The organism is Pediococcus cellicola (genome assembly GCF_001438655.1).
In the GTDB taxonomy this organism is placed as follows: Bacteria; Bacillota; Bacilli; order Lactobacillales; family Lactobacillaceae; genus Pediococcus; species Pediococcus cellicola.
On record NZ_JQBR01000005.1, the window covers coordinates 115344 to 161779 of the forward strand.

A 46436-nucleotide genomic window follows, 5' to 3' on the forward strand; every position below is an offset into this window, starting at 1 on the left:
AGAAGATTAAGCCCCACTCAATTATAAGATAAACTGATACTTGATTGTGCAATAATTCGTCTAGCATTACTTGTGCGATTTTAATCAAGACAGCTGGAGCTAAAGCCTGTATAGGTACTAAAAAAAGTAGTACTGAACTGATACCCTTTGAAGATTTCCAAAACAACTTAAAACTACGAACGTATAAGAAAATATAGTTCTTAAAATTTGCGAGAATTTTCAAAAAATCACCTGCTAATTATTTTCATTTAATATGGGGAACCCACTCACTATATAAATTTGAAATTCCTGCATTTACGAATACATTCATAACTATCCCTCCAATTATTTTGGTATCGTAATTAAGATTCATTAATGCAAACCTTAATTAAACACCATTTTAATCATTTTATAATCAAAGTCAATATTATTTTAATGGAAAAATAACGAAAAATCATTTTTTTAAAATGCAAAAAAAGACTAAGAGAAATTTTCTCTTAGTCTTCTGATAGTTCACTACTACGACACTTTTGTGTTCAAATAATTAGAATTAAAAAAATTATTTTAAACAGTTTCTTAGGGCTTAATGATTTAAAATATAGTTTTCAAATTGGAATATATAAAGTTTCTATCAATCATTGTGTCAGAAATATGAATTTCAAAATAAAATGGACAGTGAAAAATATGGATCCAATTAGTGCATGAATTAATGATAAAACGAACTTTTTAAGTTGCGAAAATTTAAAAAATAATTTTATTCTATTTTAAATATTTATAAAACGCAGTATGATGAAATGAGATTCAATGATGTCAGTGGTATGGTAGATAAGTTTGAGCAGAGATAAGCAGGCACAATAACCGAGTTTAATGTAATTGTTATGACGGCTTCTTCCTTAATACTATTTAAATATATAGTGTCATATATAGACAAAAATTAATACTTTTTAGAGGTACTCTAATGATAGACGGAAATAAAATCAAAATAACACGAAAAAGGTTGCATCTTTCACAACAAAAATTGGCTGCCGGAATCACAACACAAGGTACAATTAGTTCTTTGGAAAGAAATTCTACCTCTCCAGGGAGTACTATACTGGTTAAGTTACTAAATAGACTAAATTTAACACTTGCAGATGTCGTGTCAGAGAATGATCCAGTACGAGTGGATACTCTTTTAAAAAAGGCTGATAAGTTAAGTATGAATTATCAGTATGCTAAAGTGATTGAAGTTTTAAAAAAAATAAAGAATTTAACAGAACCTGAACAAAAAAAGCACTATCAATTTCTCTACACCGATGCAAAAATGTGGTTAGAAAAAAAGTATGACGATGCAATATTTGGATTTAATCAGATGTTACAGTTGCCACAAAATGATCTTGATATTTATACGGTTCTTGCAACTTGTGAACTAGGGGTAGCCTATGATATGAAAAAGGAGCCTGCAAAAGCAAGCTTTTATTTTGAAAAAACAGCTGATTTATTTAAAAAGATTTCAGTGGAAGCATACATTTTTTGGAATCTGCTTATTTCTGATAACCTAGCTATGTATTATTCAAATACCAATCAGAATGACAAATGTTTAGAGATTATTGATCAAGCATTAGAAGCAGCAAAAATTAGTGCCACTTCGTATTTTGTGGATTCTTTCTATTATTTGTACGGGGAAATCAAGATGCAAGATGGCGAAACGCAAGATGCATATAGATATATGATATATGCACGATCTTTTGCAAATTTCTCAGATAATAGGTTGGTTGCTGAAAAGGCGGAGAAATTTTTGACCTCACATGGTATTAATATAAATATTTAATATATGCAGATAAAAATAGTTGGAAAAAATTGCAAATTAAAAAAAAAAACTTTGAGCAAGCGTTCAAAGTTTTCTTATTTTTTTTCATTAATGACATAAAGTGGACGATGTTTGCTTTCTGAGTAAATACGCCCGATATAGTTACCAAGAATACCTAAGCAGAAGAGCTGAATTCCGCCAATAAAGAGAATTATGGCTGCCAAGGATGGCCAACCCGTAGTCGGATCACCAAAAAAGATAGTTCTAAAAATAATGAAGATAATTGCTAACACTGAGATAACGCAGGCAAAAATTCCCACGAAACTGGCAATTGCTAAGGGAGCTGTTGAAAAATCAATAATAGCTTCCAAGGAGTATTCAAATAATTGCCACAGTGACCAGGATGTATGACCGGCAACGCGTTCGCGATTTTCGAAGTCTAAGTACTTTGTTTTAAATCCTACCCAACTGAAAATGCCCTTAGAAAAACGATTAACCTCTGGCATGTTGAGAACGGTATTAACCACTTTTCGGGTCATGACTCGATAGTCCCGCGCATTGGGAATAATTTCAACTTTAGAAATTTTGTTGATGAATTTATAAAACATGTTGGATAGCCATGAACGGAAAACGGGTTCACCTTCACGACCAGCACGCCGTGTGCCAATAGTTTCATATTCTCCAGTGCTGAGCTCTTTTAACATTTGAGGCAATAACTCCGGTGGATCCTGAAGATCGACATCCATCAAGCCGACAATCTCACCAGTGGCAGCCTGTAAACCGGCATAGATGGCCGATTCCTTGCCAAAATTACGTGAAAATGAAACGTAATGAGCAACATCTGGATACTGTTTGTTTAGTTTTTTTAGTTCATTTAAGGTTGCATCTGAAGAGCCATCATCAATAAACCATAGCTCTAAAGCGTAGTTTTGCATTTCTGGTTTTTGAAAAATTTTGGTCATGGCTTTGAAGTAAATTGGTACAGATTCTTGTTCGTTAAAACACGGGACAATCATTGATACAGTTTGCATTGTTAGACACTCCTCCCACTACTTATTTCAAATTATAACATTTAGCCGGCAAAGTAAGTATAAACCTTTCTAATTTATATCGATTCTAAGCTATAATGACACTAAATAGATCGCCGAACGGGAGATGATCATATGGAAACGATTTTACAGCTTAAAAATGTGGGGTATCGAGTGCAAGAAAACCAAATTCTAAATGGCATTTCGTTGGTAGTAAATTCCCAGGAATATCTTACGATTACAGGGCCTTCTGGAAGTGGGAAAAGCACGTTGCTAAGAATCATAGCGTCATTACTTACGGCTAGTGAGGGTGAAATCTTGTTTCAAGGAAAAAATATCGCCAATTTAGATCCTATTCAATATCGACGGCAGGTATCCTATTGTTTTCAGCAGCCAATGCTATTTGGTAAAACGGTGGCAGATAATTTAGATTTTCCTTTTCAAATCCGGCAAACAACGCCAGATATTGCCAAACAAAAAGCCGCACTAAAAGTTGTCGGACTGCCCGAAACTTATTTGACAAAACGGATCACGGAACTTTCTGGTGGTGAGAAACAGCGTGTTGCTATGATTCGCAATATTATGTATGTCCCAGATGTTTTGTTGTTAGACGAGGTCACAGTGGGGCTGGATGAAGAAAACAAGCGCATCGTTAATGAATTAATTGAGCATTTTCACAAGGATCACCACGTCACAATTTTATCAATTACGCACGATGCTGCAGAATTGAATCAAGCAAGCCGCTTATTGACCATCACAAAGGGCAGACTGGAGGAAGCAAAATGAATCTTGATGTAAATAATTGGTCCTTAACGTTGGCATTTTTACTAGTCATGATTGCTTTATGGATTGGCTATCGGGAAAAATTAGGAATTGACCGTGAAATTATCATTGGTGTCATCCGGGCAGTCATCCAGTTGTTTGTTGTGGGTTACTTGTTGAAATACATTTTTAGAGTGAACAATGTGATTTTGACCCTTACGATGTTACTCATTATCATTTTTAATGCATCGTGGAATGCCCAAAAGCGAAGTAATGGGATGTCTAATGCCCTAACCATTTCCTTCATTGCCATTCTCACCAGTACAGGAATTACGTTAGGCGTTTTAATTTTATCAGGTGCCATTAAACTCATTCCATCGCAAGTGATTCCCATTTCAGGGATGATTGCAAGTAATTCCATGGTGGCGATTGGTCTGTGCTACCGAAGTATGAATACGCAGTTTCGTGACCAACGACAAAGCGTCTTGGAGCGTCTGGCATTAGGCGGGACGATCCGTGATGCGTCGATTGGTATTTTACGTGAAAGTATCAAAACGGGGATGTCACCTACGATTGATTCCGCGAAAACAGTTGGGATTGTGAGCTTACCCGGAATGATGTCTGGCCTTATTTTTGCAGGGGTGGATCCTGTGCATGCGATTAAATACCAAATTATGGTGACATTTATGTTACTTTCGGCTACAAGTGTGGGCTCAGTGATGGCTTGTTATCTTGCGTATCGGAGTTTTTATAATGAACGTAAGCAGTTGAAGGATCTGGCCGGTGATGATTAATAATAAATCAATGAGAGGCAAATTAGTGATACGTAAAAACGCTCACTCGCCTCACATGAACCGCTTACAATTGTCCAGTATAATTAGATAAATAGATTATACTGGGGAGATGGTTAAATTGGGAGACACGAGTACAAGCACAAAACAATTTCGTTGGTTTACGATTGCTTTAATCGCGTTTAACACTGTTTGGGGATTTAACAACGTCGTGAATAATTACGCACAACAAGGTGCATCTGTGATTACATCATGGATTATTATTCTGATTATTTACTTCATCCCTTACACATTGATGGTTGGCCAGTTGGGATCCACCTTCAAGAAAAGTGGTGGTGGTGTAAGCTCTTGGATTGATGAGACTTCAACACGAGGGTTAGCTTACTTTGCCGCTTGGACTTACTGGGTGGTTCATGTGCCCTATCTCGCACAAAAGCCACAAAATGTTTTGATTGCCATTAGTTGGGCGTTTACCGGAGCCGGTACCTATTTTAGTCATTTTTCAACAGCTATTTTTTCGATTTTATGTTTGATTGTTTTTCTATTTTTCATGTGGGTGGCTTCTAAAGGAATTACGACGCTAGGGATCATCGCGACATTGGCTGGCTTAGCAACTTTTGTAATGTCAATTCTGTTCATTTTCTTAGCGATTGCAGCGCCACATTTACCAAATGTGACGGCAGCTACGCCAAATCTAACAAGTGTGAAAACTTATGTGCCTAACTTTAACTTTGGGTATTTTACCACGCTATCCATGTTGGTTCTAGCTGTGGGAGGATCAGAAAAAATTGCGCCTTATGTAAATAAAACGCGTAATGCCTCAAGAGAATTTCCACTGGGAATGATTGTTTTAGCCGTGTTAGTGGGCATTTGTGCCATTGTGGGTTCAATCGGAATGGCAATTATTTTTAACAGTAATGCCATTCCCAAGGACTTAATGATGAATGGGGCTTACAGTGCCTTTCAGCGCTTGGGCCAGTATTATCATATTGGGAATACGCTGATGATTACTTATGGTCTGACCAATTCAATTGGACAGATTGCAGCCCTAATCGTTTCAATTGATGCGCCACTGCGAATTTTGTTGTCAGGACACAATGATCAGTATGTGCCAAAGTCATTGATGAAATTGAACAAACATGGTGTTTTCATTAACGGGTACAAGATGACCGGCGTTTTAGTAGGAATTTTGATTATGGTACCTGCAATTGGGATTAAGAACATTCAAGAATTGTATAACTGGTTGTTGAATTTAAATTCAATTGTGATGCCACTACGATACCTGTGGGTGTTTGTGGCCTTCATGTTGCTGAGCCGGCATATGAATAAATTCCATTCAGATTATAGATTTGTGAAAAATAAGACCATTGGTTGGCTATTAGGTTTTTGGTGCTTTATATTTACAGCGTTTGTGTGTGTATTGGGCATGGTGCCAAAAATTAGTTTCTCGGACAATCCACATAGTTGGTTTTTGCAGTTGGGGTTGAATATTGTGACACCAATCGTGTTGATTGCGTTAGGGTTGATTATGCCGATGATTGCAAGAAGAAATAAAAAATAAAGCGTGTTTCAAGAAGTATTTAGCTTTTGAGCATCGCCTAGGAGAGGGAATGATTCAGGCTGGGAATTGTTTCCTTCTTGCTTTAAAATTTTAACCGATATTTTTCATCAAAAAGTAATTCAAGAACAAGACGGAGAAAATTCTCCGCCTTTTTTGAATCAATTAATTTTAAAAACCGATTTTTCTGGTAGAATGGGCGTAATAAGACCAGAAAGAGAGACGATTACAATATGAATAAAGTCACCAGCATGTGTACCTCAGTTTTAGTCGGTAAAAAAGCCAGTTTGGATGGTTCGACAATGATTGCCCGTAATGAAGACCGCTATCTACCAATCCATCCCAAACGATTCTATATGCATCCCGCTGTGCACGAAGCCAATCGTGTTTTAAAATCACAGTTAAATAAATTCGAAGCACCTTTACCAGAAAATGGGTATCGTTATACCGCAACACCTGATGCAGATCCCAATCAATTGCACGAAGGCGTCAACGACGAAAGTGGCATTAACGAGAAAAATGTGGCGGTTAGCGCAACTGAAAGCACTTATGGAAATGAACGCACTTTAGCCTATGATCCTTTAGTGGAAGATGGACTGGGTGAAGATTCTTTGGAAACAATGGTTCTCCCATATGTAGATTCGGCCAAAGCGGGTGTTAAACGTTTAGGAGATTTAATCACAAAATATGGGTCAAATGCCGGCAACAGTGTGTTGTTTAGTGACAAAGACGATGTTTGGTACATGGAAATTGTGACGGGACACTACTGGGTAGCGCAACGGATTCCTGATGATGCGTACGCAGTTGCGGCTAATGAGGTGGCCATTCAACAAGTTGACTTTGATGACGCAGCTAACTTCATGTGGGCTGATGGCATTCAAGAATTTGTTGCCAAACACCACTTGAACGTGGATAAAACAGGATGGAATTTCCGTCATATTTTTGGGACATTTAACGAAAAAGACCGACACTACAACACACCACGAGTTTGGTACGCTCAGAAGTACTTGAATCCAGAAATTGAACAGGATCCTGAATCTGGGGAGCTTCCATTTATCTGTCACACCACGCACAAAATTTCAGTCGAAGATGTTGAATTCATTTTAGGATCCCATTATAATGAAACACCATTTGATCCGTTAGCACCTGGTGAAAATGCGGATAAATACCGTTATCGTGCTATTTCATTAAATAGAACCCAAAACTCACATGTGTTGCAGATTCGTAATGATGTGCCGACAGCGCAAGCGGCTGTTTACTGGTTAAACTTTGGTGTGCCGGCCTTTAGTCCATATGTGCCATTTTATAATAATGCTACGGACACGGATGACAGTTACAAAGATACTTCAATGAAGTTCAATTTTAGTGATGCATACTGGATGTATCGTATACTGTCAATGATGGTGGAAAGTCATTATCCCCAATTTGTACAAAGCGACCGCGACTATTTGACCGCACTTCGTGAAACGCAACGTCGTCATTTAGAAAATACCGACAAAGAAGCAAGCAAACTTTCTGGAACAGCTTTGACAGACTATTTGACTGACCAGAATAAGGTTTTGGTTGCAGAAATGCGAAAACAAACCGTTGATTTTATTGGGAGTTTGGTTGTACAAGGCGCAGGTTTGTCTAAATTGACCTTCAATATGGATAAAAATCTCTAATTTATTAGACTTGCGGGGTAACTATCAAAGATTCAAATGAGTTATCAATACGAATTCAATCTGTTAAACTTGTGAAACAAGATAGTGGGGGTAAATCCATGCTAAAGATTAAAATTACTGATTCTGCTATAGCTTTACTGAAAAGAAAAAATATTGCCGACAAAATCCTGTTGTTGGTTACGGATGATGGTGGCGGTAAGTATTCCTTACAGGGTGGCGCCTGCAGCATTGGTGCCAAATTTTCAATAGTGGCATTGGATGAAATTGATCCAGACTATCCACTTAACATTGAAAATGATTTTGAACTTCAGTTATATACTTCAGATTATGATACCCGATTTTTACGACCGGGATTAACGTTGACTGTTAAAAATTCACGCATAACCTTAAAAGATAATACAGGTTTATTAGACAGCAATGTACGCATCGCAAACGGCCAAGATATTTTGGCGGCTTTTGAAAAAGGCATTATGATGAATGGCGAAAGTTGCTAAAAGTCTGAACGAAAATAAAAAACTGACTGATTTCTATTTTTAGAAACCAGCCAGTTTTTTAAATTCAAAAGATTTTTACATTTTGATGATGTCGTCAAATAATTTCATGTTTTCTTGGTGTAGTGTATGACTAACCATAATTACCGTTAAGTTCGTATTGGTAAGTAAGTCGGCCTCAATTTTGGCCGCTGTCTTGGCATCGACAGATGAAGTGCTTTCGTCCATGAGGATAATCTTAATATTGTGACGCAATAAACCGCGAGCTAACGCCAATCGTTGCTTTTGACCACCAGACAGATTCACGCCATCTTCGCCAACGTGGGTTTCCAAAAACTTTCCAGCTTCCTTCAAAGAGGAGATTAAGTTTGTTTCTAACAAAACCTGTGACAAAGAATCTTCTGGGAAATGATCTAATAGCTGCAAATTCTGCCGAACTGTTGTATTTAGTAAACGGGGCTGTTGATCCAAATAAAGAATCCTGCTTAAGATTGTTTGTTGGGAAAGTTCTTGATAATGCTTACCAAATAAAGATAATGTCCCGGTGTAGTGAGTATGATAACCAGCAATTAGTTTTAATAGTGTTGATTTTCCAGTGCCACTGGCACCCAGAATTAAATATTTTTTCTTAGCCAGAAAGGTATAGGAAAAATTCTGAATAATCGGTTTATCTTGGTATTTAAACGAAACGTTTGTTGCTTGAATGGCTGTTTCACTTGATTTAATAGCTGTTGATTTTGGTGTACGAGATTCATCAGAAGCTAAAAGACGATCATATTTACTGAACAGCGGTTTTACACCGCGCATGCTACCTAGATAAGTACTCATATTACCTAAGTTATTAAAAACATTGCCAGCCAAAGCACCCACGGCCATTAAAGTTCCAATCTTAACGAACCCATGTAACGCCAAGAACCCACTCAAACCGATTAATAAAACCTGTGACAAAACGTTACCAGTGAAGCCAATAACTTGAACGATTGATTGCGTTTTAGTGAGATGAACGTTGGCTTTTTTTAAATCTAGAGAAGCTTGTCTGACATGTTTGGAAACCATCGGAAGTGCAAATAGGGCATACAAAAAATTAAATCCTGATAGAACATCTTCTACTTGAGAAACAAACTGTTCATTTTCTTTGGTTAGAACCTCATTGGATTTTTGCAGCCGATGATCCATGATTTTGGGTGCCAGAATAATGATGAACGCCATGACGATTGCGGTTACGGTTAGACTCCAATGATAAGCGGTTAAAGTAATTAGCGCGAAAATGACGCCAAATATGCTCTCAATTACGATAAATAAACTTTGTAAACCACTTTCATTAATAATAGTAATGTCGTTGTTTAACCAAGCAACATAGGCACCCGTATTTTTACTGTGAAACGTTTCATAGGACAATTTTTCGATTTTTTGAGTGATATGATGACGAATTGAAATATCGATGTCTTGAATAACAACTTGAGTGTAATTAATAACTAGATAAGTAAAAGAAATGACGCCTAGCCACATCAATAATAAGAAAATAATTTGATAAAAAAAGTTTTTCAAGTTATGAGCGACCAAGGCGTTTAGAGAATTCGCATTAAAAACTGAGGCTAAAACAGTAAAAAATTCAGTAACTGCCATGAGAAAAATAAGTAAGGTCACTTGTTGCCAATTTCTTTTTAGATATTTATTCATTTTGGTTCCTCTTTTGAATTCGCTGGCAAATTTATAATTGTATGTAAGGCTAAATCAGTAAGTTTATCGTTAGTCAAAGCTTCAATCCAATTCCAATCGCCATTTGGATTTACTTCTAAAAATACCAGCTATTTTGGACTTTTAAAAAATTACATTGGAATTTCAACTTTCTACCAGTCAAATATAATTGGACTCAAAAAGTATAGCCTCCTCATTTTTTTGATTTTTAATCAATGAAAATGTAAAACATTGATTGAATTTATTTTATATCAAAATAAGTTTTTGCCTACAAAAGTGTGATAGAATGTACCACAAAAAATGAGAGGATGATTAAAAATGGGAGAGCAAAGCAAATTAATAAGAAAGTTACGTAAAGAACGGCATCTTTCACAAAATTTTTTAGCGGAAGGTGTCACTACTAGAGAAGCGGTATCTAAATTTGAAACACGTGGGACAGAGATCTCGGCGCAAACTTTGTTTGCCTTTTTAAATAAAATGAATATTGAACCGGAGGAATATGTTTTTTTGTTACATAGTAAGAATACTTTTAAACAAAAAATAAATCAGATGGGTAAATCATTAGTGCAAAGTGACAAGCATGAACAGCAAAGTTATATAAACAAACTTAATCAGTATTATTTTGAAACTAATGATCCTTTTTATAAGTTAATCTCGTGCCAGTATCAATTACTCTTTAATTCCGAAAAGCTTAAAGATTCTGAAAAATTCAAAAATTGTGAAAAAGTAATTAAAGACTATCTTAATCAAGTTGAAAATTGGGGCAGATTTGAACTTGCCCTATATAGCAATGTTCTGTTTATTTTTGATTCTGATTTAATTTTAGCGACACAAAAAAATGTAATTAGCAAAATGAAAATTTATAAATCGAATGCTTATTACAAGTACGGTATTACCAATTTCTTTCATAATGCTGAGATGCTATTTTGTATTCGTAAGGATTTTTCAAGTTTGCAGAAAATATTACCCTATTACAGAAATCAGACTAAGGAAGTTGATTATTGTTACGAAAGAATTAATTATTTGATTTTTGAAAAAATTGCCCAAAAAGGAAGCTCATTTGAAATCTCTGAGATTTCAAATGAGCTAAGTATTTTGAACTATTTAGGATACAAGCAAATTGCTACTGATATTACTAATTTTATAGCACAAACACTTGGTGACTAAAAAGATTGTTCGCCACTAGACGTTTGAAGCATGGTTGTTATTTTTTTTACAAAATAAGTATTGCACGCCGCATAAAACAAGCCAATGATGAGAGTTAATCTAAGTTAGTTACATGTGCATAACCGGCAATATAAGATTTCCAGTAAGAAGCCATGTAGCTTTCTTTGATGACCCCGCGGTCTTGAGCATCAATCATTTGGTTATCACCGGACACGATAATTCCCACATGATCAATAGTAGCTCCGCCGTTATAGCTAAAGAAAACTAGGTCGCCGGGTTTAACCTTGTCATGTGAAACGTGATCGAAAGCGTTATATTGTGCTTCGGCCGTCCTTGGCAATTTTTTGTCCAGGACTTTCGAAAAGACATATTGGGTTAAGCCAGAACAGTCAAACGTATCTGGTCCGACAGCGCCCCAAACGTACTTTTTGCCGAGTTGTTGACGCAAGGTTTGATATAAATCACTGTATTTTTGAGTTGCTTTTTTAGCGCTAACTTCAGCTGTCTTTTCAGGCTTGGAATCAGCTTTGATTTGTTGTTCTTTTTTAGGGATACTAATTTTGGCAATCGAGTCATGATGATTTGTGGTTGCCAAAATACTTTGGATCGGTTTGATGCTGTCCGCGGAAATATGCGTTTGGACAAGGAAGAGGGCCAAAAAGGCCGTAAAGAATAGTAAAATAGGTAGTGCAGTTTTAGTTTTCATGTGAACTCCTTAAATTTTTAACTGATTCATCTATGATAACAGCCGAATGTTACAATTGGTTAACAATGAGGTTTTAAAAAGAAAACTAGATATTACATAAGACGAAAGGGTGGCACGAATGGCAGGCAAAAAAATTGGAATCCGACAATTAGTGGAGTTTGTTCTTCGTGCCGGTGACCTAAGTTCCACAAGCAATAGTCAAAACACAGCATTGGAAGGTGCGCGGATTCATCGCAAACTACAAAAAGCTGGTGGCGAAAATTATGAAAAAGAAGTTTATGTCAAACGTACGGTGTCTATGGCGGGAGAAGATTACGTCATTGACGGCCGAGCTGACGGTGTGGTTCAAACGGCCGACCAATTGCTAATTGAAGAAATAAAAACATCTGATCCGGATTTCGAAGATTTATCCGAAAATACTTTAACTCTGTATTGGAGCCAAGCCAAGGTGTATGGTGCTATTTTGACCCATGACTTGGATATGCCAGAAGTCACCATCCGACTAACCTACTATCAGCGGACAACTGACAAAATCACTAAAACTGAAAAAACGTACCCACGCGAAACGCTACAGAAATTCTTTGACGAATTAATTGAGGAATATCGTAGTTGGTTAGTGATGCGTAGTGACTGGCGTAAAACGCGTAATCAAAGTATTAAGGACTTAGCTTTTCCCTTTGCTGATTATCGAAGCGGACAGCGTGACTTAGCCGTGGCCGTATACAAGACGGTGGCCTTAAAGAAACGGTTATTTGTCGAAGCGCCAACTGGAACCGGGAAGACCATTTCGACTTTGTTTCCAAGTATTAAGGCCATGGGAGAAGATTTATGTGACCGCTTATTTTATTTGACAGCCAAGCAGAGTACCCGTAGTGTGGCCGAAAAAGGTCTCCAAGTGATGGTGGACAAGGGGTTAAAGATTAAAAGTATTACGCTAACCGCTAAAGACAAAATTATTTTTCCAGATGAGGTTGATGTGGCCCCTGAGGATAATCCGTACATGATTGGCTATTATGATCGGTTGAAAGATGGTTTGAGAGATGTTTTCGAGCACGAAAGCCAAATAACACGGCCGATCATTGAAACTTATGCCAAAAAACACATGCTGGATCCGTTTGAATTCTCACTCGACATTTCTACTTTTATGGACGTGATTATCTGCGATTACAATTATCTTTTCGATCCGATTGTCTACTTGCAGCGCTTTTTCTCGCAGCCAGATGACAATAACTTCTTCTTGGTAGATGAGGCCCACAACTTAGTTTCACGAGCGCGTGATATGTATACCGCACAAGTAGATGATCGTCCCATTGACGCGTTGTTAGCAGCGGGAAAAATGGCAAAGGACAATGAAGATGTTCAAGGAATTACCAATCAGCTCAAAAAAGTACAAACGGTTTTTGATCAAGTTAAATTACCTTTGACGGAACAAAACCAGACGCAAGCCGTGACTACTGAAGAGCTGACGAGTTTTCGCCATGGATTAGAAAAATTCAATAGTTTTGTGCAAGATTGGTTACCGAAGCAGCCGCCGGTACCCTTCACCTCCCAAATTTTAGATTTCTTCTTCACATTATTAAGATACGTCAAAATTTCAGCTTTTTACGACGAAAGTTATCGTGTTATTGTGAGTTTGGACGAGGATGGTAGCGTGAGCGTTAAAGAGTTGTGTTTAGATCCCAGTCCATATCTAGATATGTCGCTGAAAATGGGACGCGGGGTGGTCTTTTTTTCGGCCACACTATCCCCGATGGCTTACTTTAAAGAGACGCTAGGATGTGAAACCAATGGGTTAAGTTTGCAATTAACTTCTCCATTTTTAGAAAAACGCCAAAATATTTTGGTGACGCCTTACATCAACACGACGTATAAGCAACGCGAAAATAGTTTGCCCCAAATTGTGGAAAGTATCTTTGCGATGGTTAACGCTAAGAAGGGCAATTACCTCATTTTTTGTCCGTCGTATAAGTATATGACTCAAATTGAATCGGCCTTTTTAGATCGTTATCAGCAATTTAATGTGATTGAACAAAGTAATCAGATGGACGAAAAGGCCCGTCAGGAATTTTTGGACGCTTTTTCAAAAAAATATCCGCATTCGTTGATTGGGTTTAGTGTTTTAGGCGGGATTTTCTCTGAGGGGATTGATCTTGTTGGCGACCACTTGATTGGTGTGGGCATTGTAAGTGTTGGACTGCCTGGCTTAAGTGATGAACGAGATCTTCTAAGAAACTATTTTGATCAGAAAAATGGAAAAGGGTTTGAGTATGCGTATCAATTGCCAGGAATGAATCACGTCTTGCAAGCAGCGGGACGCCTCATTCGCAGTAGTCAAGATGCAGGAAACGTGGTATTGATGGATAATCGATTTGGTTCCTTACGATACACACAGTTATTTCCGCGACATTGGCAACATTATCAACGCGTGTATTCGACTGAGCAACTCGCAAAAAATATCGCCCAATTTTGGCAACGGGTTGGCGAACAAAAAAATGAGCTGTGAAACCTTTGGAGAAAAGCTGAAATTTGTTTTCTCTGAGGGCTTTTTTATTAAAGTGCAAAAATTAATGAGGTTAAAGGCAAGTTATTTAGAAATATATCCTATTTCTTGTTTACAGCGGTAAGCTTAATCGGTATATTATATAAGGGCTGTTGTAATTGTTGGAATGATATGTAGAAAGAGGGAGCTTGCGGAATGGGAAATGGCATGTATTTGGTCATTAATGTAATTGGAATTCTTGTTTTTATTGGTGTCGCATTTTTATTCTCCAAAGATAAAAAGCACGTTGATTGGCGTTCAGTTTTGACTATGCTAGTGATTAACATCTTCTTGGCTTGGTTTTTAACTGGATTCTCGATCGGAATTGACGGTGTGAAGGCCGCAGCAAATGCCTTTAACTGGATGGTACAGATTTCATATTCAGGAATCGGATTTGCCTTATCAAGTTGGGTAAACGTGAAACAAATGGACTTTGTGACAAGTTCGTTGTTACCAATCTTGATGATTGTGCCACTTTTTGATATTTTGACCTACATTGGTTTCTTGCCATGGTTAATTAAATGGGTAGGACGTGGCTTAGCCTTTATTACCCGCCAACCAAAATTCGAATCATTTTTTGCGGTTGAAATGATGTTTTTAGGTAATACTGAAGCTTTAGCAGTTTCCAGTCTGCAATTAAAACAAATGAAGGCCCAACGATTAGTGACAATTGCGATGATGTCAATGAGTTGTGTGACGGCATCGATTCTGGGTGCTTACATGCAAATGATGCCTGGTGAATATATCATTGCTGCAGTTCCAATTAATATCGTAAATGCAATCATTGTCACAATTATTCTGAATCCAGTGACAGTGACACCTGAAGAAGATGTGATTGCCAAGATCGGTAGCAGTGCACAAATCGAAGAGAATACCCAAACAACTGATCCAAGCGGTTCAGAAGAGTTGGCGGAAGCACAAGTTAAAGCTGATGCTAAACCAAAACGTGAGCCATTCTTCTCATTTTTGGGAGATTCTATCTTAGGTGCTGGTAAATTAGTTCTGATTATTTTGGCAAACGTCATTGCCTTTGTGGCCTTAGCTAAATTAATTGATGAAGGGTTACAACTTGTCGCACCTTGGTTGACCTTGGAAAACATTTTGGGCATCATTATGTTCCCATTCGCATGGTTATTAGGATTGGATGTGCCAACAGCTTTCAAGTTTGCTCAATTTATGGGAACAAAGCTTGTGACTAACGAATTCGTCGTCATGGGTAAGGTTTCACCTGTAGTACAAACTTATGCACCCCATTTCAGAGCAATGTTAACGGTGTTCTTGACTTCCTTTGCCAACTTCTCGACAACCGGGATGATTATTGGCGCGTTCAAGGGGATTGTCGATCGTAAGAAAAATGATGTGATTTCTAAAAATGTAGGATACATGTTACTCTCAGGAATTTTAGTATCCTTACTGTCAGCCGGTGTCGTAGGGCTGTTTAGTTGGTAAAAAAGTGACAAGAAACTGATCTTTGTCACAAAATAACGTAAAAGTAGTGAATAATCGTGTCTTTTAGTTTTTTTGACAGATTATTCACTATTTTTTTGTCTATTTGTAGAAAACGCTTACTAAATGTTAACGAGAATTAGATTTAAATTATGGTTGTTATATATTAAATTTGTTTTTAGTACTTTTCAATGAGTATAATCAAATTAAAGTGATGATAACTATAAGATTAGTTTGAAGGAGGCTCTAGAAAATGATGCGCAAATATCATTTAAGAATCTAAATTTTAGGACAGTTAAGATACCTTCCACATTTTGCCGCTTTTACCAACATCAAATTAGCAAGGGAGAAAAAATATGGAAAATACGCCCCCAAAGACGCACACTATATTTCGCGTAATCATGGTGTGCCTGCTTGTTTTTCAGACTTTTCAGTCCGTATTTTCGGCGATGCCCGTTAATGCAACCGAGACCAATAAAAGTCATTATGAGCTCATTGATGATGAAAATGCTTTGATGAAAGTCGATAGTCAATTTAACGAAGAAAAAAATGAAATTAGTTGGTCCGTAACGCTTGATAAACATGCGAGTGAAAAGAAACGAAAATCAACGTTACAGTTTTTAAATAACGACCATAATTTAGGTAAGATTAGTGAGCTGAAGGTTAACCATAGGGCCGCTACATTGAATGAAAATGATGAATATGTAGAAGACCAAGCATCTGAAAAAGAAACTAAATTGAAATTTACTTTTAAAACAAGTCTCGAAAGTAAAACAGCTTCTGAATATAGTTTAAAATTCAAACCACAAATTGTGGAATTCAGTGATGAAGCCGAAGAATCAAAAGTAATGGCTGATAAAGAATACGAAGCTCGTGTTTCTGTTACACGAACAGCCTCAGAAGATTCAGCCGTTAATGAACCTGCTAAAGAAATTGAATCAGCAATTTCAAGTGCAAATAAAGCGTCAAGTAGCCAAGCAACGAGTCAAAACGAGAAGGCAAGCAAAGTTGAATCAAGTGCTGATAACAGCCGAAACACTTCAAGCTCAAATAGTGAGAAGAAAACGGAAAAATCCAGTGATGATGATTCAGACTCGGACGATGACTCGGATAAAGGTAGTCAGTTTACAATGAAGTCCGCAGGTGGTAAATCACTTGCAGAATTAGCTGGTAGTATTGGCGATTGGACGGATAAAACAGTAGATGGATATACAACTGGAAGTAGTGTATTCCCTAAAAATTATTGGAATAAAGAAGATAGTCATGATCAAACTAAACAGAATGATTCCTCAGATTATCGTAATTTCATGTTTAATGATAATGCTAGTCTTTCCAATAAAAATAATTATATTGGTTATGGAAAGAATGGTGATGAAGGAGAAGAAAGTGCATTTTGGCTCAAAAAATCTCTGGTACCTGAGGGAGACAATAAATACAAAGTAAGTTTAAACGTACGAGGTAATGATTATCAGCCTCTCCCTAAGATTGAGGTAATGTTGGTCCTAGATAATTCGAATAGTATGACTAATAAAGATATAGCAGCTTTAAAGGAATATGCAAAATCTTTTGTGCAGACAGTTTGGGGTGTGAATGCAAGTGGTGTTGCAGAAAATGATTCAGCTGCAGATGCCAGAAAGGCAATCAAAATTGGAATGGTGTCTTATAATACTCTTGCTGAAAAGCCCACAAATTTATATTCGTCAGATGATGCAAGCGATCTTTTAAAGGGTATTGATGCTATTACGAGAAGTTGGGGCTATACTAATACTCAAGATGGAATGAGAAAAGCTAATGTTGCGCTAGCTGGTGGTGACTCGGCAGCACAAAAAAATATGATTGTCATGAGTGACGGAGTTCCAACGCGTAGTTTCAAAGCCACAGCACTAGAAGATAACAATGGTGGTTTACAAGAGCTTTCAGGAAGTTATAGCATTCCGGAATTTGTTAACAATAATTCGAAGAAGAAGGTAAGCAAGTCAGGATTAGGAGAAAGCTTAGTAGAAGGAAATAATCAAGATGGAGAAATCAATAGTCCTTACTCTGTTGAAAACTATAAAATAAGCACACATACATTTGCGACGATGTCTGAAGCATTTCATATTAAAGCCGGCGGAGTAAATGCCTACAGTGTGCTTTTCCGAGAAAACTCTGGCATTGCTACCAATACGATGATGAATATTGCAAGTGGAACTAGTAATTTCTTCGAGGCAGACGATCACGATAAACTAAATGAGGCTTTTCAAAATATTGCCCGCGGTCTTGTTCGGACTGTTAATCAAGGAACCATTAGTGATCCGATGGGTGATTATATTCTTAATGATGGTGAAGTTGAAATCAAGGCGGTAGAAGGTGGGGACGGCATTTTAAGTGGTGTTCAAGGAACTATCACCGATAGCCAACTCTCTGTTTCTGGTTTGAATCTTGGAAAAAATGAAGAAATCCAAATTTCTTATATTATTGAGATTGATGATGGGGCTAAAAATTTTCCTTATGGAGATTTCATCCAAGCAAATAAGGAAACCACTTTGACACCAGCGGCAAACACACAAAAAGCTCAGTTTGGGATTCCTTCCGTACGAGTTGGACGAAATGATGAAGGAAAGGCAAGCTTTGAACTTAAGAAAGTAGATGGAAAAGGCCAACCTATTAGTAGTTCTGCAAGCTTCAAAATTTCTGAAGCCGATACTGATTGGAAAGTGGATCCCAATGGTGAATCTCAGAACAGGAACACCACAAATGGTAAGTTAACTTTTAGTGATTTAAAAGCTGGTTACTATGTTGTTCAAGAAACACAATCTCCAGAAGGTTTTTCTAGTTCAGATACTGAATATCACATACACATTACCTTTGATAGCAAAAAAGGTGAATATAATGTGCAATTGGTACGTGACGGTGAAAATGAAGATTTAGATAAGAACCCATTAGTAGTTGAAAATCACCTTAATCCCTTTGAATTAAAATTCGATAAAGTGAGCGAAGAAGAACCTCTTGTGGGAGCAGAATTTGCTTTAGAAAGAATTGATGGAGGCAATAACAATGGTGCTATTAATGTTGCAAAAGGCGAGAATGGATATAGTTTCACTGCAACTGAATTAGCACCTGGTAAATATCGTCTAACGGAAACAAAAACACCAGATGGTTATAAAACAAATGCGCCAATTGAAATTACAATTCATGAGTCTGGCGAAGTTGATATTGACTATACAGGTTCAGAACATGAAAACCCAGTCAATGATGATAGTATTAAAGTGTCACTCAACGATGAGACTAATACAATTAGTTTCAATGTTGAAAATACAGCTCACAAAAAAGTTGAAGTTTCTGGAGAAAAAAATTGGGAAGACAATGATAATCGTTTTGGAACACGTCCAGAATCAATTACAGTTCAACTACAACGACGGGCGGCTAATAATGATGACTGGAAAGATGTGGAAGGTAAGAGTGAAGTAGTTAAAGCCAACTCTCAAGGAAATTGGGGGTATACTTTTACCGGATTACCTGAATTTACAACTGATAATGAAGACGTTAAATGGCAGTATCGTGTTATGGAAGTGACGTCGTTACCAGATTACAAGGTAACTTATGATGATGCACATGAAGATATCACGAACACATTAAATCTTCACAAATACACTATCAGAAAAACAGCAGCAGATGGTAAAACCGAACTTAGTGGTGCTGAATTTAAGTTAGTTCATAATGATTCTGGTGAAATTATGGATCTATCCGACACAAGTTCTGGTGCCAACTTCTCATGGACAGGGTTACCGGCTGGTGAATATACTTTAACTGAAACTAAAGCGCCAGAAGGTTTTCATGCAGAAACTACCACCTACAAAGTTGTTATTGATAGAAATGGTAATGCCACTACAACTCCAGCTGATACTAAGAAATCAGTAAAGACGGAAGTGGATAAAACTACAGTTATCAAAAACGCTTTGAATGACTTTGAATTGAACTTCAACAAAGTTAATGCAAAAGGTGATTCATTGAAGGGCGCCGAATTTACCTTAACCCAAGGTGGCGAAGAAGTTGAAGTTACTGAAGGTGAAGATGGCAAGTTTACAACCGACAGCTTGACACCTGGAGAATACGTTTTAGAAGAAGTTAAGGCACCAAGTGGTTACTTGATTGCTGAAAACATTTTAATCAGTGTTAGTAGTACGGGGAAAGTCACAATGGAACAGACGGATGGTCAAGACTTCAAATTTGATATTAATTACAACGAAAACATCAACACAATTGCTTTCAATGTTGTTAATGAAGAAATTAAGTCAACTGACTTCTCTGGAAAGAAAGTTTGGAATGACACTTCCAATAAATACAATACGCGACCAGAATCAATTGACTTAACACTTTATCGTCGAATTGTTGGTAGTGATGACAACTGGGATAAAGTAGATTCTGAAGCCACAATTGAAGAAGATGACGATGATCCCGACCAGTGGAACTATAACTTCTCTAATTTAGAGAAAACGAATGCTGCTGGTAAAACTTATGAATTTAAAGTTGAAGAAAAAGAAGTTTCTGGATATACTGCAGAAATTTCTGGAACAACCATTACTAACAACTTAAAACAACAATTTATTGTTGAAAAAGTTGATGCTGAAGGAAAGGCGCTAGCCGGGGCTAGCTTCAAATTGACAGATGAAGATGGTAAAGAAGTTCAAAACACTTCTAAAAAGGCTGATCAATTTAGATACCGTGGGCTAACTGCTGGCACTTACAAATTAGTTGAAACTTCAGCACCTAATGGTTTCAAACAGATTGATAAGGAATACGAAGTGACTGTTGCTCAGAACGGTAAGATCACGGTTCCTGGATTAGATGTTGATGGAACTAAGATTCAAACGGTTCAAATTAAAAATGAATTAAGCAACTTCAATCTGAAGTTCAATAAAGTTGATGAAAATGGTGACGCACTTAAGGGTGCTGAGTTCAAATTAACTGGGCCTGATGGTGAAGTGAAAATTGAACAAGATGCAGACTCTGCAACCTTTAATGCTGAATCCTTACAAGCTGGCAAGTACACGTTAGAAGAAACTAATGTACCTGATGGTTATAAGGAAATTGATCCAATCAAGTTTATAATTACGGAACAAGGTAAAGTTGAATTTGATAATGATGCCTTAATTAGCAACTCCAAGGTCACCTTAGGTAAGGATGGCGAGGATTCCACATTAGAATTTACGCTTGAAAATGTAAAGGTAGGTACTGTTAAAATTGCAGGTACCAAAGTTTGGGATGATTTTGACAACAGTTTCCGTAAACGCCCAGAAAATATTGAGCTGACATTGCAGCGACGTTTAGCAGAGTCAGATGATAAATGGGATGATGTGAAACTTGAAGATGGCAAGCAGAGCTTAACGGTTACGGGCGACGCAACTTCCGGTAACTGGGATTACGATTTTGGTACAGTGCAACTCACTAACGCTAAAGAAGATCCTTATGAGTTCCGCGTTGTGGAGACACCAATTGCCTCTTATGATCATTACAAAGATCCAATTTACCATTATATACAAGCTGATGGTGATCGAATGGAACTTAAAGATGGCGAAGGCAAGAAGCCAGCTGCTGATCAAGCTGTTGCTGAATTCGATGTGACTAACCAAATTGATCCATGGGATGTCACAATTGACAAGTACAATACAGCGGGTAAATTGGATGGTATGGCAACTTTTACAGCAACTTTGGCGGATGATAACTGGCAAGCAATTACTGGAGGCAATGCCTACAAAGAGACACTTACCCCAAGTGATAGCAAAGGTGGTAAGTATGTCTTTAATCAATTGGTACCAGGCAATTACTTGATTGAAGAAACAGCTACTAATGATGACCATGTCGTTAACGGAAAGCAATACAGGCTTTCACTTAGCGAAAAGGGTGAAATCACAATAAAAAATGCTGATTCTGCTGTCCAAGTGAATACGAATCAAAAAGATACGGTTGATTTTAAAAACTGGGATCCAGAAATCACTAAAACCGCCGATCGCAAGAGTGTAGCGGTAGGTGATGAGTTTAACTGGCATATCAGTATGCAAGTTCCACAGGGAATTGAAACCTTCAAGTCCTTTACAGTTAGCGATGAGATTGACAGTCGCTTGGATTATGTTGGTGTAAAGGACGTGCAACTTAAGATTCAAGATGTACACGGTAAGACAACGACACAAGCACTTAAGAACGACGACACTTATAAGACGGTTGTAAAGAATAACCAAGTAACTGTCGTTCTCCTTAACGACGAGTTCGAAGGCGGCCGAGACGCACTTGAATCAGCAGTTAAAAAGGCTGGAACTCAAGGCACAGTGACACTTGAATTTAAACTTACGACTGTAATTAACAAAACTTTTGAATCAGGAACGATTGAAAATACTGCTGTATTAAATTACATGGATGGACAAAACGTTGCTGGTGAAGCACAGAGCGAGGATTCTGTTGAAGGTAAACCAGTTAAAATTGCAACTGGTGGAGCAAACTTCAAGAAAGTGATTGCCAATACTAACAATCCGTTAGCTGGTGCGAAGTTCAAGGTTTATCGAAAACATAATGGTAAGACACAATACCTGAGTTACAGAACGGATAGTCAAGGTCGGGTTACAGATGTGAAATGGACAAGTAAGCAAAAAGCAACAACCTTGACATCACCTAGAAGTGGTATCTTCAAAGTTTCTGGTTTGGCATATGGGACTTACTTCTTGGAAGAGACCAAGGCACCTGATGGTTACCGACGTTTAACAAAAGATGTGGCGTTTAAGGTAAATGCAACTTCTGCAAGTAAGAGTCAAGTAACCTATGTGGAAAATAGTAAGAATCCACAATTGCCAATTACTGGGACAATGGGCATGATGCTTATACTTCTAGCGGGAATTATCCTCATAGTAGCAGGGTACGTGCTCTATCGCAGACGTCGATTGAGTTAATAATTAAAAAGGGTGTGGTCAACACATCCTTTTTATACATAGAATTTCAAAAAAATTAAGGAGGAGGACACTATGCGCAGAAAATTAGTCGTAATTTTAATGGTATTGGGTATCCTTTGTATTGCTGTTCCAGTTGGATTTCAACAGTATAAAAGATGGCAGGCTCAGGATATAATTGCGCGTAGTGAAAAAAAGGCGCGAAAAGATGAGCATAAGAACTCTGAAAATCAGGTGAAGGCTACCAAAGCTAGTCAAAATAAGGATAAACATAATTCTCAAAATAGCAATTCTGATCGTAAGAAAGATAATGGTAATGAAAATTCTGCTGCACAAAATATAGATCCATTTGTGACCCAAGGTGTACGTCGCGGAATTGACGACGCGTTTAGCCGCAGTATTACAGAAGTTTCGGGTTACCTTCAAATAAAAAAAATTAATGTCAAACTCCCATTCTATTTATCGGCGTCCACTAGAAATTTGGCAAATGGGGCCGGATTGATTGCGGGTACTGATGTTCCTGGGCAGGGAAAAGGACATCATTCAGTAGTTGCTGGTCATCGCGGATATTATGGCGCAACCATGTTTTTAAGAGTGAATCAATTAACGAGTGGTGATCAGATCTTTTTGAGATTTAGAAATCATAATTATTACTATCGAGTAATTGAAAAAAAGATTATTGCGCCCAACAATAGCACGGCGCTTCAACCGATACGTGATAAAGAGTTGCTGACATTATTTACCTGCCATCCTTATCCGACTAATTATCAGCGACTTTTGATCATTGCTGAGCGAATTTAGGTCTATTCAAATTATTAGAAACCGGTACAATGGAAGTAGATAGCGAATTTGGTAGACCGAAGACTTTGAGGAGGTCCAACATGACAACGAGAATAATTATGGATTGTGATCCTGGAATTGACGATGCAGCAGCTCTTTCGGTGGCATTGAATAATCCGGAGTTTGATGTTCGTCTAATTACGACTGTGGCTGGCAATGTGACGGTGGACAAAACCACACGAAATGCTTTGAAATTAGTGCATTTCTTCGACAAAAAAGTGCCGGTTGCCAGCGGAGCAGAACAACCCTTGATTAAGCCTTTTGAGGATGCAGCGCGCATTCATGGTGAATCGGGGATGCCCGGTTATGATTTCGATGAATATGTTGGCGATACGGTGCGTCATTCCGCTGTAGAAGCCTTATACATGACCATTATGCGAAGCTCCAAACCCATAACCTTGGTGCCAACTGGGGCTTACACAAATATTGCCATGTTGCTATCGGTCCATCCGGAAGTTAAACCCAAAATTAAACGCATTGTGGCAATGGGTGGCGCACTTGGTCGTGGCAACATGACCAGTGCCGCTGAGTTTAACGTCTTTACAGACCCAGATGCAGCAAAAATTATGTATGCTTCTGGGATTCCAATTGTGATGATCGGATTAGACGTTACAATGAAGGCTTTATTAACGCCTGAAACGCTAGAAACGGTAGCTACCTTGGGAGAAGCCGGTAACATGTTAGCTTCAATCTTCAAACATTATTATGAGGGTCATGAGGGCGGTATTCCGATGCATGATGTCAATACAATTTGTTATCTCTTGCATCCAGAATATTATCAAATGGCGGATTACTGGATCGATGTGCAAACTAGTGGGCCAGCAATTGGCGAAACGGTGGCTGATATTCGTGGTGCTTATCACAAAGGTAAAACGAATGCGCAGGTTGCGGTTGGTATTGATACAGATGACTTTAATCGATGGTTTATCGAAGAAGTTCGGGACATGAAAGTAGAATAGGCGTCAAAATTATACAAAACCCTAATTGTCATTTTGATTAGGGTTTTGTTTAATTTTATGAAGCTAAATCTGTTCGGGATTTTTGCAGGTGTGTGGATCAACAGAAATTTTGAATAAAAATTATTCAATTGTAAGCGATTATCCCTGTTTTCATTGGTAATAGTGTAAAATGACCACTAGGTACCAAAATCAGAATAAGATGTGGAGTAATTAGATGCGTCGTAGAATAATGCCCGCCCGAATTTGGGATAGGGGCAAGAAACTTTTTTCTAATGGAAAAGTCAAAATTGAGAATATAGATAAAGGCAATCGGGAAGTTGTGGCAACGGTCTATGGGACATATGCGTATGAAGTGCATGTCAATCAAGGTGACCCAAGCAAAGATTCCTGTACCTGCCCGTATTTTCCTGACAACGGTTTTTGTAAACACATTGCGGCAGTCGTGGAATATTTCAAGTCGGCCGGACAACCAATCGAAACCTTATTTGACGATCCTCAAAAAGTTGAGCCCACCGACACGCAGACACTTAAAAAAACACCTGTGATTAGTTTTCCAGAAATTAAAATGGTCAACAAGAAAAAATCACAGGCAGACTTAAGAGGAGAACGTTTTTTTAAGAATTTAGATTTACCCCAACCTCAGTATTATAAGCGCTTATCGGAGGTTCCATTGGTTGACTTAGACCTCGAAGTTACCTTAATTGCTGGTACAGTGACGAAGGGCTGGAATTATGCGGCAGAAAATCGATTGTTTTTGCGGTTTCATATTGCAAATAAACTTGAGCAAAAGTTTTACGTCGTAAACGATTTGGATCGTTTTTTGAAAGCTTACCAGAGTCAAGGTGTTTTCAAAACGACAAGCAATATTTCATTTTTATTGGATAAACATGCTTTTTCTAAACCAGATCGCGCTTTATTAGATTTAATGATGACAACCGGAAGTGCTAACTTTGACGGTAACAGTTCACTAGACCTTAAAAAATTCTTTTTGCTTGAAGCTTCCCTTGTGCCGGACTTTCTTAAGCATTTGCAGGAGTTGCCGCACTTTCATTTTCAACAGGGAGAAAAATCGGCTGTTTTCGATGAAATAAGTTATCAGCCATTTCGACCGGAAGACGGGTTGATTCAAGGAAAACTCATCCAAGATGATGACGGCTATCAATTAACGATCCATAGTGGCTTTCAAATCTCGATTCCTAGTAGTGCGCTAATTGTAAATCAAAATGAAATTTATCAAACATCTACGAATCAAATGATCATGATCGATCATGTTATCAGCAGATATCAAGCCATCATGCAACCAAGTGGCATAGCAGATGAGACACCTGGTGAAATGCACTTTGGGTGGGGAAGTGAAGCACAATTAAATAAATTTGTGGCTGCTTTTAAACAAATTGGGGTGCTTGAGTTACCTGCCGACTTTATCACAACGCAGATGACACCACATTTTGATCTGCGTCGAAAGAATACGAAGCTGCAGTTGCAACTTAGTTATGATTATAACGGCAAGCTTTTTGACAGTAATGAAATCCAACAGGTCTCGCAAAGCCTTCGTAACCTTGAAAAAGAGGATCAAACGCAGGATTATTTAAGTCACTTAAAGTTTAGTTTACAAAACGGTTTGTGGGAAAAGACGTTTAAAGATCCCGATGTTTTGTACGCGTTCTTTACACGGGAGCTTCCGAATTTACGTCAAAACGGGCTAGTGACCGTGAGTGAGGATCTCCAAAGCTTATGGCATGATTCTAAAGACTTAAATCCTGAAGTTTCCGTGTCGGAAAAGGCGGGCTTATTATCGGTCAAATTTTCACTTAAAGGTGTTGATGAGGATGATGTGGACGCTGTTTTAGGACAGTTAGATCTACAGCGACCTTATATTACCCAGCCAGACGGTTCACTTGTGCTGGTAGATGACGCATTTCGAAAGGTCAGCCAAGCCCTCGTTAATATTCGCCAACAAGGTAAGTTTAAGCATGGAGAACTAAAAGTCCACGCTTCACAGGCTTTTGCAGTGCAGGCCGCTTTACAAGGTACCGCTAAGTTCGATGAAAAATTCAAACAATTGGCGGAAAATCTTGCTCATCCAGAAAACTATCCGATTGCCCAGTCCCACCCAATTCATGGTAGTTTACGACCGTATCAAACGATCGGTGTCAAATGGCTGGAAATGCTGGATAGTTATCATTTTGGCGGAATTTTGGCGGACGAAATGGGACTAGGAAAGACGGTACAAATGATTGCCTTTCTTTTGAATCACCTTGATCCTGAGAAGCCAAATTTAATTGTGTCGCCAGCTTCTCTTATTTATAATTGGCAAGAAGAATTTAATAAATTTGCGCCGGAAATTACAGCGCAAGTCATCGATGGCAATAAAGCGCATCGGGCGTCTTTGATTGCAAAGAAGGACGCAGATGTGCTGATCACGAGTTATAATAGCGCCCGGTTAGACGTATCAGCGTATAATTCGCGAAAAATTAATTATTTGGTGTTGGACGAAGCACAGTTTGTAAAAAATTCGAGTACTAAAACAAATCAAAGTATTCGCAACCTGCAGCGTAAAAATGCCTTCGCATTGTCTGGGACCCCAATTGAGAATCGGGTCGAGGAGTTGTGGGCCATTTTTGAGATTGTGATGCCGGGATTATTGCCAAGTAAAAAAGCCTTTAAAAAATTAACGGCTGCTGAGGTGGCAGTGCGCGTTAAGCCGTTTATTTTGCGGCGTGAGAAAGCAGTTGTGTTGAAAGACATTCCAGCTAAAGTGGAAGCTAACTTATACAATGAATTGACGCAAAAGCAGAAAACCGTTTATTTGGCGCAATTAAAACAAATGCAGGTCAAAGTTCAAGGTATGACAGGGGCCAATTTCGTGAAAAATAAGTTGGCTATTTTGGCGGGACTCACACGATTGCGACAGATATGTGATACCCCTGCATTGTATTTGAAGGATTATAAAGGTGACTCTGGAAAACTAGAACAGTTAACAGAAATTTTACGCCAGGCGGAAGAAAACAACCGGCATGTTCTGATATTCTCTCAGTTTACGGGAATGTTGGCGATTATTGAAAAAGAATTACAAAAACAGCATTTGGCGCATTATGTTTTGGAAGGCAATACAAAACCTAAGGAACGCTTGAAAATGGTGAATGCCTTCAATGCTAACGAACGGAATATCTTTTTGATTTCACTGAAGGCTGGTGGCACCGGATTGAACTTGACGGGTGCCGACATGGTGGTATTGGTAGATTTGTGGTGGAATCCAGCCGTGGAAGATCAAGCAACCGCACGAGCCCACCGAATTGGTCAAAAGAAGCAGGTGGACGTCTTCCGGCTGATTACCAAAGGCACGATTGAAGAACAAATCTATAAATTACAAGAAAAGAAACGTAATTTTGTTGATCAGGTTCTTAATGGCACAGAAAATAAGGGCTCATTAACGGAAGAAGAAGTTCGTTTAATCTTGGGTATTGAGACCAAGTAGGCAAAGTCAGTGATGGCTTTGTTTTTTTGCACAAACTAAATTTTCCGTGATTGACCATCGACAGCAAGTCGACCATACTAAGCACAATAACGTCTCAAAAGGGGAATCAGCATGGCAACTTGGTTATTGATTTTCATTCCAGCATTATTGGCTGGTATCGTTCAAGGATTGACAGGTTTTGGCGCCGTAATTATCATGATGACGATTTTCCCATTTATCTTACCTATCGCATCGGCGGCTGGAATCGCCGGACTGAGTATGTTGGCAAGTATGATTGGATTAACCTATAGATATCGGCATGATTTTAAATTAAAACGGGTTTTGGTACCTTTTATTGTTTATGCAGCGGTTGCCACGTGGTCGGTGCATCTTAGTAACGTTTTGAATCCTCATATCATGCGGATGTTGTTAGGGGGCCTACTAGTGGCGCTATTTTTGTATTTTACGTTGGTCAAAAATTCGAGTGAACGTCACTATCCGTGGTATATTGCGGGTTGTTTCATGGTAATTTCTGGATTTTTCAATGGCTTGTTAGGAATTGGAGGACCTCTAATGGCACTTTATTTCTTATCATTGTCTAAATCGATTCCAGAATACACAGCTAGCATCCAGGGCTTTTTCTTGATTGATGCCTTTTATATTAATAGTGTGCGGGTTGGCAATGGCATTTTAGGGCTGCATGATGTGCCATACATACTAGTTGGGATGGTTGCGGCTGGGATTGGAACCATTATTGCGGCAAGAATCGCGAATAAACTTGATGACCAAACGTTTAGAAAATGGATTTACCGTTTTATCGGACTTAGTGGGATTTATTATTTGTTCTTTTAGTGGTGGTGAGTTGAATCATAGGGATAGCAAGGGTTCTAAATGAGTTAGTATGTTTTCGATGAACTTCGAAAATAAATTTATCATTGGCAATCTGGTGGCATTCATTATTAACAATAGATATGTTCTATAAAATGGTTTTGTATTCCACATTATATGTAGTATGATATGCTTGATAGAGAGTAGATCAAATGATTAACAGGTCTAATAGTTGATACTCTGAAAATAAAGAGTAAACTATTTTAATAGGCTGTGTTAAAAATTCGTTATAACCTATTTTAAGCTTTTTAGCACAGAATTAAGTCTTAATAATGAGCATAAAAAGCGTGATGTGGAGGCAAGCTTCAATGAAGGAAGCACCAAAATATGAAATTGTGGCGGATCATTTACGGCAACAAATTTTAGAAAAAGAATTTACCATTAATGAGCAGCTGCCACAAGAAAATGCCATTGCTGATGCCTATAATGTAAGCCGAATTACAGTTCGTAAGGCATTAGATATTTTGGTAGATGAAAATTTAATTTATCGCATTCAAGGATCAGGGACTTTTGTTAAAGATAATCAGCCTCACGAAACAGGGGCGAAGGAAGAAAGCCTGGAAATTTTTGATTTTTCGAAATTCAAAGTCAAACTTTTGAATTTTGCTGTTGATAAACCAAATTCAGATATTATGGATCAACTGAATGTTACGGCATTTGATTTTACTTACGAAATAGAACGGCTGATTCTTGATGAAGATGATGAAGTTGTTGCGTTTCAAAAGATTTACATGCCAGCTAAAGTTATCCAAGGGATGCGAATGGATGTTTTGAAGGGCTCAATCTACGAGTTCTTAACAGAAGATCAAGGCTTGGTATTAGGATCGGCTATTCGAACGCTGTCCAGCGAAATTGCGAACGACAATACCGTTAAAATTATGAATTTAAAAGCTGCTGAACCTTTACTGACTATGGAGCAACGATCGTTTCTAGAAAACGGCCAAATCTTCGAGTATGTATATAATTATATAAGACCATCAAAATTTTCTTTACACGAATCGATTAATCTAACGGATTAATCGGTTTTTATTTTTGTCTATAATTTGTTATAACAAATTATAAATAGGTATTGCTTTTAAAAAAGTCTGGATGTATACTCAAAATGTAAGCGATATCAAAACGGCCGTTGATGTCAAATAACATATTGGAGGTATGGATCATGGCACAGTTAAAAATCGCATTGTTTTGTAGCGGCGGTATGTCAAGCAGTTTAGCAGGTGCAAACATGCAAAAAGTGTTTGATAAAGAAGGCAAAGATGTTCAAGTCGATGCCTATGATTTAGGGATGGTTGATGAAGTTGGTGATGAAGTTGACGTCATCATGCTTGCCCCACAGATTAGTTGGGATTATGACGCAGTTAAGAAGAGCTTTCCAGATAAAAAAGTTATCAAATTGACGATGCAAGAATTTGGCAGTATGAGTGGGCAAGTTTTGATTGATCGATTGACGAAGGAAGGTATTGAGTATGAATGACAAACCGAGTCGAATGCAACGATTTCAAGCAAAATTTACACAAGTAGCCGGAAAAATAGCTGCCAATAAATTATTATTAACACTTCGTGATTCATTCATTATTGTGGCAGCTACATCGATGATCGCTGGTTTTGCTATTATGATCCAAAATGTTTTCATCGATCCAACGAACGGTTTGATTTTTGGTAAACAGGGAATTGGGCTAGGGCGCTTAATTAGTGGTTCTTGGACAGCTTGGGCAAGCTCTGGCCTGTTCAAAGGATTGACTGCCATTGGTAATATGATTGGTTTGATTTCAAATGGATCATTAAATACATTTGCGGTGTTACTAGTGGTTATTTTCTCAAATACTTTTTCAAGAAAATATTTTCCAAAGAGTAAGGAACATATGACATCCGTTTTGTATGCCTTAGGGGCATTCTTTATCTGTATGCCATGGAAATTCCAATATACGCCAACAACGGGATCTACTAAGCCCATTGAAATTCTTAATTATATGGATACAACCTATTTTGGGACTAAAGGGGTTTTTGCAGCTCTCTTGATTTCTGGATTTGCCGTTTGGATCTACAATAAGATGTTGCAAACTAACTTTACAATTAAAATGCCAGATTCAGTTCCACCAGCAGTAGGTCGTAGTTTTGAATCGTTAATTCCTGGTGTAATTACAATGGGTGTGTTCATTATTTTGACAGCTCTTTCTACCGGATTTACTGGTGAAACAATGCCTGAATTACTATTAACATTGTTGCAAAAACCAGCATTGGCGATTTCCGGAACCGGATTTTTTGCCTTCATTTCTCAAACTACTTGGAGTTTACTTCAGTGGTTTGGGATTCATCCAACTTCAATTTGGGGACCAATTTTCGGATTAACTTGGAATATCAATGATACACAAAATATGTTGGGGCAAGCACATCACATCTATTCAACTTTGTTTATGAACTTCTCTACTGTTGCTGCTGGATCTTGTTCAGTTTCACCAGTATTGGCACTCATGCTATTCTCCAAGAGATTAGCAGCCAAAAAAGTTTCTAAGATTGCGTTAATGCCAGCAATCTTCAATATTTCTGAACCAGTTACTTTCGGATTACCGATTATTTTAAACCCACTTTACTTTATTCCTTGGTTAGTGGCTCAGCCTTTAGCATTCTACATTGGGTTGTTCTTTATTAAGATTGGGTTCATCGGACCAATTGTTAATAATGTTCCTTGGACCGTACCGACACTCCTTTCAGGACTACTTTACACAGGTTCAATTAAAGGACTAATTGTCCAGGCCATTATTGTAGCCGCCACAACGGCAATTTATATTCCATTTATTCAAATGGATAACAAGATTAATCCAGATGGGGATCTTGTTGATAAAGCCGTTGCAGAAGATTAGCAAAAATAAGTAGGTGAAAGAGAATGGATGAAAAACAATTACAAAAGGCAATGCAGCTGATTTCCATTGCAGGAGATTCTAAGTCGCAATCAATTCAAGCGATGCAATTGGCTGAAGAAGGTAAGATTGAAGATGCCCAGCAACATCTAAAAGACGCGAGAAAAACTTTACATGAAGCACATAATATTCAAACGGGTTGGATGACTGAAGAGATGAATGGTGCGCAAATTGAGAAATCTTTGTTATTAATTCATTCGCAGGATCACTTTATGTCAGCGGATATTATGTTGACAGTTGCTGAAAAGGTGATTAACTTACATCAAGAAATTAAGTCCTTAAAAACCGAGGCGTAGACTGAGATGAATAACGGAGAGCTAGGGTTTGAAGACATCTTCTCGGATAATATGGTATTGCCACGAAACAAGGCGTTTCACATTGCCGGATTTGCTCGGTCCCAAGCACAGGTAACGGTTAACATTGGGCAGAATTGTCAATCTGCGCAAGCAAATTCAGATGGAAAATGGGTGGTACGTTTCCCTGCAATGCATGATGAATTAGTTAGTATTACGGCAAAATCAGCAGAGGGACAGTGTAGCGTTCAAAATGTGCATTTTGGTCAAGTTCATTTGTTAGCGGGTCAGTCGAATATTGAATATCAGTTAGTTGATGACCAAGAATACAATCAGTTAGTGAAACAAATTAAGAAACAAAGTGCCTATTTTTATAATGTACCTAAGGTTGAGTACCAAAATGCAGATGGTTCAGTTATTCCAGAGGATTTGGCAAGGCCGCAATGGCAACAAGTCACACCAGAGACAATCGGTGAATTGTCGGCAATTGGATTTTACATGTTGCAGCAGTTATTACATGACTTTCCTGACCAGGTTATTGGAATAGTTGATTGCTATAAAGGTGGGACTTCGGCTTCTTCGTGGCTTCCCCAATCAGTATTAAAAGCCGATTCTGAACTTAAAGCGACGTTCATTGTGCCGTTTGAACAACAAGTGACTGGAAAAACAGCAGTTGATTTTAAAAAGGAATTAGAAGCCTATCAAAAAAAGGTTGAAATTCACAATGTGAAATTGGCCGCTTATCTCAAAAAATATCCAGAGGCCACGTTGAGTCAGGCTAAGGATACAGTTGGGCATACACCGTGGCCACCACCAATGACACCTAAAAGTTTCTTGCGACCAGGTGGTCTTTACGAAACAATGGTATTAACGATTCGGCACTATACATTTAACGATGTGGTTTGGTATCAAGGTGAAAATGATGCCCCTAATCCACAAGTGTATCCAAAGTTGTTGGAGGCATTGATTTTAAATTGGCGTGACTTGTTAGCGGATCGGGCGCTACCGTTTTATATTGTGCAACTTCCTGGTTATGCAGATGAACCCAAGGATGCTTGGGCGATGATTAGACAGGCACAATTAGAAATAGCACAAGCTGTACCGGATGTGCATCTTATTTCGATTTCGGATACTGGAGATGAGCATAACATTCATCCAGCTTCCAAGCGCAAACCGGGGACACGAATTGGTCAGATAATTAGTGGTCTCCAATATAGCGATACCCCTTTTGTGTTCAAAGTTGAGATACACCGCGAACGATTAATCTTATTTGTTAATCACGCGGCGACTGTGAGAGAAACGGGAACAACCACAATGGAGGTATGCATTACCGGGAAATGGTATGAAAAAAGAGTTCAACTGACAGGACGAAATGAGATCACAATTGCAAAATCTGCGGATGAAAACATTGAGTCGGTGAGGTATGCTTATCGAAACTATCCAAAATTAACTTTATACAATGAACAAGATTTACCGGTGGCACCTTTTAAAATAAAGTTAAGTCTTTGATGGGCGCTTTCGGTGGAATGACTGTATCTTGAGATTGACTGGGATACGGTCATTTTTTAACTGTGTTTTATAAATTAAAAGAAGGGGTTTAAAAAATGAACGAACTAAAAAAAAGATTTTTCTGGGGAAATTCAACGTCCAGTATGCAAACGGAAGGAGCCTGGGATCAAGGTGGCAAAGGTAAGTCAGTATATGATATTCGGAAAGCCACACCAGAAGTTTCCGACTGGAAGGATGGTATCGACGAATATCATCGTTATCCGGAGGATTTTGATTTAATGCAGGAACTGGGCATGAATTTCTATAGATTTCAAATCTCTTGGAGTCGTGTGCAACCTAAAGGTGAAGGCGCATTTAATGAAGAAGGCATTCAATTTTATAGTGATTTGATTGATGCCTTGCTGGAGCGACATATTACTCCAATGATCTGCTTGTATCATTTTGACATGCCATTGGAATTATCCGAAAAGTATAACGGATTTCTGAGCCGTAAAGTTTCAGATCTTTTTGTAAAGTTTGGAATTGAAATGGTTAGACGTTTTGGAGATCGCGTGAAATATTGGATTACCTTTAATGAACAAAATCTATACAATCAGTGGGGAGCTTCAACTTTTGCAGGAAATCTGCATAAAAAAGAAGGCATTAATGAGGTTTACCAAATTGCCCATAATGTCATGATGGCGCATGTTCAGGTGGCTAATTATATTCATGAACAAACAGACTGCAAAATCGGAGGCATGTTAGCCTATACAGAAATATATCCAGCAACTGCGCGCCCACGTGATATTCAAGTCGCACGTGAGATACAAGAATTTTCCAACAATAATCTGTTGGACGTTTTTGCTGAGGGACATTACTCACAAGCAGTTTTAACACACATTAAAAATTTCCACATTGATGCTGGATTTAAGCCGGGTGATTTTGAAATTTTAAGCAAATGTCGTAGTGACTACATGTGTTTTAGTTACTACCGGAGTACTGTTGTGAATTCTGAAAAAATCCCGGAGAACTGCTCAGTAGATGATTACCTTAAGTATGGTGGAGAGGGTAATCCATATGTTGAGAAGACGCCAAATTACGGATGGGAGATCGATCCACTCGGGTTTCGTGACATCTTAAACAAAATATATCATCGTTACCAAATTCCGATATTTCCAATTGAAAATGGTATTGGTGTGCAGGAAAGCTACTATAATGAGGAAATTCAAGATGATTATCGCATTGACTATATGCGCGCTCATATTCAGGCTTTGAAGGACGCCGTTGAGAAGGATGGTGTAGACGTCATCGGCTACTTAGGTTGGGGATTAATTGACTTGCCTAGTTCTGCGGGAGATATGCGCAAACGTTATGGCGTGGTTTATGTTAATCGCACGAATCACGATTTGAAAGATATGAAACGAGTACCTAAAAAGAGTTTTTACTGGTTGAAAGCTGTTATTGACAGCAATGGCAAAAATTTGTGATTCGGATAGAGATAGTGGTGGGGGACATGTGAAAAATATATTAGTAATCGATGTTGGTGGAAGTTCAATAAAATGTGGTGTTTGAAAAAATGAGAAGTTGTCTAAGCTTAAAAGTAGAAAAACGCCAGCTACTCGGAAAGAGATGAAAGCTGTCTTTTTAGATATCAAAAATGAATTAAATGATGAATGATAGAGAATTTCTATTAGTATTGCAGGTGCCGTTAATCTCAACAAAGGGATTATCTATGGAACAAGCGCTATCCCGAATATACACCGTTTCCGATTGAAAAAACAGTTGACCCAACTCTTTGGCATGAAGGTAACAATAACAAAATAGTTCATAGAAAAACAAAATAACCAAAAAAATTATGAAGGAACAGATATGTTTGCATTAGCAGAAATTCAGAATGAACAGGCAATCAGAAGTGTAGAAGTGTTGTACACTTCCTTAAGTATAGGCATATTGAATCTAGAAGGTAGTTTTGATCCTGATAAGATTTTAATTGGTGGCGGAATTTCGAAAAGGCCTGATTTAATTTCTGAATTGCAAAAACAGTTTAAAGCCCTTGGGGTGGCTAAACATACTGAAGGCCTGGATACGCGAATTATGTTATGTAAATATTTAGCAGAATCCAATATGATTGGTATAGTTTATCATTTTGAACTTGAAAAATAAAAAGCACTTGCATTATGTATCCGTTTGCATTAATATAGTAAACGTCAGAAGGATCATTACTCCTCGGGAGGTGTCACCTTCTAAAGAAAGTGTAGCGTTATAACTTTTTTTAGAGGTCGATACACTTTCGAGGATTTTTTATTTTCTTATTTTGGATACAGGAGGGAAACCATGCTAAACATATTTAAAAAGAAAGTGAAAAAAGTGAGCCTGGTTGCTCCTGTAAAGGGAGAAACCGTGGAACTGAGTCAGGTACCAGATAAAGTTTTTGCATCTGGTATGATGGGAAAAGGAATTGCCTTTAATTTTGAAACAAGTGAGATTGTGGCACCCTGTGAGGGGAAAATTACCATGATTCCAGAATCACTGCATGCATTTGGAATTACGGCCAATAATGGCGCCGAAATTTTGATTCATATTGGCTTAGATACCGTGAACTTAAAAGGAGAAGGGTTTGCCAAATTAGTAGAGGTAGGCAGCCATGTGAAGGCTGGTGAACCCATTATTAAAGTGGACCGTGAGGCTATTTTAGCAAAGGGGTATAACTTGGTTACCATGTTGTTGGTGACAAACAGTGATGATTTTACAGTTGAAATTAAAAAGATAGATAAGGTAGAAGCAGGGCAATCAGAGGTTGTGACCGTAGAAAAGTAGGCTTGGCTTTGGAGGATTGTGATGAAAGCAATCAAAAAAATAAATAACAATACTGCTGTTTGTTTAGACAGCCAAAACCATGAGTTAATTGCGATTGGACGTGGAATTGGATTTCATGAGATGCCGTATGAAATTAGTGATTTAAGTGCGATACAACGAACATTCTACAATGTTGATTCTATGTATATCGATCTGGCTAGTGAGATTCCAGATGACATTTTAGAAACAGCAGCCCAAATAGTAGACATGGTTCGTCTAAAAGTTGAGGCACCAATTAATTCAAATTTAGTATTTACCCTTGCTGATCACATCAAGTTTGCGATTGAACGGCGAAATAAGGGTATGGTGATTACTGCACCCATGCAATATGATATTCAGCAATTATATGGAGACGAGTACCAGTTAGGTTTAAAGGCTTTAAAGATTGTAAATCAAAATTTGGAAATTCGACTGCCCTCTGAAGAAGCTACAAATCTGGCTTTGCATTTTATCAATGCCAAAGCGATGACAGCTAAAGAGATTAAGAATGAAGAAAATGATGACCTCATTTCAGACATTACCGATATTGTTTCAGGCCATTTTGAGATTTACATCGATAAGCATAGTTTTAATTATTCACGTTTCGTCACGCATTTACAGTACTTATTAAAAAGGCAAGATCAAGGCGTTTTCATTAAATCTTCGAATAAAGAATTGTATGAGAACTTGGTCAAGAAGTTCCCTAAAACGAACGAATGTGTCGAAAAAATCGCACAGTTTTTACAAGATCGAGTTGGTTTTGAACTCGAAAAAGAAGAAAAATTATATTTAATTTTACATGTTAATCGACTTTGCTCACGCGAGGGATTGTAACCTAACGGGCATAACTCTCCAGCAAAGGTTTAGCACAGGCTATTTGTTGTAGCTTGGGCAACCTTTTCTGGGGAGCTTTTTAATAAATGGAAGAAGGAAAAGTAAAATGGCAAAAAAAGAAAAATATGAAGATATTTCCACGCACGTTGTTGATTTATTGGGTGGTAAGGATAACATTGTGTTTTTTACACACTGTGTCACCCGCTTACGATTTAATGTGAAAGATAAGACACGAGTTAATCAGGATGAAATTGAGAAATTAGATAAAGTGATTGGCGCACAATGGTCTGGTGAACAGTTTCAAATAATAGTGGGTCAAGACGTGGGAACAGCCTACAAAGAGGTTCTAGCTCATAACGATCTCACCGGGAGTGGTGAAGTGCCCGCAGATGATGTACCAAAGAAAAAATTTAGCTTTAACTCTGTTTTAGACGCGATTGCTGGTAGTATTACACCGTTAATTCCATTACTGATCGGTGGTGGGATGTTTAAGGTCCTATTACTAGTGTTGACAATGTTTGGTGTTCTTACAACTAAGAGCCCAAGTTATGTGATGTTAAACGCAGTTGGAGATGCTGCCTTTTATTTCTTGCCCGTTTTTGTGGGAGCTACAGCAGCCAAAAAATTTGGAATGAATCAAGGATTGGGAATGTTAATTGGCGCCATGTTGATTGATCCAAACTTTGTAACGGCGGTTAGCAGTGGCCACACTTTATCATTAGTTGGAGTTCCGGTTTATGCCACTACGTATGGAAATATGATTTTTCCAAGCATTTTAGCCGTCTTTGTGGCTTCATATGTAGAACACTTCTTTACGCGCTGGATTCCAGATTCACTAAAATCATTAGTGGTTCCTTTCTTCACTTTGCTGGTGATGGTACCACTTACCTTCTGGCTGTTAGCGCCTGCCGGAGCCTTTCTTGGAACATATCTTACTAAATTTATCCTTTGGTTATATGGGACTGCAGGATTTATTGCCGTGGCGGTATTGGCCGCAGCATTTCCTTGGATTGTCATGACAGGAATGCACACCGCATTTGCACCGTATGCAGTTCAAACATTTGCGACAACAGGAACAGAGCCCTTAGTGACAATTGCTAATTTTGTAAGTAATCTTGACCAAGGTGCGGCCAGCCTAGCAGTTGGCTTGAAAACACACCACAACGAAAAACTACGATCAACTGCAATTTCATGTGCCATTACAGCTATTCTGGCCGGAGTAACTGAACCTGCAATGTTTGGGGTTAATCTGAAACTAAAGACACCAATGTACGGCGCCATGATCGGTAGTTTCTTTGGTGGCGGGTTCGCTGGTTTCATGGGCGTCAAGGCCTATGCAATGGCTGGAAGCGCTGGATTATTTGGAACACCAGTGTTTATTGGAAGCACCATTATGACCTTTGTATGGGCGATTGTCGGTATGATAATTGGTATGGTCATCACATTTATTGCAACAATGATCTTATATAAAGAATTACCAGTTGATGCAACCCAAAAAGTAAAGAAGAATAAAAAAACTGCCGTAAATGCAGAACCAATCACCGATTAATTGTTTCACATGAAAATAACTAATAAGAATAACTAATTGAAAGGGGTACGAAGATAATGAGTTTTAAAAAAGAATTTTTATGGGGTGGCGCGACAGCTGCTAATCAGATTGAGGGAGCCTATAACGAAGATGGCAAAGGACTAAGTACAGCAGATGTGATTACAGCCGGGACCTACGAAACGCCAAGGCATATTACTTGGAAGAACCCCAAAACTGAAGAAACGGGCTATAGTGAACTAACATTTGGCGGAACACGAGTTGCTCCAGAAGGTGCACAACCGGCTATTTTAGACGGAGAGTATTATCCAAGTCATATTGCCTCAGATTTTTATCATCATTATAAAGAAGATATTGCATTAATGGCAGAAATGGGTTTTAAGACTTATCGGATGAGCATCAACTGGTCGCGGATCTTTCCAAATGGTGATGATACAAAGCCTAACGAAGCAGGACTTGAATTTTATGATCATGTTTTCGATGAACTAAATAAAAATGGTATCGAGCCATTGGTCACTTTATCGCATTACGAAACGCCACTTAATTTAGCGATTAAATACAACGGTTGGGCAAGTCGTGAATTGATTGATTTTTATGTCAATTACGCTAGGACTGTTTTCAATCGCTATAACGGTAAAGTAAAATACTGGTTAACCTTTAACGAAATCAATTGTATGGATATGATGCCATTTGTTGCGGGTGGCTTGGTTGATGGGAGTTTACAAAACCGTGCTCAAGGTACACACAATCAATTTGTGGCTTCAGCTTTGACAGTTAAATTAGGGCACGAAATTAATCCTGATTTTCAAATTGGACAAATGCTCGCTTATAGCCAAATTTATGCCTTGACGGCTGATCCAGCTGACCAATTGAAAGCCATTCAACAAATGGACGATACATTATTCTATTCAGACGTACAGACTGGCGGCCACTATCCTAATTCACGTTTGAAGATGTATGAACGTGAAGGCGTGAAATTAGATGATCGCCCAGAAGATTACGAGTTGTTAGCTAAATATCCGGCTGACTTTTTAAGTTTTTCTTGCTACACCTCGAATGTGGTCACAACGCATAATGATCAAGCAGAGGATGCCGGTAATCTCCAAGTTGGTGTGAAGAATCCTTATCTAAAAGCTAGCAGTTGGGGATGGGCAACGGATCCATATGTTTTGAGAATTGCATTGAAGACATTGACCAATCGTTATCACAAACCCTTATGGATTGTTGAAAATGGTTTGGGTGCAGTTGATGAAATCGCGGAAGATGGCAAGATTCATGATGATTATCGGATTGAATATTTGCAAGAAAATATTAAGTCAATGCGTGATGCCGTTACCATTGATGGTGCAGATCTTATGGGTTACACAAGTTGGGGTTGCATTGATTTGGTTTCTGCCGGAACTGGTGAAATGAAGAAACGTTACGGTTATATTTATGTAGATCGTGATAACGACGGTAGCGGTACACTAAATCGAAGTCGTAAGGATTCATTCTATTGGTATAAGAAGGTTATTCGTACCAATGGTGAAGATTTGAGTAAGGACTAAAAAGTCACTGGTTTAAAATGATGTCTTGTAGAATGAACATGATAAATTAAAACAAACTTTCCAAAATATTCAGAAAAATCTGATTATTCTGGAAAGTTTTTTTAGTTGTCATTTAAGTTTTATTTTAAAAGTCGGAACTGTGTATAACAATTGTGGCTCTTACGAAAGTTTTAAATTAGGAGTTACTAACTATTTGAAGTACTATAATAAGAAATCTAGAACAAAGCTGGTCAGAAAAGCTCTGATTCAATACCGTAATCTTTTCGACCGGCCGACCACTTAGATTTCACTTCGACTTTTTTGGAGATACAGTTCATAATTATTATGGTTGATAAACTGAAAATGTGTATTTGTTAATTAATTTACGAAGAAAGAATTGTAAAAATGGAAATATCTAATATTAATTTACTTGGCAGAACAAGACATAATATTTCGTGGAAAAAAATGAAAGAAAAGTATGGCACCAGCTCAGAAATAGTTGATGGACATACTGTATATAAATTTAATAATAATTACGAGTCTGATCAATTAACAAAAGAACCTTTTTATATGAGTCGTATCCCTTATGATTCTTTTATCCCATGGCATTTTCATGAGTATGTGGAAATTACAATTGTTATTCATGGAAAACTTGAGATGCATTTTTTTGATGAAAACGTTACGGTTAATGCTGGACAGGTTGTTCTGGTTGATGCCCGCTGTGCACATCAAAATTCAATTTTAGATGCGTCAAGTTCTGCCATGACTATTGCAATTCGTCCGAATGCTCTACAGCAATTGCTTGTCGAAAGAATGCCGACCAGAGGCTTTTTGACTAACTTCCTTTCTAGCTCGATTCATCGTGTTGATTTTTCTGAAAGATACTGGCAATTTAGCCGTATTGATACAAATATAATGAGTGGAATTCTAACAAGTCTAATAGGTGTTTACAGTGAAAAACATGGAGTATCTCAGGATTTACAACAGACGCTGTTACAGGCATTTTTATTACTATTAATGCAACAATCGCAGATACGACAAACTGATAATGCGCACTTAAATAAATATCATGTTCGGCCATTAGATCTTATTATATATATGGATAAACATTATCAAAATATTTCTTTGGAAACTATGGCCTTATATTTCAACTATAGTCCTAATTATTTATCGACAAAGCTTAAAAAAGCAACGGGTTCTAATTTTCAAGAACTTATCCAGAAAAAAAGGATGGATGTTGCTAGAGAAATGTTAAAAAAGACGGATATTGCTGTTGATAAAATTGCTTTTAACGTTGGTTATAGTAATCCGGTATACTTTTATCGATTGTTTAATCGAGTTACAGGGGTTACTCCAGCGATTTATAGAAAGCAATATAAATCGTAAGATAAGACATATACTGATGAGGATAAAACAATATCAATCGATGAAAGCGCTTGCTAACATATGGATAAGGAGGCGTTATTAATTATGAAATCAATTCAGTCGTTTATGGAAAGTAAATTTATCCCAATTGCAACCAGAATATCAAATATTCGTTGGATTCAAGCAATCAGTCGAGGAACAATGAGTTTAATGGGCGTAATTGTTGTTGGGGCAATTTTTTCATTGTTAGGGAGCGTAAATATTCCTGTATATCAAACTTTTTTGAAAAACACAGGGATAAATACATTATTATCATTTATTCCTGCTGTCACAATAAATGCCATTGCACTCTACATGGTATTTTTGATTGCGTATCAAGCCGCTAGAATTTTTGGGCATAAAGAAGCTAGTGTGAACATCGGTATTATTGCGCTTGTAGCTTTTTTAGTATTAATTCCACTTAAAATAGAACAACCCAAAGGGGCACTTCAAGCAAGTAATATCATGAATTTGAACTATATTGGTTCGCAAGGCGCATTCACTGCTATTATTACTGCAATGATTGTCACATCCATTTATATTTGGATTATTAATAGAAACTGGACTATTAAAATGCCTGAAGGTGTTCCACCACAAGTTTCAAATGCATTTATTGATATTATCCCGGCATTTATAGTTTTGCTAATTTTTTCACTTATTCGTTGGGGATTTAGCTTAACAAGTTACGTTTCAGCGACTGATTTTATTTATAAGATTTTGCAGACACCAATCCAAACATTAACGGGATCATTACCTGCATTTTTGATTTTGATTATTATTGCACAGTTACTTTGGTTTTTTGGAATCCATGGATCTTTTACTATTTTACCAATTTTGATGCCTATTTGGATTGGTTATATCGGTCAAAATATGGCTGCTTATAAGGCAGGACAAGCTATCCCACATATGTTCAATATTGAAATGTATAACATGCTTTGTATAGGTGGAGCCGGAGGTACATTAGGGTTTGTTATTGTGATGTTAATTTTTGCTAAGAGTGTGCAGTATAAGAAAATGGCTCGCTTAGTTATTTTACCAGGCTTATTTAACATCAATGAACCATTGATCTTTGGTTTACCTATTATATTGAACCCAATCTTATTCTTGCCTTTTGTTTTTACACCAATAATTATTCTTTTACTTGGTTATGTATTAATGAAGACTGGAATTGTAGGAGTACCAATTGGACTTTTCTTACCTTCGAGTACACCCATTGTATTTTCTGGTATTCTTCAGGGTAGTTGGTCGTATGCCATTTGGCAAGTTGTAGCCACGTTTATTTCTTGCTTGACATATTATCCATTCTTCAAAATTTTAGATAAAAAGGCTGTTCAAGAAGAAATCACCAATTCTGGTGTAGTAAAAAACGGAGGCTTAATCAATGATGACAAAAGATAATTTTCGATGGGGAGTCTCGTCTTCGGCGTTTCAAATAGAAGGAGCTAGTAAAAGTGACGGGAAAGGCCCTAGTACTTTGGACAAACGACTTGTTAAATCTGGAATTGCTGATACATCAGTTGCTTCCGATTTTTACCATCATTGGCATGAAGATATAAAATTACTTGAGTTATTAGGAGTTACTAGCTTTCGAATGTCTATTAGTTGGTCACGTATTTTTCCAAGTGGGGTTGGTAGCCCGAATAAGGCTGGAGTTGACTTTTATGATCAGGTAATTGACGATCTTTTAATGCATAATATTGAGCCTGTTATTACAATTAATCATTTTGATATGCCCTATGCGCTTATTAATAAATTTAATGGTTGGTTGTCTAGAGATTCAGTTTCAGCTTTTACGAATTATGCAAAATTCCTTTTTGTGCATTATGGAAATCGTGTTAAGACTTGGCTCACAATTAATGAACCACTGATGCTAATGTACAATCCTGCGTTTAATGGCAGTCGCTATAACAATCCTAAACGTAGTACAAAGTCGAATTTTCAAATTCTGCATCATATATTGTTAGCAGAAAAGAATGCAATGAGACTTTGTCATGAACTTGTTATAGATGGTGAAATTGGCCCAGTAGCAGCCTTTGAGAACGTTTATCCTACAAGTAGTAATCCCAATGATGTCGACGCTGCATTAACTGCTGAATCAATTCTCAGTTACTGGGCGCTAGATGTTGCAATAAAAGGAAAATATCCAGGAATTACTTATAATGAGTTAACAAAAATCAATTTGGCTCCCAAAGTTTCTGCAGCAGATGATGTTATTTTTAAGTCGGCCTATCCGGATTTTATTGCATATAATTATTATAGTAGTATTCGCGTGAGCGCACATCATCAGTCTGATAATACAGTCATTCCGTTTTTTGACTCACCATTATTCAGTGTTGATATGGGAACCGAGCGAAAGACGGATAAATGGTCTGCTATGGAAGCTGATCCTATAGGTATGGGAATTTCGGCACGAAAGCTTTATGAACGATATCACCTACCTCTAATGATAACCGAAAATGGGTATGCCGATACAGAGATTCCTAATCAAAATGGGGAAATACAAGATGATCAACGTATCGAATATCTTTCGGCACATATTTCTATTTGTAAGAAATTAGTTGACGAGGGGATTCCACTTAAAGGATACTTTATCTGGTCTTTTTTAGATTCTTTGAGCGGACGGGAAGGCTTTAGCAAACGATATGGGTTAGTGTATGTTAATCGAACGGATACGGATATACGAGATCTTAGACGAATTCCCAAAAAAAGCTTTTATTGGTATCGCAATCTCATTAGAGAATGGAAGGCATAAATATGATTGATCCGTTTAGTTATAAAGATATTCGATTTCCAAAAGACTTTTTGTTTGGAGCAGCTACAGCCGGAGCACAAATTGAGGGGAATGTTAATTCACAATTTGATTCGTCTGCCTATATTGAGGAAAAAAAGAAAATGGGAGAAGCTTTCACACCAGCTGGAAAATCTGAAGATAGCTGGAATCATTTTGATGAAGATTTGGCATTATTAAAGCAAATGAAACTTGGATTATACAGAATGTCCATTGAGTGGTCTAGAGTTGAGATTCGTCCCGGTAAATATGATGAATCTGCAGTAATGCAATATGTAGAAGAATTGAAAAAATTAAAAAATGCGGGTATTAAAATTTGTCTGACGTTGCATCATTTTTCACATCCAACATGGTTTGAAGAAAAAGGTGCTTTTCGAACGCTCAATAATATTTCGGATTTTGAACGGTACCTCCAGTATATTGTGCCTATAGTTGCACCTTATATTGATTACTGGATTGTATTAAATGAACCAAACATGCCCTTTCAATATTCGATTTCAGAACGTATGAATCTTCTTTCATATCATGTTGCAGGGTATAAAATAGTAAAAGAAAATTCTGATAAACCGGTCAGTAGTGCACTATCGTATTCCCCCAAACATCCATTCAGAGGGAGTAGTGATAAATTAGACAGTTTAATGGCTAATTGGCTAGATTATACAGAAAATGAATATTTTGCACATGCTTTTCGCACTGGTGAAGTAAGTATGCCAGATCATGATGCTTATGTGGTTCCTGGATTGAAAAATTCTATTGATTTCTGGGCAATTAATACCTATATTCGGCAAAATATTGATGGACATAAAAAGAATTTTCACGATAGTTCTTATGATGCAACTAGATTACCAGTACTTTCGCATCCTTTTTACATGGAAGAAATGTCTCCTGAAATTATTATCAACCTTGCATCTCGTTTTCAAGATAAGCCAATTTTGATTTCAGAAAATGGATTTGCTGTTAAAAATGATGATGTTCGAATTATATATATATCAGAAATGTTACAAGAAATTCATCAAGCATTGGACATGGGATATAACATAATCGGATATACACATTGGTCCTTGCTTGATAATTGGGAATGGGGAGATTACTCCGCCACTTTTGGGCTTGCCAGTGTTGATGGTGATTATCAACGCCATTTAAAGAAAAGTGGCGAATTCTATGGAAAAATTGCAATGCAAAAGCAATTTACACAAAAGATATTGCGAGAGTACTTAAATCAACAACCGAAGTTAAAATAGTTATAGATAAAAAAGGTTTGAAATTTTCTCAAACGGAACTGAAGTTATAATTTGATACAAACATATAAAAGCACGTTCGAAAAAAGTGAAATTTATTCGGAGGTGTTTTTATTATGACAAATAATCGTTATTCCTAGTGAAACGAAACTTGAAGCAGTCTGGCTTCTGAACAGAGGCATAAGTGGTCGAAAAATATGCCAGACTCTCGGATTGAAGAGTGATGGATTAATTTACACTTGGCGAAAATGGATTCGAAATGGAGAATATTAGCGACTAAGTCAGGCACAGGGAAACAATATAAGTACCAAAAAAGAGTGTTAGAACTACCAATTGAGGTGCGTAAAGAACAAAAAATACAACAGATGAAAGAAGAACTAGAAGTTGTAAAAAATATTTAATCAAGGAAAGGTAGTGGTAAATCAATCAACCATTCGGTTGATTAAGGAATTGAGTGACCACATCTCAATCACTCGTATTTGCGCTATTCTACATATATCGAGGGCAACTATCGTCATTCTAAGAACATGATCGACGGCCTGACACTTACTGAAGTGGAATCGCGAGTTCATCAGCTGTGTGTCGAAACGCATTTTCTATATGGTTATCGCAAAATTCATGCGTTACTGGCTAAAGAAACCAAATGCAGTGTCAGTAAGGTTCAACGAATATGCGCAAACACGGATGGAATTGCCGCATTAAGATCAAGCGGTTTAATAAACCATGCAATCCATACAAGATGTTTGCTAACGTCATCAACCGAAGTTGGCAGACGGACACGTCGCTGACCAAATTAGCAACTGACGTTACTTTGCACAGCCAGCAAGGATACGTACACATCACTCGAATTCTTTGGCTTGGCCAGACAAAAAGGCATTACCAGAAGC

35 protein-coding genes (1 of these 35 only partly in view) are annotated in these 46436 nt (G+C 37.7%); 31 read left to right on the forward strand and 4 right to left on the reverse strand.

What is annotated here, in order from left to right; all coding sequences use genetic code 11:
• Positions 1 to 223: the beginning of an ABC transporter ATP-binding protein gene (locus IV80_RS06070; RefSeq protein WP_057751012.1), read on the reverse strand. It extends 1559 nt beyond the left edge of the window; 223 of the gene's 1782 nt are visible here — the first part of the coding sequence; the start codon lies at positions 221 to 223; the stop codon falls past the left edge of the window.
• 714 nt (positions 224 to 937) lie between these two features.
• Between IV80_RS06070 and IV80_RS06075 the strand changes: the two genes are divergently transcribed.
• Complete coding sequence (locus tag IV80_RS06075; protein WP_057751014.1) at positions 938 to 1789, forward strand: helix-turn-helix domain-containing protein; 852 nt, start codon at positions 938 to 940, stop codon at positions 1787 to 1789.
• 74 nt (positions 1790 to 1863) lie between these two features.
• On the opposite strand, the gene IV80_RS06080 is transcribed toward IV80_RS06075, so the two are convergent.
• Positions 1864 to 2799 carry a glycosyltransferase family 2 protein gene (locus IV80_RS06080; RefSeq protein ID WP_057751017.1) on the reverse strand — a complete coding sequence of 312 codons (936 nt, stop codon included), beginning with the start codon at positions 2797 to 2799 and terminating at the stop codon, positions 1864 to 1866.
• Positions 2800 to 2931: 132 nt separating this feature from the next.
• Here IV80_RS06080 and IV80_RS06085 point away from each other — a divergent pair, with 132 nt between their 5' ends.
• The 5 genes from IV80_RS06085 to IV80_RS06105 all read left to right on the forward strand — a co-directional run bounded on the left by IV80_RS06085 (position 2932) and on the right by IV80_RS06105 (position 8065).
• Entirely contained in the window at positions 2932 to 3582 is a 651-nt protein-coding gene (locus IV80_RS06085) for an ABC transporter ATP-binding protein (RefSeq protein WP_057751020.1), read from the forward strand.
• Positions 3579 to 4352, forward strand: a complete 774-nt coding sequence (locus IV80_RS06090) for an ABC transporter permease (RefSeq protein ID WP_057751023.1) — start codon at positions 3579 to 3581, stop codon at positions 4350 to 4352. The genes IV80_RS06085 and IV80_RS06090 overlap by 4 nt, the downstream gene beginning before the upstream one ends.
• A 118-nt stretch (positions 4353 to 4470) precedes the next feature.
• Positions 4471 to 5910, forward strand: a complete 1440-nt coding sequence (locus tag IV80_RS06095; protein ID WP_236699579.1) for an APC family permease — start codon at positions 4471 to 4473, stop codon at positions 5908 to 5910.
• A gap of 230 nt (positions 5911 to 6140) precedes the next feature.
• Positions 6141 to 7571 (forward strand): C69 family dipeptidase, encoded by a 1431-nt coding sequence (locus tag IV80_RS06100; protein ID WP_057751029.1) that lies wholly within the window; start codon positions 6141 to 6143, stop codon positions 7569 to 7571.
• A gap of 98 nt (positions 7572 to 7669) precedes the next feature.
• Positions 7670 to 8065: an iron-sulfur cluster biosynthesis family protein gene (locus IV80_RS06105; protein ID WP_057751032.1), complete on the forward strand. Its 396-nt coding sequence runs from the start codon at positions 7670 to 7672 to the stop codon at positions 8063 to 8065.
• A 75-nt stretch (positions 8066 to 8140) separates the two neighbouring features.
• Here the strand turns inward: IV80_RS06105 and IV80_RS06110 are convergent, their stop codons facing one another.
• Positions 8141 to 9742 (reverse strand): ATP-binding cassette domain-containing protein, encoded by a 1602-nt coding sequence (locus IV80_RS06110; RefSeq protein ID WP_057751037.1) that lies wholly within the window; start codon positions 9740 to 9742, stop codon positions 8141 to 8143.
• 336 nt (positions 9743 to 10078) lie between these two features.
• Here IV80_RS06110 and IV80_RS06115 point away from each other — a divergent pair, with 336 nt between their 5' ends.
• Entirely contained in the window at positions 10079 to 10927 is an 849-nt protein-coding gene (locus IV80_RS06115; RefSeq protein WP_057751040.1) for a helix-turn-helix domain-containing protein, read from the forward strand.
• A gap of 94 nt (positions 10928 to 11021) precedes the next feature.
• On the opposite strand, the gene IV80_RS06120 is transcribed toward IV80_RS06115, so the two are convergent.
• Positions 11022 to 11633 carry a C40 family peptidase gene (locus IV80_RS06120; protein WP_057751042.1) on the reverse strand — a complete coding sequence of 204 codons (612 nt, stop codon included), beginning with the start codon at positions 11631 to 11633 and terminating at the stop codon, positions 11022 to 11024.
• Positions 11634 to 11751: 118 nt separating this feature from the next.
• On the opposite strand from IV80_RS06120, the gene IV80_RS06125 reads away from it, so the two are divergent.
• The 24 genes from IV80_RS06125 to IV80_RS10270 all read left to right on the forward strand — a co-directional run bounded on the left by IV80_RS06125 (position 11752) and on the right by IV80_RS10270 (position 46337).
• Entirely contained in the window at positions 11752 to 14136 is a 2385-nt protein-coding gene (locus IV80_RS06125; RefSeq protein ID WP_057751045.1) for an ATP-dependent DNA helicase, read from the forward strand.
• Positions 14137 to 14340: 204 nt separating this feature from the next.
• Positions 14341 to 15621 carry a NupC/NupG family nucleoside CNT transporter gene (locus IV80_RS06130; RefSeq protein WP_057751112.1) on the forward strand — a complete coding sequence of 427 codons (1281 nt, stop codon included), beginning with the start codon at positions 14341 to 14343 and terminating at the stop codon, positions 15619 to 15621.
• Between the two features lie 353 nt (positions 15622 to 15974).
• Positions 15975 to 22538 (forward strand): SpaH/EbpB family LPXTG-anchored major pilin, encoded by a 6564-nt coding sequence (locus IV80_RS06135; RefSeq protein ID WP_057751048.1) that lies wholly within the window; start codon positions 15975 to 15977, stop codon positions 22536 to 22538.
• Positions 22539 to 22610: 72 nt separating this feature from the next.
• Positions 22611 to 23336 (forward strand): class C sortase, encoded by a 726-nt coding sequence (locus IV80_RS06140; protein ID WP_057751051.1) that lies wholly within the window; start codon positions 22611 to 22613, stop codon positions 23334 to 23336.
• Between the two features lie 80 nt (positions 23337 to 23416).
• On the forward strand, positions 23417 to 24334 hold the full coding sequence (gene rihC, locus IV80_RS06145) for a ribonucleoside hydrolase RihC (RefSeq protein ID WP_057751054.1): 918 nt from the start codon (positions 23417 to 23419) through the stop codon (positions 24332 to 24334).
• Between the two features lie 214 nt (positions 24335 to 24548).
• Positions 24549 to 27812, forward strand: coding sequence for a DEAD/DEAH box helicase (locus IV80_RS06150; protein ID WP_057751057.1), 3264 nt, complete (start codon positions 24549 to 24551; stop codon positions 27810 to 27812).
• A 111-nt stretch (positions 27813 to 27923) separates the two neighbouring features.
• Positions 27924 to 28643 (forward strand): sulfite exporter TauE/SafE family protein, encoded by a 720-nt coding sequence (locus IV80_RS06155; protein WP_057751060.1) that lies wholly within the window; start codon positions 27924 to 27926, stop codon positions 28641 to 28643.
• Positions 28644 to 28987: 344 nt separating this feature from the next.
• Positions 28988 to 29698 carry a GntR family transcriptional regulator gene (locus IV80_RS06160; protein ID WP_057751063.1) on the forward strand — a complete coding sequence of 237 codons (711 nt, stop codon included), beginning with the start codon at positions 28988 to 28990 and terminating at the stop codon, positions 29696 to 29698.
• 140 nt (positions 29699 to 29838) lie between these two features.
• Positions 29839 to 30153: a PTS sugar transporter subunit IIB gene (locus IV80_RS06165; RefSeq protein ID WP_057751066.1), complete on the forward strand. Its 315-nt coding sequence runs from the start codon at positions 29839 to 29841 to the stop codon at positions 30151 to 30153.
• Complete coding sequence (locus IV80_RS06170) at positions 30146 to 31540, forward strand: PTS sugar transporter subunit IIC (RefSeq protein WP_057751069.1); 1395 nt, start codon at positions 30146 to 30148, stop codon at positions 31538 to 31540. The genes IV80_RS06165 and IV80_RS06170 overlap by 8 nt, the downstream gene beginning before the upstream one ends.
• A 23-nt stretch (positions 31541 to 31563) precedes the next feature.
• The gene (locus IV80_RS06175) at positions 31564 to 31893 is read left to right on the forward strand and encodes a PTS lactose/cellobiose transporter subunit IIA (RefSeq protein ID WP_057751071.1); all 330 of its coding nucleotides are present in this window, start codon (positions 31564 to 31566) and stop codon (positions 31891 to 31893) included.
• A 6-nt stretch (positions 31894 to 31899) separates the two neighbouring features.
• Positions 31900 to 33399, forward strand: coding sequence for a sialate O-acetylesterase (locus IV80_RS06180; protein ID WP_057751074.1), 1500 nt, complete (start codon positions 31900 to 31902; stop codon positions 33397 to 33399).
• Positions 33400 to 33494: 95 nt separating this feature from the next.
• Positions 33495 to 34865 (forward strand): glycoside hydrolase family 1 protein, encoded by a 1371-nt coding sequence (locus IV80_RS06185; RefSeq protein ID WP_057751077.1) that lies wholly within the window; start codon positions 33495 to 33497, stop codon positions 34863 to 34865.
• 340 nt (positions 34866 to 35205) lie between these two features.
• On the forward strand, positions 35206 to 35541 hold the full coding sequence (locus tag IV80_RS06190) for an ROK family protein (protein WP_261763748.1): 336 nt from the start codon (positions 35206 to 35208) through the stop codon (positions 35539 to 35541).
• A gap of 171 nt (positions 35542 to 35712) precedes the next feature.
• A complete protein-coding gene (locus IV80_RS06195; RefSeq protein WP_057751082.1) occupies positions 35713 to 36195 on the forward strand; it encodes a PTS sugar transporter subunit IIA in 483 nt (160 codons plus the stop codon).
• Between the two features lie 21 nt (positions 36196 to 36216).
• A complete protein-coding gene (locus IV80_RS06200) occupies positions 36217 to 37047 on the forward strand; it encodes a PRD domain-containing protein (RefSeq protein ID WP_057751085.1) in 831 nt (276 codons plus the stop codon).
• A gap of 106 nt (positions 37048 to 37153) precedes the next feature.
• Positions 37154 to 38596 (forward strand): PTS transporter subunit EIIC, encoded by a 1443-nt coding sequence (locus IV80_RS06205; protein WP_083490534.1) that lies wholly within the window; start codon positions 37154 to 37156, stop codon positions 38594 to 38596.
• Between the two features lie 56 nt (positions 38597 to 38652).
• On the forward strand, positions 38653 to 40140 hold the full coding sequence (locus IV80_RS06210; RefSeq protein WP_057751088.1) for a glycoside hydrolase family 1 protein: 1488 nt from the start codon (positions 38653 to 38655) through the stop codon (positions 40138 to 40140).
• 384 nt (positions 40141 to 40524) lie between these two features.
• Positions 40525 to 41505 (forward strand): helix-turn-helix domain-containing protein, encoded by a 981-nt coding sequence (locus IV80_RS06215; protein WP_057751091.1) that lies wholly within the window; start codon positions 40525 to 40527, stop codon positions 41503 to 41505.
• Between the two features lie 84 nt (positions 41506 to 41589).
• Positions 41590 to 42921, forward strand: a complete 1332-nt coding sequence (locus IV80_RS06220) for a PTS sugar transporter subunit IIC (protein ID WP_057751094.1) — start codon at positions 41590 to 41592, stop codon at positions 42919 to 42921.
• Positions 42905 to 44275: a glycoside hydrolase family 1 protein gene (locus tag IV80_RS06225; protein WP_057751097.1), complete on the forward strand. Its 1371-nt coding sequence runs from the start codon at positions 42905 to 42907 to the stop codon at positions 44273 to 44275. The genes IV80_RS06220 and IV80_RS06225 overlap by 17 nt, the downstream gene beginning before the upstream one ends.
• A gap of 2 nt (positions 44276 to 44277) precedes the next feature.
• Positions 44278 to 45552: a family 1 glycosylhydrolase gene (locus IV80_RS06230; RefSeq protein WP_057751099.1), complete on the forward strand. Its 1275-nt coding sequence runs from the start codon at positions 44278 to 44280 to the stop codon at positions 45550 to 45552.
• 236 nt (positions 45553 to 45788) lie between these two features.
• Positions 45789 to 45950: a hypothetical protein gene (locus IV80_RS10115; protein ID WP_162259301.1), complete on the forward strand. Its 162-nt coding sequence runs from the start codon at positions 45789 to 45791 to the stop codon at positions 45948 to 45950.
• Positions 45951 to 46076: 126 nt separating this feature from the next.
• Positions 46077 to 46337, forward strand: a complete 261-nt coding sequence (locus IV80_RS10270) for an IS3 family transposase (protein WP_378963556.1) — start codon at positions 46077 to 46079, stop codon at positions 46335 to 46337.
• The last annotated feature ends 99 nt before the right edge of the window (positions 46338 to 46436 follow it).

What these genes read in the sequence shown, in the direction of transcription:
- IV80_RS06185 (WP_057751077.1), top strand. Translation starts at nt 33,495, where the DNA reads ATGAACGAACTAAAAAAAAGATTTTTCTGGGGAAATTCAACGTCCAGT.
- IV80_RS06130 (WP_057751112.1), top strand. Translation starts at nt 14,341, where the DNA reads ATGTATTTGGTCATTAATGTAATTGGAATTCTTGTTTTTATTGGTGTC.
- IV80_RS06155 (WP_057751060.1), top strand. Translation starts at nt 27,924, where the DNA reads ATGGCAACTTGGTTATTGATTTTCATTCCAGCATTATTGGCTGGTATC.
- IV80_RS06115 (WP_057751040.1), top strand. Translation starts at nt 10,079, where the DNA reads ATGGGAGAGCAAAGCAAATTAATAAGAAAGTTACGTAAAGAACGGCAT.
- IV80_RS06110 (WP_057751037.1), bottom strand. Translation starts at nt 9,742, where the DNA reads ATGAATAAATATCTAAAAAGAAATTGGCAACAAGTGACCTTACTTATT.
- IV80_RS06210 (WP_057751088.1), top strand. Translation starts at nt 38,653, where the DNA reads ATGAGTTTTAAAAAAGAATTTTTATGGGGTGGCGCGACAGCTGCTAAT.
- IV80_RS06090 (WP_057751023.1), top strand. Translation starts at nt 3,579, where the DNA reads ATGAATCTTGATGTAAATAATTGGTCCTTAACGTTGGCATTTTTACTA.
- IV80_RS06105 (WP_057751032.1), top strand. Translation starts at nt 7,670, where the DNA reads ATGCTAAAGATTAAAATTACTGATTCTGCTATAGCTTTACTGAAAAGA.
- IV80_RS06080 (WP_057751017.1), bottom strand. Translation starts at nt 2,799, where the DNA reads ATGCAAACTGTATCAATGATTGTCCCGTGTTTTAACGAACAAGAATCT.
- IV80_RS06165 (WP_057751066.1), top strand. Translation starts at nt 29,839, where the DNA reads ATGGCACAGTTAAAAATCGCATTGTTTTGTAGCGGCGGTATGTCAAGC.
- IV80_RS06085 (WP_057751020.1), top strand. Translation starts at nt 2,932, where the DNA reads ATGGAAACGATTTTACAGCTTAAAAATGTGGGGTATCGAGTGCAAGAA.
- IV80_RS06200 (WP_057751085.1), top strand. Translation starts at nt 36,217, where the DNA reads ATGAAAGCAATCAAAAAAATAAATAACAATACTGCTGTTTGTTTAGAC.
- IV80_RS06220 (WP_057751094.1), top strand. Translation starts at nt 41,590, where the DNA reads ATGAAATCAATTCAGTCGTTTATGGAAAGTAAATTTATCCCAATTGCA.
- IV80_RS10270 (WP_378963556.1), top strand. Translation starts at nt 46,077, where the DNA reads ATGATCGACGGCCTGACACTTACTGAAGTGGAATCGCGAGTTCATCAG.
- IV80_RS06215 (WP_057751091.1), top strand. Translation starts at nt 40,525, where the DNA reads ATGGAAATATCTAATATTAATTTACTTGGCAGAACAAGACATAATATT.
- IV80_RS06075 (WP_057751014.1), top strand. Translation starts at nt 938, where the DNA reads ATGATAGACGGAAATAAAATCAAAATAACACGAAAAAGGTTGCATCTT.
- IV80_RS06170 (WP_057751069.1), top strand. Translation starts at nt 30,146, where the DNA reads ATGAATGACAAACCGAGTCGAATGCAACGATTTCAAGCAAAATTTACA.
- IV80_RS06140 (WP_057751051.1), top strand. Translation starts at nt 22,611, where the DNA reads ATGCGCAGAAAATTAGTCGTAATTTTAATGGTATTGGGTATCCTTTGT.
- IV80_RS06225 (WP_057751097.1), top strand. Translation starts at nt 42,905, where the DNA reads ATGATGACAAAAGATAATTTTCGATGGGGAGTCTCGTCTTCGGCGTTT.
- IV80_RS06160 (WP_057751063.1), top strand. Translation starts at nt 28,988, where the DNA reads ATGAAGGAAGCACCAAAATATGAAATTGTGGCGGATCATTTACGGCAA.
- IV80_RS06100 (WP_057751029.1), top strand. Translation starts at nt 6,141, where the DNA reads ATGAATAAAGTCACCAGCATGTGTACCTCAGTTTTAGTCGGTAAAAAA.
- IV80_RS06195 (WP_057751082.1), top strand. Translation starts at nt 35,713, where the DNA reads ATGCTAAACATATTTAAAAAGAAAGTGAAAAAAGTGAGCCTGGTTGCT.
- IV80_RS06150 (WP_057751057.1), top strand. Translation starts at nt 24,549, where the DNA reads ATGCGTCGTAGAATAATGCCCGCCCGAATTTGGGATAGGGGCAAGAAA.
- IV80_RS06205 (WP_083490534.1), top strand. Translation starts at nt 37,154, where the DNA reads ATGGCAAAAAAAGAAAAATATGAAGATATTTCCACGCACGTTGTTGAT.
- IV80_RS06180 (WP_057751074.1), top strand. Translation starts at nt 31,900, where the DNA reads ATGAATAACGGAGAGCTAGGGTTTGAAGACATCTTCTCGGATAATATG.
- IV80_RS06125 (WP_057751045.1), top strand. Translation starts at nt 11,752, where the DNA reads ATGGCAGGCAAAAAAATTGGAATCCGACAATTAGTGGAGTTTGTTCTT.
- IV80_RS06175 (WP_057751071.1), top strand. Translation starts at nt 31,564, where the DNA reads ATGGATGAAAAACAATTACAAAAGGCAATGCAGCTGATTTCCATTGCA.
- rihC (WP_057751054.1), top strand. Translation starts at nt 23,417, where the DNA reads ATGACAACGAGAATAATTATGGATTGTGATCCTGGAATTGACGATGCA.
- IV80_RS06135 (WP_057751048.1), top strand. Translation starts at nt 15,975, where the DNA reads ATGGAAAATACGCCCCCAAAGACGCACACTATATTTCGCGTAATCATG.
- IV80_RS06120 (WP_057751042.1), bottom strand. Translation starts at nt 11,633, where the DNA reads ATGAAAACTAAAACTGCACTACCTATTTTACTATTCTTTACGGCCTTT.
- IV80_RS06230 (WP_057751099.1), top strand. Translation starts at nt 44,278, where the DNA reads ATGATTGATCCGTTTAGTTATAAAGATATTCGATTTCCAAAAGACTTT.